General features: G+C 40.2%; 52 protein-coding genes (1 of these 52 running past the window's edge). 21 read left to right on the top strand and 31 right to left on the bottom strand.

Annotation, left to right across the window (positions count from 1 at the left end; genetic code table 11):
- Nucleotides 1–150 precede the first annotated feature (150 nt).
- Genes lgt through PTQ34_RS05335 form a run of 4 tightly spaced genes read left to right on the top strand, consistent with a single transcriptional unit; the run spans nucleotide 151 to nucleotide 4,550 of the window.
- The gene (gene lgt, locus PTQ34_RS05350) at nucleotides 151–1,023 is read left to right on the top strand and encodes a prolipoprotein diacylglyceryl transferase (RefSeq protein WP_273932491.1); all 873 of its coding nucleotides are present in this window, start codon (nucleotides 151–153) and stop codon (nucleotides 1,021–1,023) included.
- Nucleotides 1,024–1,076: 53 nt separating this feature from the next.
- Nucleotides 1,077–1,847, top strand: coding sequence for a fumarate reductase cytochrome b subunit (locus tag PTQ34_RS05345; protein WP_273930664.1), 771 nt, complete (start codon nucleotides 1,077–1,079; stop codon nucleotides 1,845–1,847).
- Nucleotides 1,847–3,835, top strand: a complete 1,989-nt coding sequence (locus tag PTQ34_RS05340; RefSeq protein WP_273932490.1) for a fumarate reductase flavoprotein subunit — start codon at nucleotides 1,847–1,849, stop codon at nucleotides 3,833–3,835. The genes PTQ34_RS05345 and PTQ34_RS05340 overlap by 1 nt, the downstream gene beginning before the upstream one ends.
- On the top strand, nucleotides 3,828–4,550 hold the full coding sequence (locus PTQ34_RS05335) for a fumarate reductase iron-sulfur subunit (RefSeq protein ID WP_273930700.1): 723 nt from the start codon (nucleotides 3,828–3,830) through the stop codon (nucleotides 4,548–4,550). Before PTQ34_RS05340 ends, PTQ34_RS05335 begins: the two co-directional genes overlap by 8 nt.
- 333 nt (nucleotides 4,551–4,883) lie before the next feature.
- On the opposite strand, the gene PTQ34_RS05330 is transcribed toward PTQ34_RS05335, so the two are convergent.
- The gene (locus tag PTQ34_RS05330) at nucleotides 4,884–5,078 is read right to left on the bottom strand and encodes a hypothetical protein (RefSeq protein ID WP_273932489.1); all 195 of its coding nucleotides are present in this window, start codon (nucleotides 5,076–5,078) and stop codon (nucleotides 4,884–4,886) included.
- Nucleotides 5,079–5,196: 118 nt separating this feature from the next.
- Here PTQ34_RS05330 and PTQ34_RS05325 point away from each other — a divergent pair, with 118 nt between their 5' ends.
- From PTQ34_RS05325 to PTQ34_RS05300, 6 genes are all read left to right on the top strand, one after another.
- On the top strand, nucleotides 5,197–5,463 hold the full coding sequence (locus PTQ34_RS05325) for a hypothetical protein (RefSeq protein WP_273932488.1): 267 nt from the start codon (nucleotides 5,197–5,199) through the stop codon (nucleotides 5,461–5,463).
- Between the two features lie 63 nt (nucleotides 5,464–5,526).
- A complete protein-coding gene (locus PTQ34_RS05320; RefSeq protein ID WP_273932487.1) occupies nucleotides 5,527–5,823 on the top strand; it encodes a hypothetical protein in 297 nt (98 codons plus the stop codon).
- Nucleotides 5,804–6,169: a hypothetical protein gene (locus tag PTQ34_RS05315; RefSeq protein WP_273932485.1), complete on the top strand. Its 366-nt coding sequence runs from the start codon at nucleotides 5,804–5,806 to the stop codon at nucleotides 6,167–6,169. The genes PTQ34_RS05320 and PTQ34_RS05315 overlap by 20 nt, the downstream gene beginning before the upstream one ends.
- Nucleotides 6,170–6,199: 30 nt before the next feature.
- Nucleotides 6,200–6,331, top strand: coding sequence for a hypothetical protein (locus PTQ34_RS05310; RefSeq protein WP_273932484.1), 132 nt, complete (start codon nucleotides 6,200–6,202; stop codon nucleotides 6,329–6,331).
- On the top strand, nucleotides 6,324–6,527 hold the full coding sequence (locus tag PTQ34_RS05305) for a hypothetical protein (RefSeq protein ID WP_273932483.1): 204 nt from the start codon (nucleotides 6,324–6,326) through the stop codon (nucleotides 6,525–6,527). Before PTQ34_RS05310 ends, PTQ34_RS05305 begins: the two co-directional genes overlap by 8 nt.
- Nucleotides 6,528–6,681: 154 nt before the next feature.
- On the top strand, nucleotides 6,682–7,419 hold the full coding sequence (locus tag PTQ34_RS05300) for an ion transporter (protein ID WP_273932482.1): 738 nt from the start codon (nucleotides 6,682–6,684) through the stop codon (nucleotides 7,417–7,419).
- Nucleotides 7,420–7,685: 266 nt separating this feature from the next.
- On the opposite strand, the gene PTQ34_RS05295 is transcribed toward PTQ34_RS05300, so the two are convergent.
- Both PTQ34_RS05295 and panB read right to left on the bottom strand, forming a co-directional pair.
- Nucleotides 7,686–8,018, bottom strand: a complete 333-nt coding sequence (locus PTQ34_RS05295) for a rhodanese-like domain-containing protein (protein ID WP_273932481.1) — start codon at nucleotides 8,016–8,018, stop codon at nucleotides 7,686–7,688.
- Nucleotides 8,008–8,793 carry a 3-methyl-2-oxobutanoate hydroxymethyltransferase gene (gene panB, locus PTQ34_RS05290; RefSeq protein WP_273932480.1) on the bottom strand — a complete coding sequence of 262 codons (786 nt, stop codon included), beginning with the start codon at nucleotides 8,791–8,793 and terminating at the stop codon, nucleotides 8,008–8,010. Before panB ends, PTQ34_RS05295 begins: the two co-directional genes overlap by 11 nt.
- Nucleotides 8,794–8,840: 47 nt before the next feature.
- Here panB and PTQ34_RS05285 point away from each other — a divergent pair, with 47 nt between their 5' ends.
- Complete coding sequence (locus tag PTQ34_RS05285; protein WP_273932479.1) at nucleotides 8,841–9,311, top strand: phosphorelay protein; 471 nt, start codon at nucleotides 8,841–8,843, stop codon at nucleotides 9,309–9,311.
- 58 nt (nucleotides 9,312–9,369) lie between these two features.
- Nucleotides 9,370–9,996: a LysE family translocator gene (locus PTQ34_RS05280; protein ID WP_273932478.1), complete on the top strand. Its 627-nt coding sequence runs from the start codon at nucleotides 9,370–9,372 to the stop codon at nucleotides 9,994–9,996.
- 220 nt (nucleotides 9,997–10,216) lie between these two features.
- Here the strand turns inward: PTQ34_RS05280 and PTQ34_RS05275 are convergent, their stop codons facing one another.
- The 9 genes from PTQ34_RS05275 to msrB form a co-directional block, all read right to left on the bottom strand.
- A complete protein-coding gene (locus PTQ34_RS05275; RefSeq protein ID WP_273932477.1) occupies nucleotides 10,217–10,762 on the bottom strand; it encodes a superoxide dismutase family protein in 546 nt (181 codons plus the stop codon).
- A 137-nt stretch (nucleotides 10,763–10,899) separates the two neighbouring features.
- Nucleotides 10,900–11,898, bottom strand: coding sequence for a Holliday junction branch migration DNA helicase RuvB (gene ruvB, locus PTQ34_RS05270; protein WP_273932476.1), 999 nt, complete (start codon nucleotides 11,896–11,898; stop codon nucleotides 10,900–10,902).
- Between the two features lie 127 nt (nucleotides 11,899–12,025).
- Complete coding sequence (locus PTQ34_RS05265; RefSeq protein WP_273930678.1) at nucleotides 12,026–12,211, bottom strand: hypothetical protein; 186 nt, start codon at nucleotides 12,209–12,211, stop codon at nucleotides 12,026–12,028.
- A gap of 36 nt (nucleotides 12,212–12,247) precedes the next feature.
- Complete coding sequence (locus tag PTQ34_RS05260) at nucleotides 12,248–12,688, bottom strand: low molecular weight protein-tyrosine-phosphatase (RefSeq protein WP_273932475.1); 441 nt, start codon at nucleotides 12,686–12,688, stop codon at nucleotides 12,248–12,250.
- Nucleotides 12,685–14,385: an ATP-binding protein gene (locus PTQ34_RS05255; RefSeq protein WP_273932537.1), complete on the bottom strand. Its 1,701-nt coding sequence runs from the start codon at nucleotides 14,383–14,385 to the stop codon at nucleotides 12,685–12,687. The genes PTQ34_RS05260 and PTQ34_RS05255 overlap by 4 nt, the downstream gene beginning before the upstream one ends.
- Nucleotides 14,386–14,494: 109 nt before the next feature.
- On the bottom strand, nucleotides 14,495–14,953 hold the full coding sequence (locus tag PTQ34_RS05250; protein WP_273932474.1) for a hypothetical protein: 459 nt from the start codon (nucleotides 14,951–14,953) through the stop codon (nucleotides 14,495–14,497).
- Between the two features lie 27 nt (nucleotides 14,954–14,980).
- On the bottom strand, nucleotides 14,981–15,616 hold the full coding sequence (locus PTQ34_RS05245) for a uroporphyrinogen-III synthase (RefSeq protein WP_273932473.1): 636 nt from the start codon (nucleotides 15,614–15,616) through the stop codon (nucleotides 14,981–14,983).
- A gap of 59 nt (nucleotides 15,617–15,675) precedes the next feature.
- Nucleotides 15,676–16,083: an acyl-CoA thioesterase gene (locus tag PTQ34_RS05240; RefSeq protein WP_273932472.1), complete on the bottom strand. Its 408-nt coding sequence runs from the start codon at nucleotides 16,081–16,083 to the stop codon at nucleotides 15,676–15,678.
- Between the two features lie 70 nt (nucleotides 16,084–16,153).
- Entirely contained in the window at nucleotides 16,154–17,158 is a 1,005-nt protein-coding gene (msrB, locus tag PTQ34_RS05235; RefSeq protein ID WP_273932471.1) for a peptide-methionine (R)-S-oxide reductase MsrB, read from the bottom strand.
- A 90-nt stretch (nucleotides 17,159–17,248) separates the two neighbouring features.
- On the opposite strand from msrB, the gene ciaB reads away from it, so the two are divergent.
- Nucleotides 17,249–19,099, top strand: a complete 1,851-nt coding sequence (gene ciaB / locus PTQ34_RS05230; protein WP_273932469.1) for an invasion protein CiaB — start codon at nucleotides 17,249–17,251, stop codon at nucleotides 19,097–19,099.
- Nucleotides 19,100–19,261: 162 nt separating this feature from the next.
- Nucleotides 19,262–19,762, top strand: coding sequence for a thiol peroxidase (tpx, locus tag PTQ34_RS05225; RefSeq protein WP_273932468.1), 501 nt, complete (start codon nucleotides 19,262–19,264; stop codon nucleotides 19,760–19,762).
- Nucleotides 19,763–20,413: 651 nt separating this feature from the next.
- Here tpx and guaA read toward each other — a convergent pair.
- Both guaA and PTQ34_RS05215 read right to left on the bottom strand, forming a co-directional pair.
- Entirely contained in the window at nucleotides 20,414–21,946 is a 1,533-nt protein-coding gene (gene guaA / locus PTQ34_RS05220; RefSeq protein ID WP_273932467.1) for a glutamine-hydrolyzing GMP synthase, read from the bottom strand.
- Nucleotides 21,943–22,074 (bottom strand): hypothetical protein, encoded by a 132-nt coding sequence (locus PTQ34_RS05215; RefSeq protein WP_273930687.1) that lies wholly within the window; start codon nucleotides 22,072–22,074, stop codon nucleotides 21,943–21,945. The genes guaA and PTQ34_RS05215 overlap by 4 nt, the downstream gene beginning before the upstream one ends.
- On the opposite strand from PTQ34_RS05215, the gene PTQ34_RS05210 reads away from it, so the two are divergent.
- Both PTQ34_RS05210 and uvrC read left to right on the top strand, forming a co-directional pair.
- A complete protein-coding gene (locus PTQ34_RS05210; protein WP_273932466.1) occupies nucleotides 22,048–22,503 on the top strand; it encodes a DciA family protein in 456 nt (151 codons plus the stop codon). The two genes, PTQ34_RS05215 and PTQ34_RS05210, sit on opposite strands and share 27 nt — an antisense overlap.
- A 641-nt stretch (nucleotides 22,504–23,144) precedes the next feature.
- Nucleotides 23,145–24,986, top strand: a complete 1,842-nt coding sequence (uvrC, locus tag PTQ34_RS05205; RefSeq protein ID WP_273932536.1) for an excinuclease ABC subunit UvrC — start codon at nucleotides 23,145–23,147, stop codon at nucleotides 24,984–24,986.
- Between the two features lie 305 nt (nucleotides 24,987–25,291).
- Here the strand turns inward: uvrC and PTQ34_RS05200 are convergent, their stop codons facing one another.
- Nucleotides 25,292–25,711: a hypothetical protein gene (locus PTQ34_RS05200; RefSeq protein ID WP_273932464.1), complete on the bottom strand. Its 420-nt coding sequence runs from the start codon at nucleotides 25,709–25,711 to the stop codon at nucleotides 25,292–25,294.
- Between the two features lie 140 nt (nucleotides 25,712–25,851).
- Between PTQ34_RS05200 and PTQ34_RS05195 the strand changes: the two genes are divergently transcribed.
- Both PTQ34_RS05195 and PTQ34_RS05190 read left to right on the top strand, forming a co-directional pair.
- Entirely contained in the window at nucleotides 25,852–27,108 is a 1,257-nt protein-coding gene (locus PTQ34_RS05195) for a major outer membrane protein (RefSeq protein ID WP_273932462.1), read from the top strand.
- Between the two features lie 223 nt (nucleotides 27,109–27,331).
- On the top strand, nucleotides 27,332–27,913 hold the full coding sequence (locus tag PTQ34_RS05190) for a c-type cytochrome (protein WP_273932461.1): 582 nt from the start codon (nucleotides 27,332–27,334) through the stop codon (nucleotides 27,911–27,913).
- Between the two features lie 916 nt (nucleotides 27,914–28,829).
- Here the strand turns inward: PTQ34_RS05190 and PTQ34_RS05185 are convergent.
- The 6 genes from PTQ34_RS05185 to PTQ34_RS05160 all read right to left on the bottom strand — a co-directional run bounded on the left by PTQ34_RS05185 (nucleotide 28,830) and on the right by PTQ34_RS05160 (nucleotide 38,463).
- The gene (locus PTQ34_RS05185) at nucleotides 28,830–29,960 is read right to left on the bottom strand and encodes a DUF3800 domain-containing protein (protein WP_273932459.1); all 1,131 of its coding nucleotides are present in this window, start codon (nucleotides 29,958–29,960) and stop codon (nucleotides 28,830–28,832) included.
- 162 nt (nucleotides 29,961–30,122) lie between these two features.
- Nucleotides 30,123–34,880, bottom strand: coding sequence for a DUF4214 domain-containing protein (locus tag PTQ34_RS05180; protein WP_273932458.1), 4,758 nt, complete (start codon nucleotides 34,878–34,880; stop codon nucleotides 30,123–30,125).
- 480 nt (nucleotides 34,881–35,360) lie between these two features.
- The gene (locus tag PTQ34_RS05175; RefSeq protein WP_273932456.1) at nucleotides 35,361–35,633 is read right to left on the bottom strand and encodes a type II toxin-antitoxin system RelE/ParE family toxin; all 273 of its coding nucleotides are present in this window, start codon (nucleotides 35,631–35,633) and stop codon (nucleotides 35,361–35,363) included.
- Nucleotides 35,623–35,829 (bottom strand): hypothetical protein, encoded by a 207-nt coding sequence (locus PTQ34_RS05170; RefSeq protein ID WP_273932455.1) that lies wholly within the window; start codon nucleotides 35,827–35,829, stop codon nucleotides 35,623–35,625. The genes PTQ34_RS05175 and PTQ34_RS05170 overlap by 11 nt, the downstream gene beginning before the upstream one ends.
- Before the next feature lie 281 nt (nucleotides 35,830–36,110).
- Nucleotides 36,111–36,347, bottom strand: a complete 237-nt coding sequence (locus PTQ34_RS05165; protein ID WP_273932454.1) for a hypothetical protein — start codon at nucleotides 36,345–36,347, stop codon at nucleotides 36,111–36,113.
- Between the two features lie 457 nt (nucleotides 36,348–36,804).
- The gene (locus tag PTQ34_RS05160) at nucleotides 36,805–38,463 is read right to left on the bottom strand and encodes a DUF4214 domain-containing protein (protein WP_273932453.1); all 1,659 of its coding nucleotides are present in this window, start codon (nucleotides 38,461–38,463) and stop codon (nucleotides 36,805–36,807) included.
- 417 nt (nucleotides 38,464–38,880) lie between these two features.
- Between PTQ34_RS05160 and PTQ34_RS05155 the strand changes: the two genes are divergently transcribed.
- The 3 genes from PTQ34_RS05155 (at nucleotide 38,881) to PTQ34_RS05145 (ending at nucleotide 47,956) form a co-directional block, all read left to right on the top strand.
- The gene (locus PTQ34_RS05155) at nucleotides 38,881–40,629 is read left to right on the top strand and encodes a DUF4214 domain-containing protein (protein ID WP_273932451.1); all 1,749 of its coding nucleotides are present in this window, start codon (nucleotides 38,881–38,883) and stop codon (nucleotides 40,627–40,629) included.
- Between the two features lie 277 nt (nucleotides 40,630–40,906).
- Nucleotides 40,907–42,265, top strand: coding sequence for a mannose-1-phosphate guanylyltransferase/mannose-6-phosphate isomerase (locus PTQ34_RS05150; protein WP_273932450.1), 1,359 nt, complete (start codon nucleotides 40,907–40,909; stop codon nucleotides 42,263–42,265).
- A gap of 942 nt (nucleotides 42,266–43,207) precedes the next feature.
- The gene (locus tag PTQ34_RS05145) at nucleotides 43,208–47,956 is read left to right on the top strand and encodes a DUF4214 domain-containing protein (RefSeq protein WP_273932447.1); all 4,749 of its coding nucleotides are present in this window, start codon (nucleotides 43,208–43,210) and stop codon (nucleotides 47,954–47,956) included.
- A 747-nt stretch (nucleotides 47,957–48,703) separates the two neighbouring features.
- On the opposite strand, the gene PTQ34_RS05140 is transcribed toward PTQ34_RS05145, so the two are convergent.
- From PTQ34_RS05140 to PTQ34_RS05095, 10 genes are all read right to left on the bottom strand, one after another.
- Nucleotides 48,704–50,008: a TolC family protein gene (locus tag PTQ34_RS05140; RefSeq protein ID WP_273932446.1), complete on the bottom strand. Its 1,305-nt coding sequence runs from the start codon at nucleotides 50,006–50,008 to the stop codon at nucleotides 48,704–48,706.
- Between the two features lie 273 nt (nucleotides 50,009–50,281).
- Nucleotides 50,282–51,562 carry an HlyD family type I secretion periplasmic adaptor subunit gene (locus PTQ34_RS05135; protein ID WP_273932444.1) on the bottom strand — a complete coding sequence of 427 codons (1,281 nt, stop codon included), beginning with the start codon at nucleotides 51,560–51,562 and terminating at the stop codon, nucleotides 50,282–50,284.
- A gap of 3 nt (nucleotides 51,563–51,565) precedes the next feature.
- A complete protein-coding gene (locus PTQ34_RS05130; RefSeq protein WP_273932443.1) occupies nucleotides 51,566–53,275 on the bottom strand; it encodes a type I secretion system permease/ATPase in 1,710 nt (569 codons plus the stop codon).
- Nucleotides 53,276–53,357: 82 nt separating this feature from the next.
- The gene (locus PTQ34_RS05125; RefSeq protein WP_273932442.1) at nucleotides 53,358–54,062 is read right to left on the bottom strand and encodes a methyltransferase domain-containing protein; all 705 of its coding nucleotides are present in this window, start codon (nucleotides 54,060–54,062) and stop codon (nucleotides 53,358–53,360) included.
- A complete protein-coding gene (locus tag PTQ34_RS05120; RefSeq protein ID WP_273932441.1) occupies nucleotides 54,059–54,934 on the bottom strand; it encodes a bifunctional riboflavin kinase/FAD synthetase in 876 nt (291 codons plus the stop codon). Before PTQ34_RS05120 ends, PTQ34_RS05125 begins: the two co-directional genes overlap by 4 nt.
- Before the next feature lie 136 nt (nucleotides 54,935–55,070).
- Nucleotides 55,071–55,463, bottom strand: coding sequence for a 30S ribosomal protein S9 (gene rpsI, locus PTQ34_RS05115; protein ID WP_273930120.1), 393 nt, complete (start codon nucleotides 55,461–55,463; stop codon nucleotides 55,071–55,073).
- A gap of 12 nt (nucleotides 55,464–55,475) precedes the next feature.
- A complete protein-coding gene (gene rplM, locus PTQ34_RS05110; protein WP_273930121.1) occupies nucleotides 55,476–55,892 on the bottom strand; it encodes a 50S ribosomal protein L13 in 417 nt (138 codons plus the stop codon).
- 128 nt (nucleotides 55,893–56,020) lie between these two features.
- Nucleotides 56,021–56,560 carry a hypothetical protein gene (locus PTQ34_RS05105; protein ID WP_273932439.1) on the bottom strand — a complete coding sequence of 180 codons (540 nt, stop codon included), beginning with the start codon at nucleotides 56,558–56,560 and terminating at the stop codon, nucleotides 56,021–56,023.
- Nucleotides 56,550–57,350: a sulfur carrier protein ThiS adenylyltransferase ThiF gene (gene thiF / locus PTQ34_RS05100; RefSeq protein ID WP_273932438.1), complete on the bottom strand. Its 801-nt coding sequence runs from the start codon at nucleotides 57,348–57,350 to the stop codon at nucleotides 56,550–56,552. The genes PTQ34_RS05105 and thiF overlap by 11 nt, the downstream gene beginning before the upstream one ends.
- Before the next feature lie 35 nt (nucleotides 57,351–57,385).
- Nucleotides 57,386–57,671: the 3' portion of an HAD family hydrolase gene (locus PTQ34_RS05095; protein ID WP_273932437.1), read on the bottom strand. The gene runs 359 nt beyond the window's last position; 286 of the gene's 645 nt are visible here — the last part of the coding sequence; the start codon falls outside the window, past its right edge; its stop codon occupies nucleotides 57,386–57,388.

Raw genomic sequence — 57,671 nt, 5'->3', positions numbered from 1 at the left:
CCTAGGGAATTCTAGAATTCCTTAATCAAATCTAGAATTCCCAAGCCTAGAATTCTTAAATAAAATCTAGAATTCCTAAGCAAAATATTTTCTAGGAATTCTAGATTTTGCTTAAAATCTGCTATAATTTTATCTTTTAAAGGATGAGTTTTGGATACTTGGAACAACATTTATAGCAGTTTTGACCCACTTGCTTTTAGTATTTTTGGCTTCAATGTTTATTGGTATAGCCTTTGCTATATCACAGCTTTGCTTTTGGCTTTAATTTTGGCAAAGTATTTTGTAAAACTATACAAAATTCCTATTGCTGAAAAAATGCTAGATAATTATTTTATCTGGGCAGAACTAGGCGTGATACTTGGTGCGCGCCTTGGCTATATCATCATTTACGATACAAACACAGTCTTTTATCTAAGCGCTCCTTGGCAGATTTTTAATCCTTACGCAAACGGCGAGTTTGTAGGCATCCGTGGCATGAGCTATCATGGTGCGGTGCTTGGCTTTATTATTGCTACCTTTCTTTTTTGTCGCAGACATAAACAGGATTTGTGGCTATATTTAGACCTTTGTGCGCTTAGCATTCCGCTTGCGTATTTTTTTGGGCGAATTGGCAATTTTTTAAACCAAGAGCTCTTTGGCAGAGAAACAGACTTGGTAAGCACGCCGTGGGCGATAATCGTGGATGGTATCCCAAGGCATCCTAGCCAGCTTTATGAGGGAGTTTTAGAGGGTTTTGGAGTGTTTTTTGCCCTGCTAATTGCCAAAAGATTTCAAAAAGCAAATGGCGAGCTAATTGCGCTATATGCTATATTCTACACACTAGCACGCTTTATTTGCGAGTTTTATAGGCAGCCTGATGCGCAGCTTGGTTTTTTGATTTTTGGACTTTCTATGGGACAGCTGCTCTCACTTCTTATGTTTGGGGCTGGAATTTTGCTTTTATTTTACTTAAAAAGCTCAAAAAATGTAAAAAAATGTAAAAATTTTGTAAATAACAACAAAAAAAGCCAAAATTTTAAGTAACTTTTAGTTAGCAAATTATACAATAACAAGACTTTAATCAGAAAGGATGCCTTATGGTAAACACTACTATCGAGGGATATCTAGGCAAAAGAGCAGATTGTAAAAAATCTCGCCTTCCTGCCAAGCTAGACCTAATCCAAAGTGGAACTGGCCTATTTCTAGGTCTTTTTATGTGGGCGCACATGCTATTTGTGGCGACTATTTTGTTAGGCAAAGATGCCTTTAACACTGTGGTTCATATCATGGAGCTACGCTTTTTAAGCTCATCTCCTTATATGACTTACGCAACTACTGTAGTAGCTTGTGGTGTGCTTATTATTTTCTTTGTGCACGCAGCTCTTGGTATGCGCAAGATGCCTATTAACTGGCGTCAGTGGAGACTATACCGCGGACATGCAACTCGCATGAATCACGGCGATACTAGTCTATGGTGGATTCAGGCATGTACTGGATTTATTATGTTCTTCTTGGGCTCAGCTCACCTTATTATTATCGCTACTAGCGATGGTCTTTCAGCTGATATGAGCTCTCAGCGTGTATTTACTCACCTTATGTGGCTATTTTATCTAGTGCTACTATTTAGCGTAGAGCTACACGGTGGTATCGGTCTATACAGACTATGTATGAAATGGGGCTGGTTCGATGGTGCAAATCCAAAAGAAACTCGTGCTAAACTTAAAAAAGCAAAATGGGTTATTAGCGTATTTTTCTTAGTTCTTGGACTTCTTAGCCTTGCAGCTTTCTTAAAAATCGGCTATTACAACTTTAACAATATAGATGGCAACTCTTGGCAAACATCAGCTTACACTATGGAGGCTAAATAATGAAAGTTCTTTATTATGATTCACTAATTATCGGTGGAGGCTTGGCTGGACTTCGTGCAGCAGTCGCTGCTAGCGACAAAGGTCTTAGCACTGTAGTTCTTAGCCTTTGTCCTGTTAAACGCTCACACTCAGCAGCCGCACAAGGCGGTATGCAAGCAAGTCTGGGCAACTCAAAAATGAGCGAGGGCGACAACGAAGATCTACACTTTGCAGATACTGTAAAAGGTAGCGACTGGGGCTGTGATCAACAAGTAGCAAGAATGTTTGTTCAAACAGCACCAAAAGCTATCCGTGAACTTGCTAGCTGGGGCGTGCCTTGGACGAGAATTACAAAAGGCGACCGCCAAGCAGTAATCAACGCAGAAAAAACAACAATCACAGAAAAAGAAGAAGTTCATGGTCTAATTCACAGCCGTGACTTTGGTGGAACAAAAAAATGGCGTACTTGCTTTACAGCTGATGCTACTGGACATACAATGCTATTTGGCGTGGCAAACGAAGCTTTAAAACGCAATGTAGAAATCCACGATAGAAAAGAAGCAATCGCTCTAATCCACGAAAATGGTCGCTGCTATGGTGCTGTGGTGCGTGATCTAATCACTGGCGAGCTAGCAGCATATGTGGCAAAAGGCACACTAATCGCAACTGGTGGTTATGGTAGAGTTTATAAACACACTACAAACGCTGTTATTTGCGAGGGTACAGGTGCTGCGATAGCACTTGAGACTGGCCTAGCTAAGCTAGGAAATATGGAAGCGGTTCAGTTTCACCCAACTCCAATCGTGCCAAGTGGTATCCTACTAACTGAGGGGTGCCGTGGTGATGGTGGTATACTTAGAGATGTAGATGGATACCGCTTTATGCCTGATTATGAGCCTGAGAAAAAAGAGCTTGCTAGCCGTGATGTTGTAAGTCGTCGTATGATGGAGCACATCCGCAAAGGCAAAGGCGTAAAAAGTGCTTATGGCGAGCATGTTTGGCTAGATATTAGCATTTTGGGTCGTGCTCATATAGAAAAAAACCTTCGTGATGTTCAAGAAATCTGTATGATATTTAATGGTATCGATCCTGCTGATGAGGGTCCAAAAGGCTGGGCGCCAGTTCTGCCAATGCAACACTACTCAATGGGTGGAATCCGCACTAAGCCAACAGGCGAGAGCCCTACTCTATCAGGTCTTTTTGCAGCTGGTGAGGCTGCGTGCTGGGATATGCACGGCTTTAACCGCCTTGGTGGAAACTCAGTAGCTGAGACTGTAGTAGCTGGTATGATTATCGGTAACTACTTTGCTGATTACTGCAAAGCAGCACAAGTTGATATCAAAACAGAAACTATAGAAAAATTCATCACAAAAGAGCAAGACTACCTGCAAAGCCTACTTGATAAAGATGGCAAATACAATGTATTTGAAATCAAAAACAAAATGAAAGAAATCATGTGGGAGCATGTAGCTATCTTTAGAACTGGTGAGGGTCTAAAAAAAGCAGTTGATGAGCTTGAAGAGTTATACAAAGAAAGCACAAATGTCAAGCTAGAAAACAAAGAGTTATATGGAAACCCTGAGCTAGAAGAGGCTTACCGTGTACCAAAAATGCTAAAACTAGCCCTTTGTATAGCATGGGGTGCGTATCTACGTACAGAAAGCCGTGGTGCTCACTACCGTGAAGACTATCCAAAACGCGATGATCTAAACTGGTGTAAACGCACACTAACTAGCTGGCAAGAGGGCGCTACTAAGCCAACAGTAGAATACGAAGAGCTAGATATAATGAAAATGGAGATGCCACCGGCATTCCGTGGATATGGCGCAAAAGGAAATATCATAGAGCATCCAAACTCTGCTATCCGCCAAGCGCAAGTTGATGAGATCCGCTCTAAAATGGAAGCTGAGGGCAAGCCACGCCACGAAATCCAAGAGGCACTAATGCACTATGATCTTCAACCAGAATACAAAGCACTAAATGAAAGAGCAGGTAAAGGCTATGAGTAGAAAAATCAAAATTCGCGCATTTAAATATAATCCGCAAAGCAAAATCAGCAAACCACATTTTGCTGAGTATGAGATAGAAGAAACTGATGGTATGACACTTTTTATCGCATTAAATGTGATAAGAGAAAAGCTTGATCCAGGTCTTAGCTTTGATTTTGTGTGTCGTGCTGGTATCTGCGGAAGCTGTGGTATGGTAGTAAATGGCAAACCTCAGCTTGCTTGCCGCACGCTTACAAAAGACTATCCAAGCGGTGTAATCGAGCTTATGCCTTTGCCAGTATTTAAGCTAATCAAAGATCTAAGCGTAAATACTGGTGAGTGGATGAACAACATGAGCAAAAGAGTTGAGAGCTGGATACACACAAGCGAGAAAACTGATATCTCTAAAATAGAGAAAAAGGTTAGCCCTGAGGCTGCGCAAGAGACCTTTGAGCTTGATCGCTGCATCGAGTGTGGTATCTGCGTAGCTAGCTGTGGTACTGCTATCATGAGACCTGATTTTGTCGGTGCTGTGGGGCTAAACCGCGTGGCACGCTTTAAGGTAGATGAGCTTGATGAGAGAAGCGATGCTGATTTCTACGAGCTTGTGGGCGATGATGATGGTGTCTTTGGCTGTATGACACTGCTAGGATGTGAGGATAACTGTCCTAAGCACCTACCACTTCAAAGCAAAATCGCTTATATGCGCCGCAAACTAGCTACTGTAAAAGACTGATTTTAGCTCTGCTTAGCAGGCTTTTAGAATTCTAGAATTTCCTGTCATCCTCGGGCTTGACCCGAGGATCTCTATATGGAATTTTAGAATTCCCTTTATCTTACATTTTATTTTTACCTTTTTATTTATAGAAATTCTAGATTTTTACTTAGCGATTACTAGCTAGGGAATTTTAGAATTCCCTGTCATCCCCCAGCCCCTTTGGGGGATCTCTATATGGAATTCTAGAATTCTTAAATGATATAAACGAAAAAAGCCCCCAGGAATTCTAGATTTATGCTAGGAATTCTAGAATTTTAGTTTAGCATTTTATAGTTAGGGAATTCTAGAATTCTAGCTTGGCGGGATGTTTTCTAGCAAAGATTCTTTTACTTCTTTTGTTACTTCAAACTCGCTGTTTGCTAGTTCTCGCAGTTTAAAGGCACTTTCTATTATAGCGTATAGCTCGGGCTTGGTTGTGCGCCACCTTTGTAATGTCCTAGTCGTTATGCGAAGTATTCTCGCTTTGTCTTGCATTGTATATTTCATAAGTTTAGCTTAACCATTTTGCATTTAAACTAAAATTTGGAAATAAAGTCGTAAATTTAGTTTAAATTTAGAAAAAATGTCGTATTATTATGCTTAACATTTTAAAAAAGGAAAAAAAATGAAAAAATTACTTTTTATTATGTTATCATGCAAAGTATTTGCAAGCTGTACTTGTGAATGTGTGGATGGTGAAGTAAGGGCTATGTGTAGCAGCTCTTTAGATACCCCACCTATTTGTCCACCTAGAATTTGTCCTTTAGATAGCCCATCTATTAAACCTATAAAAACACCAAGCTTACCACCTATTGGGACTAAACATTGCAAACAAGCTAGAGTTTATAATCAACAAAATATGGAATATGAATGGCAAGAAATTTGTGAATAACAAAATATCGAATTACAAAAATTTACAAGATAAATTTATAAATAAATATATAAAGACTCAATAATGGAAGAAAAATTAAACGATTACCAGAAAAGTGTACTCTCAAACGGTGAAACTTTAAGAGCAAAATTACTTATCTATTTACAAAAAGAAAAAGCTGTAGAGTGCTATGCTAAAACAGTTGAAAAATGCTTTTTACAAGGCAATAGAGAAAACTTTGCAAAAGCAAGTGATTGGTCTTGGTGGGGCTTTTTCTACTCTTGGATTTTTTTGTTATATAGAAAAGGCGAAGATACTGGCTCTTTGGGCTATTATTTGTATATGTCTTGGGTTATTTACAATGTTTTTAAGCCAAAATGAAAGCCCTGAAAATGCAAGCCCTGTAATAGGTATAATATTTATAATTGCTATTTGGATTAGTTGCCATTTGGGCAAATACTCTAAATTTTATATTCTTAAAACTTTTGTAAATACTTTAAAAGAAAGCAATGGAGATGATGCTTTGCTTGCTAGTAAAGGTGGTATAAATAAAATTGGACTAGTATTAGGAATACTTGCAACACCTCTTGTAATCATTCAAGCTATTTTTTTAATTTCAATTATATATACCAGGAATTATTTATGGTGTATTGGCACCAAGGATAGGATAATGTCGCACATAATTATTTGGATAATCGCTCTTATATTATTAGTGCCAACCTATTGAACTTCAATTCTGATTGCAATTGTTCTTAGCGTGGTGATAAATAAAACTTCATCATCTGGTTTTAGCGGTGGTTCTATGGAATATCAAATGAATCAAGCATATCTAGCTTTTTGTAAAGCAGAATATGGCGAGACTTTTTATTCTTGGCAATACAATGTTTAAATTAATAAAAATCATTGAATATGTACTTTTTGAAAGGTTATTAAATGGCAAGCCAAATACTATGGCGAATTTAAATGAGTACAAAAGACTAGCTCTTTTAGAAAAAGCCTTTAAAATCGTATATACTTATCACAAAGCCAAAGGCTTAGATAGTGGCGAAACTATCGATTTTTATTTTTTGGATAGTATAATTTAATAAAACAAAAAACATAAATTTCTTTTATGGAATTCTAGATTAACTCATCTAGAATTCCCTATAAAATCTATAAGGAATTCTAGAAATCCCTAAATTTTTCACAATTTTCAGCTATAATTCTGCCAAAATATCACAAAAAACAAAAAGGCACAAAATGTCATCACTCACAAACGCTCGCATAACCCTACGCTCAAAATTACAAAGTATAATCGAGACCAAGGCGTGGAATTACGCCATCATCTCAGTTATTCTTTTTAACTCCGTCTTGCTAGGACTAAACACCAGCACGGAGATAAAAGCTAGTTTTGGCGGACTTTTAAACGCTCTTGATATGCTCTGCCTTGTGATTTTTACCATAGAACTTGCCCTGCGTCTATTTTGCTACCGCCTAGCATTTTTCACAAATAGCGATAAATGGTGGAATATCTTTGATTTTTTAATAGTCGCAATTAGCTTTGTAGCTATTGAATATTCAGTCCTTCGCACACTTAGGACACTTAGGATTTTGCGCCTCATCTCATCAGTGCCAGCTATGCGCGTGGTGGTCGATGCAGTGCTAAAAACAATCCCCGCAATGCTTAGTATTTCAGCCTTGCTTAGCATTTTTTACTATGTTTATGGCGTGCTTTGTGTGGAGTTTTTTGCAGAGAAATTCCCTGAGTGGTTTGGCACACTGCCAAGGGCGTTATATACGCTATTTCAGATAATGACGCTTGAGAGCTGGAGCATGGGGATTGTGCGACCTGTGATGGAGGTCTATCCATATGCGTGGATAGTTTTTGTAAGCTATATCGTCCTTGTGGGCATGATAGCGCTAAATCTCATCGTAGGTGTCATCGTAAATAGCCTAAATGAAATTACTCAAAGCAAAAACGCAAATAATAATCTCTAGAATTCCCTAGATTTTTTAGTTTTCTTGGGGGTGCGGGGGTTTTCTTTTTTAGGGAATTCTAAAATTTTAGAATTTTAGAGAATTTTAGAATTTTAGGGAATTCTGGGAATTCTAGAATTCTAAAGCTTCGTAAATCTAGAATTCCCTAGATTTTTTAGTTTTCTTGGGGGTGTGGGGGTTTTCTTTTTAGAGAATTCTAGAATTCTAGGGAATTTAAGAATTCTAGGGAATTCTAGAATTCTAAAGCTTTGTAAATCTAGAATTCCCTAGCCTTTGTATTCTACTAGCTTAGCACCTAGGCGGCTGTAGTTATAGATGCCACCCTCAATATCGCTTACATTGCTAAATCCTGCGTTTTTTAGCACTTCCATTGCTAGCTTTGTTCGCCTGCCTGAGTGGCACATAAGTACGATTTTGTCGTCTTTGCCAAAGAGTTTTTTTACCTCATGGACGAAAAGCGGATTAACCGCACCACTTGCCATCAAAAATGTGATTAGATGACTGCCCTCTAGCACGCCAGTTTCATACCACTCGCTAGGCAAGCGGATGTCTATGACGCACTCATTTGGTATAGATTTGTTTGCTGTGTTATAGCTCATATTCGTGCTCCTTAGTTGGAAATTTACCGCTACGCACATCATCTGCGTAGTTTGCCACCGCTTGTTTTACAAGCTGGGCTCCGTCCATATATCGCCTTACAAACTTTGGCTTAAAATCAGTAAAAAAGCCTAGCATATCGCTCCATACTAACACCTGTCCGTCCGTGCTAGCACCTGCGCCGATGCTGATTACTGGGATATTTGCGCTACTAGCAATCTTAGCAGCGATATGGCTTAGCGTGCCTTCTATTAGTAGCATAGCAGCTCCTGCATCTTCGAGCACCTTTGCATCACTTAGCGCAGTGCTTTCATCACGGCACACCACAAAGCCACCTTCTCGCACGCTATGCTGCGGCTTTAGCCCTATGTGAGCGACCACTGCGATACCTGCGCTTTTTAGCAGTTTTATTGTGGGGGCAAGCTCTGCTCCACCTTCGATTTTTATGGCATCGCAGAGTGTTTGCTGACAGACTTTGGCGCAGTTTTTCACTGCTAGCTCTAGCGTAGCACAGCTAGCAAAGGGCATATCCACTACCATATAAGCGTGCTTTAAGCCCCTTTTTACCGCTTTTGCGTGGTAAATCATCTCATCAACGCTGATATCAATCGTGCTGTCTTTTCCGCCAAAGCTCATATTTAGTGAGTCGCCAACTAGCACTATATCAGCGCTCTCATCAAAAAGCCTAGCAAAAAGTGCGTCGTAGGCTGTAATCATAACGATTTTTTGCCCCTGCGCTTTCATTTTGTAAAGCTCATTTATGTTTATTTTTTTCATAAAGCATCCTTTTAAATGGCGTTAAGTATAGCATTTAATGATAAATTTTGCTTACTTTTGTTAGAATTGCGCAAAATTTTTTTGATGAGGCAGATATGGGGCTTTTAAAAGAGCTTGAGACAAAGTATGATTTTGATGTAGTTGATGATTTTATGACGCATTTTGGCGTGATGAGTATGAGTCTTGAGCCGCTTATCGTAGGGCTAAGCAAACCTGAGGCCTTTGAGAACAGCGTGGGCGAGATTTTGCGGATATTTCGCAATCTTCATAGCGCATCAAAGTTTCTAGGACTTGAGCCTGTGGCGAAGTTCATGGGGCTGTGTCTAAATCTCTGCGAGGGGCTAAACGAGGCCAAAAGCTCTGGCTGCGTAGCTAGCGATGAGCTAGTTGACTGGCTATTACTAGCAGCTGATCAAATAGAAAGCTACCGCCGAAATATCGACAATGACGAAGTTTACTTTACTATCATCAATCCAAAACTAATCAAAATGCCACTAGAGCTAATAAAACAAAACTAGGGAATTCTAGAATTCCCTAGTTTTGTAAAACTCTCAAATCATTTGTGAAAGAGCGGCTATGAACTTAGAGCTTTTGTGGATTTATATTCTTTCTGTGATAGTCTTTATCATCACGCCTGGGCCTGTTACTGCTTTGATTTTAAAAAACACCAGTAGCGGCGGCTTTAAAAAGGCCTTTTGGACCATACTTGGCACCGATTTTGGCTCGCTTATTTTAATATCCTTTGCCCTGCTTGGCATTTTAGGCATTTTTAATATTTCAAATGATTTTTTTACGATTTTTTCATTTTGTGGGGCGGTTTTTATATTTTTTCTTGGGCTTCGTGGGCTAGTGGCTGATATAGGCAAAAACAGCGCAAATATCGCACCAAAAGCCAAAGGAGCCTTTAGCGCAGGCTTTATCCTAACAGTATCAAATCCAAAAGAAATCATTTTTATAATGACTTTTTTACCTCAATTTACACAGATTTTGCCAGATTTACACGCTAGCTTGGCTTTGCTTGTAGCACTTTGGGTTGGGCTTGATATTTTCGTGCTTTGCGCATTTAGCTTCGGGGCTTCAAAGATAAAGGCTTTAGAGAACTACTCACGCTACATTAGCCTTTTAAGCGATGTTATTTTGATGTTTGTGGGTATTTTGGGAGTGGCTTTTTACTGGGGAGATTTTTGGGCTATTGTGTTTTGAGATTTTTTTTCTAGGAATTCTAGATTTTGCTAGGTTTTTGTTTTTAAAAATCTAGAATTCCTAAGGATTTTTTCTAGGAATTTTAGATTTTACTAGTACCCCTAAATGCTTTTGCAAAGCGTATAAAGAACCTTGAAACCAAAGCTCTAGAATTACTCTAAAATCTAGGGAATTCTAGAATTCCCTAGTGCCTAAAAGCGTAAAATTGCTTAATCACGCCTTATTTAATCACGCCACAAGCTGCTCTAGCACCGCCGCCGCCAAGTACTTTTGGATTGTCGCTGTGATTGTCACCACCTACATGGATCATAAGAGAGTGCTCTTTAATCTCGCTTAGTTCTTTGATTTTTGGAGCTAGAACCGGAGTTGTAGCTGTGCCATCTGGGGCTACTGCAAGAGCTGGTAGATCGCCAAAGTGACCATTGTCATCCCATGGAGCTGAGTGGCTGCCAGTATTTTTTGGGTCAAAGTGACCACCAGCTTTCATGCCAAGACCTTTATCGTTCATACCACAATCAGGATTTGCATGGATGTGAAAGCCGTGAATACCAGGCGTAAGACCTTTTAGATTTGGGTAAAATGCTACGCCATAAGCAGTTTTTACAGCTACAACCTCGCCGATTGCAGTGTTGCCTTTTTCACTTAAAAGCTCAACAGGGATGCTGATATGCTCGCCTGCTTTTGGATCGAAGATTACCTTATTTTCAGCGCTTAGACCTACTACTGCGCTAGCTGCGATAGCTGCTGTTACAAATAACTTTTTCATTTATTCCTCCTTTGAAAATATAAAGGTATTTTAATGACTATAAACTAAAAAATCAATAAATTTTGTTAAAAAAAAGTGAAAATCTAGTAGTAATTTTGGCTTATAGAATTCTAGAATTCCCTAGGGAATTCTAGAGCTTAAAATAAAGAATCTTCGCTTTTGTGTCCGCAGATTTCATAGCCTTTTATGCTTAGCACCCTGCCCTTTGCGGTGCGTGCGATATAGCCACTACTTAGCAAAAAGGGCTCAAGCACATCCTCAATCGCCCTCTCATCCTCACTAAGTGCTGCTGCGATAGTGCCAAGACCAAGTGGCTTTGAACTAGCCATGAGCAAACGCAAATAGCGCATATCCATATCATCTAAGCCCAGCTCACTAACCCCAAGTCGCTCTAGGGCGTCCTTTGCCCGCTCTAGCGTGATGATATTCTCAGCATTTACCTCAGCAAAGTCTCTAATGCGCTTTAAAAGCCTTAAAGCGATACGAGGCGTGCCACGACTACGCTTAGCAGCCTCTAGGGCTGCTGCGCTCTGGCACTCTTTGCCTAGCTTGCTAGCAGCTTGCTTGATGATAGTAGCTAGCTCATCTGGGGTGTAAAACTCCAAGCGAAAGTTTAGCCCAAATCTATCTCTAAGTGGCGCAGAGACATTGCCAGCGCGCGTGGTCGCCCCTACCAAAGTAAATGGCGCGATATCTACCTTGATAGTCTGCGCAGCAGGTCCTGAGCCTATTATGATGTCTAAACGAAAGTCCTCCATAGCTGAGTATAAAATCTCTTCAATCGCAGGACTAAGGCGGTGAATCTCGTCAATAAAAAGCACATCGCCGCTTTCTAAGTTTGTTAAAATCGCAGCCAAATCGCCACTTTTTTCTATCATCGGCGCGGCTGAGACCTTGATATTTGCGCCCATTTCTTTGGCGATTATATGCGCAAGCGTGGTTTTTCCAAGCCCTGGAGGACCATAAAAAAGCGTGTGATCAAGTGCCTCACCACGCATTTTAGCAGCTTCTATGCTAACAGCAAGGTTGCTTTTTATTTTTTCTTGCCCGATATACGAGTTAAAGTCTAGTGGGCGAAGCCCGCTTTGTTCGCTCTCATCAAGCTCTAAGCGTTCAATTTCAACGATTCTATCCATTTTTATACTTTGTGAGTTTTATAGGGTAGCGGTTTTGTTTTCTTTTTCATTTTTTCGCTTCATCACTCTTAAAATAGAGTAAAAAACAAAAGCAAGAGCCACAGGTCCTATCCAAAGCGCTAAATAACTAGTCATCACTCGCTCCATCAGCAATAAAAAATATAAACAAAGCACAAAGTAAAATTGCGCTACCTAAAACTATAAACTCGTGGAATTCTAGACTTTTATAATTTATAAAAGTATAAGAAAGTGCTCCAAACAAGCCTATAAAAGAATAATTTAAAACTATTTTATAAAGTTCACTTTTTTTCATTTTTAAATCTTTGTAAAATTATAGCACAAAAAAGTCTTATATTTGTTCTAAAAGTGCCTTGCAGGCTTTGTAAATGTCGCTAAAAGTTAGCTCAAAATCGCCCGTGTACCATGGGTCTGCTACATCAGCGCTGCTACCTACAAAACCCATCATTTTAGCTATTTTACCCTGTGGATCTCCACCAAAAATACGCTCTAAATTGCGCTTGTTTGCGCTATCCATAACCACAAAGATATCCCAGTTTTCATACTCGTTTTTAGTCACTTGCCTAGCGTGGCGTGGAAAAAACTCTATATTATGCGCTTTTAGCTCTTTTTTCGTGCCGTGGTGAGTATCGCGTCCTAGCTCTTCTGTGCTAGTGCCAGCTGAGGCGATTATAAGGTCATCTCGCCTTGCTTTTTTAGCTAGGTCTTTTAGCACAAACTCAGCCATGGGCGAGCGGCAAATGTTGCCATGACAGACAAAAAGCACTCTCATTTTAAAAGTCCTACTTTTTTATCTTCTTCAAAGCTTGATCTTTGCTCTCTTTTAATCTCATCTATAAAAGCGCTAGTGCGAAAAACACCATCATCGCTAATAGCTGTTTTTAGAGCTACATTTTTCATCACAAGCACTATGCTAGCACCGCTTAGTTCGTATTTTGCGATAGTATTTATATCAAAGTTTTCTTCAAATTCAGCATTTTTTGGCAGCACCTTTTGCCAGATTTGAATGCGTTCTTTAAGCTGTGGTTTTTTAAACTCAATCTTATACTCAAAACGCCTAGAAAACGCTTTATCAAAGCTTTGCATAAAGTTTGTAGTGGCAATTAGCACGCCTTGAAACTTCTCAATTTGCTCTAAGAAAATATTTTGCATTTGATTATGCATTTGCTCTGAGCCTGATGAGCCATTTTCTAGCCTTGAGCTTAGAAACTGATCGGCTTCGTTTAGCAGTAGCACCGGCTCGCTTTTTGTCTTAGCGCAAATCTCACGGTAGCTATCAAAGATTTTTCTTACATTTTGTTCGCTCTCGCCTACATATTTGCTTAGAATTTTAGAACAATCAAAGCTAAGAACTTGCTTTTTAAGGCTTTTTGCAAGGCAGTATGCGCTCATTGTTTTTCCAGTGCCAGGTGGGCCATAGAAAATCACTTTTGCATCGATGTTTTTGCGTGGTTTCATCCCCCAACTAGCAAGCCTTGCTTGAACATTTTTATCAAGCTGTCGCAAGATATTTTCTAGCAAAGCCCTAGTTTGTTCGTTTAACACTACATCGCTTAGGTCGCTACTAGGCGTGATTAGCTCAAAGATTTCGCTATTTTTTACTATATTTTCTAATTTTACTTTTTTGGCTGTTTTTGCGCTTTTTGGATGCATTATCTCGCCCAAGGTATCCTCAGAGATAAAAAATGTCCGTGATAATGCTCCAAAGGGCGTTAGCACCTCATCATACTCCACTACACCACTCTCAATCAGCCTTGAGCCATCTTCAAGCATAGAGCGGTTTTTCATCCGCTCCATATCATCTTTGCTAATAAGTGCTAAAAGTGCGCCTAGATCACGCAAAGACCCACTTTCGCTTTGTTCGTATTCTTCTTTTAAAAGAGCAAAAAATACAATTTGCTCTTTTGCCTCAAAAGCATTTTCTTTTAAAATTTGCTCGCAAGGCAGGGCGATTTTACTAAGCTTTAAGCGAGAAGCAATAATTTTCTCTAACGCTTTTATCTGCTCGCTAGCCTTGCTTTTGTCGCTAGTATTTGCCCTGCGAGTATAAAGCTCTACCCTTAAAAACTGATCTTTTAGATACTCTAAATGGTCATTATATGGCTCTTTTGGATTTGAAAGTGGCTGCGCACCAGCCTCTAAAATATGTAAAAACGCATCGCAAAGGCTAAGATCAGCTTGTAAAAGCCCTAGCTTGCTAAGCTTGCTATGTTCTTTAAAAAAAGCATAGCTTGCGCTTATATAGCCTAGTTCAATGAGATTTTTAACATCATTTAGCCCTTCTAAAAATGAAAGCTCTTTTGTATCATAAATCTGCGAAAGTAGCTCAAAGCACCCTACTTGCGATATCCCAGCAAGATACTTGCGTGTCAAAAGTTCTAAGATTTCAAGCTCAGCTTTTGAACAAGACAAAATGCTAAAAACTTCACTATCTTTGTTATTTTCTAAAAAATCTTTAAGGTATTTCAGAATAAATCCTTGTAAGTGTTTTTGCTTTTTAAAAGCTTTCTAAAAAATCTAGAATTCCTAGAAAAAAATCTAGAATTCCTAGAAAAAAAATCTAGAATTCTCTAGTGTTTTATAGTCTTTTTACTGCTTTGTGAAGTACTGCGCAAAGCTTGTTAGCACTATCAAGCATGGTTGAGATCAGCTCGTAGTTTGCTACTATAAAGGTAAATTTTTCTTTTTCGTCCTTGCTAAGTGCTTTATACTCATCAAGCTCGTCAAGTGCGGTGATATCAGCACCTGAGTTTTTGATTGATTCTTTCATTTCTTCGCTACTTGGAAAATCCTTGCTAAGCAAGAAGTTTTCGATATTTTTCACCATTTGATTAGCGCCTTCAAATAGCGATTTGATTTGGTGGACGCCAGCTACAACCTGCTCAAATAAATCTTTGTCATGCCCTTCAAGCTTGTCCTCATCAATGTCCTCAGCAAGCTTAGCAAGTCCGTTTAGATCGCTTGCTACATCATTGATTTGCCCGCCGATTTCTATCCTAGCAGCTGCTATAAATGCGCTGTCTTTAAAAGCTCTCATCTTTGTCCTTTAATAAAATTTCTTTAATTATAGCAGATTTTTTGCGATTTTTATGCATTCGCTTATATTTTGCTTATTTGATACTAGCGGATTTGTAAAACTTTTCAGTGCACTAGCTGTGCTTTTGCCGATAGCCACGGCTCTAAAATCATCTCTCCACGCAAAATTCTTTAAAAAGCCCTCTACATTTTTTGGACTAGCAAAAATAAAAACCGCCCCAGTCTCAAACTGCCTTTTTGGCGTAGTTACGATGCTGTTTTCATAGGCGATCTGCTCGCTTAAAAGCACACCATTTTTTTCTAGAATTCCCTTTATATCGCTAATTTGCTCTTTTGGGCGAAGTAAAAGCGTTTTTTTGCCTTTTAATTGTGGGACGATTTCAAGCGCAAACTCATCTCCATGCGAGTTTTGCGCCTCATAAACACAGCCAAAACCATATTTGCTAGCAGCATTTGCACTAGCTTTGCCGATAGCAAATACGCTTATTTTATTATTTGACGGAATTTTATTGAATTCTAACGCAGATATAGCATTTTTTGAGCTAATTACAAGCGCACTAAAAGCACTCAAATCCACGCTAAAACTAGCATATTTTATTTTACAAAGCTCAAGATGGACGATATTTTCATCATCACAGCTTGTATTTGAGCACAGATATATCACTTTTGCCTCTATTTTATAGGAATTCTAGAATTTCGTGTGAAATTTCGTGTGGAATTCCCCTAAAATCCGTGAATTTTTTTAAGCTCAGGGTCTATTGCCTTTTTGTTTCCAGCTGCGTCCATGCTGACATATGTAACCTCAGCTTCTGTCACAGGCACGCAAATAAGCCCCTTTGCGTTATGATCAAAGCGCTGAACTACTACCTTTACGATCACAGTTATAGAGGTCGTGCCCACATGAGTAATGCGTGAGTAAAAGCTCACCGCATCACCTACAAAAACTGGCTCTTTAAAAAGCACTTCTTTCATTGAAATAGTAACAGTTCGCTCAGGTGCTACCTCCCTGGCTGCTAATGCCCCAGCTAAGTCTATTTGACTAAGCAGCCAACCACCAAAGATATTTCCAGCTGGATTTGTATCTTTTGGCATTGCTATTACGCGAATTCGTGGCTCTCCCATACTTTTCATTTCTTATCCTTAAATCAATCAAAAGTTTCACAATTCTAGTTTATTTTTTTAAAGAATTCTAGAATTCCTGCTATTTTACATAGCGTTTATAATCACCATATCCTAGCTCGTCCATCTTTTCAAGCGGAATAAACTCCAAAGAAGCCCCATTTATACAATACCTTAGTCCACCTTTATCTAGTGGTCCATCGTCAAACACATGCCCTAAGTGCGACCCACCAAGTTTTGAGCTAACTTCTATTCTACTCATGCCGTGGCTAAAATCTTTTTTATACTCAATGCTATCCTTTGTAATCGGCTTTGTAAAGCTAGGCCAGCCAGAGCCACTATCAAACTTATCAGTGCTAGCAAATAGTGGTTTTTTTGTAACTGCGTCTATATAAATGCCCTTTTCATAGTTTTTATTAAGTGGGCTTGTGCCAGCTCTTTCTGTGCCTTTATTTTGCGTGATTTCATAGACTTGTGGACTTAGTTTTAGTTTTAGCTCATCACGGCTAGGCACTTTAAAGCGACTATCATCGTGAAGTGGCTCATTTGCAAGGTTTAGGTCAATATGACAGTAGCCATTTGGATTTTTCTCAAGGTATTTTTGATGATATTCCTCAGCTACTACGAAGTTTTTTAGGGGCTGAACCTCTATAGCGATTTTTTTGCTTTTATCTTGTTCTTGTTTAAGAGCCAAAAACTCCCTTATCACGCTCTCATCGTCTTTGTCAGTAAAGTAAATACCGCTTCTATACTGAACTCCTACATCATTTCCTTGGCGGTTTAGGCTATATGGGTCTATAACTCGCCAAAAATGCGCCAAAATCTCTTTTAGACTGATTTTCGTTGCATCATAGCTAAGCAGCAAGGTCTCAGCATGTCCTGTGCTTTTTATCTCATAGTAGCTAGTCTCATTGCTATTTCCATTTGCGTAGCCTACTTTGGTACTTTCTACACCTTTTATACGGCTAAAATACCCTTCCATACCCCAAAAGCAGCCACCTGCTAAATAAATCTCCTTCACCAGCTCTCCTTTTGCATAACTTAGACTAAAAATAGCCAGAAAAATTAGTAAAAATTTTTTAAGCATTTTTTTTCCTTTAAATTTTTGTGTATTTAAGCAAATAAAAGTAAATTTATTGTACCATAATCACCGAAAATCAAAAATCTAAGGACAAAAATGAATAATTTTAGCGAACTTAATCTGCTTTTAAAAAATCAAAAAGCAGAATTAAATGCACTTTATAAAAATCCGCAAACTAAGCTAATCAAAAAAGCCCTAAAAATAACTGAGCTAAAAGAAAGCCCTGAAAGCTCTCAAGCTATTTTAAAACGCATAATAGAACTAAAAGAAGATGGGCTTGTTAGCGAGCTAAAAAAAGCAGGTATTAGCGAGGCAAAGCAGCGCAAAATCAAGGCAAAAATGTATGATTTTGTAAGTAAATTCTACATAAAGCGCTTTTCTTTAATGCTTGAAAATGCTAAAAGCTTAGGAATTCTAGATTCCTTTAACACCGAACTTTTAAGCGCAGTTCATAAAGTAGGCATTGTGCTAAGCAAAATGCAAAAAAGCTGGCAAAAACGCCTAATAGATGAAAATAGCAAGTTTTTTAAAAAGAACTTTAAAAGCATTGCTAACGCAAATGAGTTTATAGATAAGCACGGACTTTATCAAACAAACAGTGATGGCAGCAAGAGCGAACGCATCTACGGCGCACCAAATATCAAAACCCTACAAATGCAAAGCTACACTAGCGCATTTGTAAAAGAAGGCAAAGAACTAGCCAAGGTTTTTGAAAATGCTATAAAAGCGCTTGAAAAAACAGCTAAAAATAAAAGCGACGAGGCTTATACAAACTACTTTAAAGCCCTAAAAAACGCCTTTTTAGAGTGTGATAATGCTAAAATCGTGCCTGCGTGGCAAGAGGCTGAGAGGGCGTGGATGCAGTGCAGGGGCGATATACAAATCGGCCATCCGCTAGAGTACTACGAGGATGCCTACACGCACGCAGTTGTCTTAGAGTGGGATATCAGGCTAAAAGACAGCTCGCAAAAGGTAGATGAAACAGCCATAAAAGAGCAGATAAAAGCTAGTTTTTTAGATATATACAAAGAAGTTTGTAGCGACAAAAATACTGATAAAAATATCCAAAAAAGTAGCGAAAAAATGTGCTCTTTGGTGCTAAATAACATTGAAAAAACGCAACTTTACATCAGCAATCCTTTTATTTATTATGGCGCTGATTTTAACGGACTTTTCTCAGCACAAGTCGTGCCAAATGATGAAATAGTAAGCAAAGAGTGCGGCAAAAAAATCTTTGCCTTTGTAGATTTTATCCATAAATCAAGCAAGGCTAGACCTTTTTCTAAGCTAAGTAGCGAGATTTTTAGCAAGGATTTTTTGGATTTTAATAGAAATATTTTATTTTGCGAGCCACAAACTTGGAAAAAAGTTTATGAAATCACGACCATTGGGCATGAGTTTGGGCATATTTTCTTTATCGGCGAAGATACTGAAAATGCGATGAGTAAAGGCGGAGAGTTTAAGTTTGTTGAAGAGTTTAAAGCCACTAGCGGTGGGTTAGTAAATTTCTTTTTGCGTGGAGAGGCGCAGTATGAAAAGGCTGTTTTTGCTAGTCATATCGCTCGCTCTGTTGGGCTTATAGGATGGCAAAGAGTGGATGAAGTTCGTGCCTACTACTGTGAGGGACTAATCCACCTTGATCTGCTTTTTTCTAGCGGGGCTTTGAGCTTTAAAGATAAAAAGCTAAACGTGGATCTTAGCGCCTATGAAAGCTACAAAAATCTAGCCTTACAAAACTACAAAAAACTAGCAAGCCACTACGCAAACAAGCTTGATTCTAGTTTGTTTTTAGCTGATTTTGCGGTGTTTGAAAATGGCATTTATCTGCCAAAAGATGCTAAGGTGCGTGAGTTTGTAGAGTACTACTACTTGCGCTACGAAGAGCTAGCAAACGCAATAGATGAAAGCCCAGAGTGGCAAAACTGGCAAGCAAAAGCCATAGAATAACAGCCAAAATCTAGAATTCCTAGAAAATCTTGCTAGGAATTTTAGAATTTAACTTTAGGAATTCTAGATTTTAGCTTAGGAATTCTAGAATTTCTAGAAAAATCTTTTATTATTTACTTTTTTTGTCTAAAATCAAAAAATATTTTAATTTAAGGAGAAAAAATGGGCATTACATTTAAAGGTAATCCAGCTAGCCTAAAAGGCACAGCATTAAAAGTAGGCGACAACGCCCCAGCAATTACGCTAGTAGGCAAAGACCTTGGCGAAGTAAAAGTAGGCGGAAATAGCGACAAAATCCAAATCCTAAGCGTATTTCCATCAATCGACACTGGCGTTTGTCAGATACAAACAAAAAAATTCATGGCTCAATACTCAGGCTGCGATAAATGTGAGCTAATCAGCGTTGCACGTGATTTACCTTTTGCTTTTGGCCGCTTTTGCGCAGCTGAGGGTATAGAGAATGCTATTACAGCTAGCGATTTTAGAGGTGGCGAGTTTGGCAAGGCTTATGGCTTAGAGCTTGATGGCTGCCCACTTGCAGGACTTCTAGCAAGAGCTGTTATTGTCATCAAAGACGGCAAAATCGCTTATCAAGAAATCGTAAGCGAAATAACAAACGAGCCAAATTATGATGCTCTAAAAGCTGCGCTTGACAATCTATAATTTTATTTTATAGTCCTAAAATTCTAGAATTCCCTAGGGAATTCTAGAATTACTTTAAAGTTTTTAATAATAAATTCCCCAAAAATCCCACAAGATAAAAAATAAAAAATTCTTTTTGCTAGCTTGTCTTTTTAGCACTCTTTGGCGCAGAAAATAACGCAACCTAGCTAAATGCCACAAATAAAATTGACTTTGGCGCGCCAGCTATTATAAAGGCGATAAATCCAGCAAATGACTCTTGCGAAGATGAGTGCCAAAGTAGCTGCAGCGACTAGTGCAGAAATGACGATAACATAGGCGCTTGCGAAGATGTCTGCGTCTTAAGGCTGCCTAAAATATCAATGTGGCAAATAAACTTTACATTTTACTTTATATAAACAAAAAGCTCGTAAAATAACACAAATTTACATAAAGGAGAGACGATGAAAAAGCTACTTATCCTAGCTAGCGTTCTTGCTGCTTTCGCACTTAGCGCAAATGCTGCTGATACAAACAGTACAGCACCATCAGCAAAATCAAGCGCAGGTTGCTAAGCCAAAAATATAAAAATTTTTAGAATTCGCTAAAAAATCTAGCGAATTCTAAAATTACATAATAAAATCTAGAATTCCTAAAATAAAAAACCCTTAGGAATTCTAGATTTACCCCACTTTACTCCCACTCTATAGTAGCAGGCGGTTTGCTTGATATATCATAAACTACTCTATTTATACCAGCGACTTCATTTATCGTGCGGCGGCTTACACGCTCAAGTAGCTCATAAGGCAAATGCGAAAATGTAGCTGTCATACCATCACTAGCATCCACCACACGCACGCACACAGCATTTTCATAGGTGCGGTTATCGCCCATTACGCCCACAGAGCGCACATTTAAGAGCACGCAAAATGCCTGCCAAGTTTTCTCATACCAGCCAGAGCTTTTTAGCTCTTCTCTTAGCACCACATCAGCCTTGCGTAGTAGCTCTAGGCTCTCTTTATTTACCTCGCCCATTATGCGTATAGCAAGCCCTGGTCCAGGGAAAGGATGGCGGTAAACAACATCACGGCTAAGCCCCAGCTCAAGCCCTAGCGCACGAACCTCATCTTTAAAAATCTCACGCAAAGGCTCAAGCAGCGTAAATTTCATATCTTTTGGCAGACCGCCTACATTGTGATGAGATTTTATCGTTTTGCTTGCGCCAACTGGACTACTTTCTATTATATCAGTATATAGCGTGCCTTGGGCTAGAAACTTCACATCGCCGTGCTTTTTAGCCTCAGCATCAAACACCTCTATAAAGGTCTCGCCGATGATTTTACGCTTTTTCTCAGGCTCGCTCACGCCTTTTAGACGCCTTAAAAACAGCTCGCTAGCATCGACTTTTATTAGCTCCACGCCAAGGCGAGTTTTAAACATCTCTTCAACCATCCTTGCCTCGTCAGTGCGAAGTAGACCATTGTCTACAAACACGGCTATTAGCTGTTTTGGCACAGCATGCGCAAGAAGTGCTGCCACCACAGAGCTATCCACACCGCCACTTACTGCGCAAAGTACCTTATCATTACCCACGGTTTCTTTTATCTTTGCGATTTGCTCTTTTGCGAAGCTTCCCATATTCCAAGTGCTTGAAAGACCGCAAATTTTACTAAAGTTTTTTAGCATTACTGCGCCTTGTTCGCTATGTGCTACTTCTGGGTGAAACTGCAGCGCATAGACCTTGCGCTCATCATCGCCAAAGGCGCAAAACTCGCTATTTTCGCTCTTTGCTAGCACTTTAAATCCTGCTGGCAAGCCCTCAACCTTATCGCTATGACTCATCCAAACCACGCAATTTTGGCTAACACCAGCAAAAATTCCGCCTTTTTCTACTATATCTAGATGAGCCTTGCCAAACTCGCTTTTGCTTGCAGGTGCTACATTTGCGCCAAAGTGCTGAGCGATTAGCTGCATTCCATAGCAAATGCCTAGCACTGGCACACCAAGCTCAAAAACGCCCATATCGCACTTATACGCATCACTTGCATACACGCTAGCAGGGCCACCACTTAGCACTATGCCCTTTGGTGCGCGAGATTTTATCTCATCAAGGCTGATATTAAAAGGCGCAAGCTCAGCATACACACCATTTTCACGCAAGCGGCGAGCTATTAGCTGCGTGTATTGCGACCCAAAGTCTAAGACCAAAATTCCGTCAGTTTTCATCTATTTACCCCCATATTTGTTTCATTTGTATAGAACGGATCAGCCTTGTATCCACAGCCGCTTATAGCGCAGATTAAGGCAAAAGTCGCTAAAATTGCGCCATGAAAGCGCAAGAAGTTATAAATCATATCTTAAATCTCCCGCAGTATCGTCGCGCCAAAGAACAAACCCTTGCTACAAAAGCGCTAAAAGAGTTTTTAGGCAAGGCAAAAGCACCTTTAGTTCGCTACGCATATCTGCGAGATAACACGCTTTTTGTATGCGTAAAAGCACCTTTTGCCGCCCAAGAACTAAAGCACGATAGTAACATAATAAGCATTAAAAACTTTTTAAATATGTATTTTGCGAGTAAAAATCTAGGCTTTTTACGCATTGAAAATGTGAAGTTTTTTGTAGCCAAAAACAAGCCGCCAAAAATCGTGGTAAGAAAATCCGTGCTAGTACTAAAAGAAAAGGCCAAAGGCAACTTTGAACTGCGCTGTAAAAACCCAAAACTAGCGCAAATTTTCTTAGATTTAAGAGAAATTCTGCGCCAAAAAGCAAAAAATCAAGCCTAGGAATTCTAGAATTTCTAAACTCGCGCTGTCCTTTGGGCTTTGCGGTAGCAGCAGTAAAAACAAGGCTCCAAGATTTTTGAGCTATTTTTTGTGCTCGCAGCGAAGCACTAGCCGTGGGGCTGTGTCCGCAGTAGCGGCTGGCAAAATTTCACGGCTGAATTTCAAGGACGAAGTCCGCAGGAAACTGCCGTGAAAATTTTGCCAGAACAAGCTGGGCTGTGCGAGCTGTGAGCGCAAAAAAGAGCAAAAAAGCTGAGCCAGCCTATTTAGAATTCCCTAGCGAATTCTAACTTGCGCTGTTGTTTAAACTTCGCGGTAGCGGCTGTTAAAATAAAAGGCTCCAAGATTGCGAGGCGATTTTTTACAATTTTGGCGCAGGACTAGCCGTGGGGCGTCGTAGCGGTAGCGTTCAAGCGAGTTTCGTGCTGATTTGCGAGCTAGCCGCTGCTGTAACAAAAAAGCACAAGCTTAGCGGCTAACGACGCAAACAGTGCGAAAGCTCGCTTGTAAGGCGCTGGGCTGTCCAAGCCAAAATTTTAAAAAAGCGTCCGCAAGCTGAGCCAGCCGAATTTAAAAACTAGTCAATAAAAAGACAAGCAAATAAAGTAAAACCAATGCAAGAAACAATAAAAAAAGAAACAATAAAAAAAGAAACACTAAAAAACGAACTAAAATCTTTACCAAACAGCCCCGGCGTCTATGAGTACTTCGACGCTGCTGGCAAACTACTCTATGTAGGCAAAGCAAAGGTACTAAAAAACCGAGTAAAAAGCTATTTTAGCTTTACGCCCACGCTAGCCCCCAGCCCTCGCCTAGCACCTCGCATCGCTAAAATGATAGCTGAGGCTGTGCATATAGAGTGGATCGAGACTAGCAGCGAGAGCGACGCACTCATACTTGAAAACTCTTTTATCAAGCAGTTGCGCCCAAAATACAATATTTTATTGCGAGATGATAAAACCTATCCTTATATATATGTAGATTTTAGCGAGCCCTACCCTCGCCCAGTTATCACTAGAAAGCTCATTAAAGGCGCAAAAATACGCTATTTTGGGCCATTTTACAAAGGTGCAAAAGATATTTTAGAAGCAATTTATGAGGAATTTGCCCTAGTCCAAAAAAAAGGCTGTCTAAAAGAGAAAAAAGCCTGTCTTTTTGCGCAAATTAACCGCTGCCTAGCGCCTTGCGTGGGTGGAGTGAGCCAAGAAGAGTACCAAGTTGTGCTGAGTGATGCCCTAAAAGCACTAAAAAACCCTACCTCGCTTATACCGCGTTTAGAGCAAAAAATGCTCTTTCACGCCACGCACGAAAACTTCGAGCAAGCAGCGCATCTAAGAGATCAGATTGAGACTATAAAAAGCATAAGCGTCAAGGTAGAAATCGACCTAGCAAAGTTTGAGGACTTTGAAATATTCTCAGTGGCTAGTGCTAACGGCTTTTTTTGCACTTTAAGGCTTAGCGTGCGAGAGGGCAAGGTAGCCTACGCCACGCACTCTATCACCCCAGCTTTAAAAATTGCCCAAAATAGCGATGAGAGCATTATTAGCGAGCTATATAAACAAAGCATTTTAGCAGCCTTTCCAAGCTCACTGCCGCTTGCGTGTAGCCAGATTTTCACTAGCGATGATTTTGAAGACAGCAGACTTTGCGAGCAGGTCTTAGAGACTCGCCACAGCCGCAAATTTAGCATAAAAACGCCAAAAATCGGCGAGAAAAAAGCCCTAGTAAATATAGCACACAAAAACGCCCTTGAACTCATCAAAAAGCACATAAACACCCACAAATACAGCCTTTTAGAAGATATACAAAACTACTTTGGCTTAAACAACCTACCGCTAAAAATCGAGTGCTTTGATAACTCAATGCTCTTTGGAGAGGCAAAAGTAGGAGCAATGATAGCTTGGCAAGCAAACAGCAGCGAAAAAAATAGCGAATTTTACAAAGATGGCTATCGTCACATGCACCTTAGCAGCAGCAATGACTACGAACAGATGAAAGAAATGCTAACAGCTCGCGCCTTGCGCTTTGAGAACGCCTCGCCGCCTGATTTGTGGCTCATTGATGGTGGCAAGGCTCTATATGACCTAGCCTGCGCCGTGGTGGCTAGCTCTGGCGCAAATGTCGATGTGCTAGCAATCGCCAAAGAAAAAATTGACGCCAAAGCCCATAGAGCAAAAGGCTCAGCCTTAGATAAAATCCACTGCGAACTTGGCGAGATGAAACTAAGCCCAAATGATGCTAAATTACAGTTTTTACAACGTTTGCGTGATGAGGCACACCGCTTTGCTATCAGCTTTCATAGAAAAACCAGAGACAAAACAAACCTTGCAAAAAGCGAGCTAGCAAAGCTAGGACTAAGCGCAGGAGCTATAAAAAAATTGCTTGATTATTATGGAAGTTTTGAGGCTATTAAGGCGGCTTCAAATGATGAAATAGCAAGAATCGCAGGCAAACAAGCCGCAAAAAAGCTAGCTGAGAGCTAAATCTAGAATTCCAACTAGGAATTCCACCGAAGAATTCCACCTAGGAATTCTAGTTTTTGTTAATTTTTACGCTAACCTAGCTAAGTGCTAAAAACTAGAATTTCAAATAGGAATTCCAACTAGAATTCCATCTAGTATTACCGAGTGTTTACCAGATTTTTTTATAATTTCACCACGCAATTAAAATTTTTCAAAAGTTTTTTTTCGGTCTCCTTCTTAAACGCAAAAAGCCCGGCTTAGCAAAATTGCTAGGCTGGGCTTTTTGCGTTATATCAGCATTTAAAAAAACCACCAAAGCACAAAGGCTAAAATCTTATTTTATTTTCTTGCGGCAGCGACGCTTTTATCTTGCTTTTATCACGCTTATTTGCTGATCTTAACACAGCGCCCTCTCTTGTAGTATAGTTTTTTATCATCACCTCACTATACATTATAACGCCATTTTTAAGCTGCATACCGAGCAAATCGCCTTCTTCGTAGCTTACCGCAGCACCATCGCTTGAGCGAGTTTGCAGGCTATTTACCATGCCTCTGGCGTTTTCATATCTATTTCCATTTTTTATTAGTGCGTGTAGGATATATCCACCTTTTACACGCTCGATTTTGTTTAGAGTGCCTTTTGTTAGCACGCCAGCAGGCTTTTGCGGCACTCGTGGTTTTGGCTCGTCCCAGAAGCACCCAGCAAAAAACAGCCCCAATATCCACAAAAAAAAGATTTTTTTCATACTTTTCTCCAAAAATTTTTCGTAATTCTAGCAGAATTTTTAGATTTTGGTAAACAATCGGCAACAAATTCGTAAAAATTCAGCAAACTCTAAGCACAAACCTTTTACAATTGCTCCCACATTTCAACAAGGAGAAAAAAATGAAACTTTTCAAACTAAGTTTAGCTGCTGTTGTAGCAGCTGGTGCGCTTTCTAGCGTTAGTGCTGCTCCACTAGAGGAAGCAATCAAAGATATCGATGTAAGCGGTTTTGGTCGCTATAGATTCCAATCAACTGATACAAAACCAGCGATTGGTAAGAAAACACACGACACTTACCACCGTTTTACACTTGATGTAAACTTCAAAGCTACTCTAGATGACAACTTCTTTGCTGTTATCGGTCTACGCTATGACAGCGCTGACATCGTAGGCAGCCACAATCGTCTAAATAGCGGTATCGCTAATACTCACGGTGGTCTATCTGGCACCAACGGTGGCTGGGGTGGCCAAGGTCGTGATAGCTTCTCAGTTCGTCAATACTATGTAGGCTTTACTGCTATTCCTTACACTACAGTTCTATTTGGTCGCCAACCAGCTGGTACGTTCTTCACTGATGATATCGTAGCAACTGGTCTAAAAGTAGCTGTTAACCCAGTAGAGGGTCTAACACTTGCTGGTCTTTACTACACTAACTTCGAGGAAGACGGCGACCTAGGTATGGTTCCTTTCAACATGAATCAGCCTAACGGTGCTTTCATTCACCAAAAAAATCTATGGGGCGTAGCAGCTATCTATCAAAACGAGTTCCTAGACCTACAAGCATGGTACGCAGGTCTAAACAAAGTAGCTAACCTATTTGCTATCAGTGCTGGCGCTAACTACGCTATCAATGATGATGTATCAGTTCGTGGTAAAGCTCAATGGGCTCACACTAACCTAACTGGCAAATTCAAAGACAACTACGGTAGAACAGCTTTGAATGATGGCTTAGTTGCTAACTCTAACTTCTTTGGCTTCGACCTAGGTGCTAGCTTCTATGGCTTCGACCTTGACGCTGGTTACCTAACTTATGGTAAAAAAGACCAAATAAGCGTTCATACCCTAGAAGACGCTGGCTCTCTAATCAAACCAGGTGAAGAGCTAATCAACTACACTTCATTTAGTGGTAAACACAAAGTATGGTTTGGAAAAGCAAAATATACTTATGATGCATACTCTATCGGTGTAGACTATGTTCATGACAAAGTAAAAAACCTTAGAGGCAACCTAAAAGCTAACGAGTGGGTTGTTCGTGCTGGTTACAAATACAATGACAAACTTAGCTTCAACGCTTGGTACTCAATGGTAACTGAGAAACAAGACGGTGTAAAAGATAAAAGCAACCGCTTCCGCTTTGACGCTCGCTACAACTTCTAATTTTAGAAAGTTTAGCTAAGCCTCATTCTCCAGCTTGACTGGGGAATCTCAAAAGGGAGCCGGGCCTTCGGGTCTGGCTTCCTTTTTTTTATTCTAGAATTCCCTGTCATCCCCCAGCTTGACTGGGGGATCTCTATATAAAATTCTAGAATTCCCTAGATTTTTATACACTCTTAAATATTTTTTTTATATAATTTCGCAACTTTTATTTTTAGGAAAATTTATGAAAAAGTCTACATTTCTAGCTGCTGCGGCTTGCGCTATCTTTTGCGCCCAGACTCTTTTTGCCGCTCAAAATGGTGAGTATTATATAGAAGCAGACGGTGAGTTTGGCAAAGAGCTTGAAGAACTAGTCGCCAAGCACTCAAAAGACGGCAATGTCACAGTGCGCGTAGTGCGTGGAGCAGAGGATACTAGCACACGCGATGGACGCAAAAAGCGCATGATAAACATCGGCGTTGACAAAGCCCAGGACTTTAACATGGCTCGTGGCGAAGAGCTCTACCTAGCTCGCTGCGCTAGCTGCCATGGCGCAAAAGGCGAGATAAAAGTCGGTGGCAAAACTCGCCGCCTAAACGAAATGACCGGCCAGCAGATCAACGACGCCATCATCGGCTACGCAAACAACCCTGACTACGGCGGCGACTCACGTTACATCATGCGCACCTACGCAGTAGCGACAAACTACCGCGACCTAGGCGACATGATAGCGTATATAAAGGGTGAGAGCGCCTTTATCTACTCAAATCAGGAAAACCGTCCTATCTCTCGCAAGCCAACTACGCAAGGCACATATATCGAGTAACCCTACTCTCTTTTGCGCCATTCTTGGGCGCACATCCTTGGCCTAACTGAGCAATCTCAACCCTGGGAATTCTAGAATTCTCTGTCATCCCCCAGCCCTTTAGGGAATCTCTAAGGGGAATTCTAGAATTCCCTGTCATCCCCTGACTTTAAGCTTTGTGTCATCCCCCTACTTGACTTTTTTGTCATCCCCCGACTTGATCGGGGGATCTCATCATAAATAAATCTAGAATTCCCTTCGTCATTGCGAGGGAGCAAAGCGACCGAAGCAATCTCATCAAATCGCCGTCATTGCAGAAATTCCGTCATTGCGAGGAGTGAGTGAAACGAACGACGAAGCAATCTCGTTCAAAATTCCGTCTAAAATTCCGTCATTACAAGCGAAGCGAAGCAATCTCTAGGAATTCTAAATTCATCCTTAGGAATTCTAAATTTATTCTTAGGAATTCTAGAATTTTGCTCGCTTTTAGGCTGGATAAAGCCTAGCTCGCAAATTTTATAAGGGCTGCGCCCTAAACCCTTAGGGGCTGCCTCCCCTAAAACCCCCACTAAAATTTAGAATTCTCTTGCTTTATCTGCATTTTTTGCTTCACATCCGCTGGTTGGGGGTTAGGGGGTATTTTTTAGGGAATTCTAGAATTCTCTACTATGTCATCCTCGGGCTTGACCCGAGGATCTCTATAGAATTCTAAATTCTTTGTGATGAGATCCCCCAGTCAAACTGGGGGATGACAAAGAAAGTCAAGTCGGAGGGATGAGATAAGTCTTAGGGAATTCTAGAATTCTCTAGAGATTGCTTCGGTTGCTTTGCTCCCTCGCAATGACGGAATTTTGGGAATTCTAGATTTTATTCACAGCTGGCGCAAGCCAAAAACACTAGCGCGAGTTTTGGAATTTTTTAATATAGTCTTATTGATTTATGACTTACTATTAAGCGACAATTCGGCTAATTTGTGGATTTTGTTTATGTCAAATATCGATGTTATATATTGAAATAATTTAGTATCAATTTCTTCTGTTTTTTGACAAAGATTAAAAAATTTTTTCAAACATATTTTTTCTTCTTTTGAAAAACTATTAAATACATCTTCTATATCTATATAATCAATTTTTAAGATATATTCAAACAAGCTTCTAAAAAACCCAACCATAATATCAGATAATTGAACCAATAAATTATCTTTTGAATCTACAAATTTATAATTATTCTTTTCTTTTAAAAAATTTGGTAGCTTTTTTTCAACTTCAAATTCATTGTCAAAAATATGATAACATTTAGGAAATAATATTATTCTATGAAAATAGAACTCAAGAAATTTATCGATTAACTTATGTTCTGGCTCATTTTCCAAAAAAACAAACATATCATTATCAAATTCTTCTATTTTACAAAGCACTTTTTCTAACAATTCTAGTATTACTGGATCAATGCCCTTTTTAACATATAATTTTTCCTCATTAAATTTTAATAAAAATTTTTTTAGAAAGATAACAAATTCTTTCTTTTTATCAATCACATCTGGATATTTAAAGTCATAAAGATTTTTGAAAAAATCTGTTTTAAATGACTTGGCGATTTCTGTTAGAGCTGATTTAACTTTATTTAAAATACAGACATCGAGAAAAAAATAAGGATTAACGATATCTATAGTTGTTTGACTTTCTATAATATCAATTAAAGACCAATGAATAACATCTAGTATTTGCATATGTAAAACAATATTATTTTCTAATAAAAAATCAAATAATATATTTAACTTTTTTGATTTTAAAATATCTTGGAAGCTGCCATGTGCTATATGTTTGAATTTTAATTCACTTTGTGTTTTTTGAAGTCCTAGTTTTTCAAACAAATCTTTTAAAGATTTATCAAAAACATTATTTTTAGACAACATTTCTGGCTTTAGCCCAACTCCGCCCAAAATAAACGCTGAAATATCGCTATTTAAATATTCTCTTTTGTTGTTTGTTAGATAAAATTTTCTGATATTGTTAGTTTCGTCATAATAAAGATTTATTTTTATATTTGAAGTTAGAAAATCAATCATAATGCTATCCACCATTTTATATTGTCTGTCTAATAAAAAACCCTTTTTGGTATTATACCAAAAAGGGCGAAAGTTGATCTAGAATTCCCTAGAAGTTAGGGAATTCTAGTGTGCTTAGGGAATTCTAGAATTCCCTAAGGGTTGGCTTAAAGCTCTAAGAGATTAAGCAAACTGTAGAACGCCATTATCTACTTTGTAAGTATCTGCTACTATATCAGCACCGTTAATAGTAGCTATTAACTGAATATCTTTTATAGTAGTAGCACTGTTATTTCCAGTTACTAGATAAACACCAGTTAGGTCTTTTTGATCACCTGAGTTGCTTACAAATACTACTGCTTGTGAGCCGGTTGCTTCACTAGCTACTTTGCCTACTTTAGCAGCGAGTTCTTCTTTTGTAAGAGCAGTTACATCTTTAGAACCTAAAGTAGCGTCACCTGATGTTTGTAGTGCGTATGCTTTTGCATTAGCAGTACCACTGCTTGCATCTGGTAGAGCCTTTAGTTTATTACTATCAGTACCAGCTAGACTAGCTACAGTAGCACTAAAGTCGATTTTGTCGTTTTGACTAGCATCACCAATGATGAATTTCTCTTTTAGATTAGCACCAGTGATGGTAACGGCATTTTCCTTAGTGTCTAGTTTAGCTAGTTTGATAGTCTCAACTAATTTGTCATCTACATTTAGAGTTACTGTAGATTTAGCTGCTACATCTTGTATAGTTACACCTGCGATAGCCTCAGCTCCAGAGCCATTTTTTAGCCCAGTTAGGTCTATAGTAGTTTCTTTATCAGTATTAATAGTAAATGAACCAGAGCCTTTGCCATTAGATACTAGAGTGATACCAGCTGCACCTTCTTTTACAGCGTCTTTGATAGCTGTGAAGTTGATTGTCGCACCACTATCAGCACTATTAACACCACCAAGGCTGATTTTTTCTATACCAGAGATTTCAGTAATCTTGCTATAGTCTTTACCAGCAGTAGCAGCATTATCTAACAATAGAGTATCATTAGTGCCTGCAGTACCTTTTACTGATGTTAGATTAGCAACACCTGTTATACTTGTAGCATCTATAGTGATAGCTGAGTTTTCAGCTACTTTTGTGATACCTGATAGGTCGATAGTTTTAGTATTGCTAGCATCAAAGCCATTAATTGTTAGAGCTTTACCTTCAAGTTGGCTGATTTTTGATGTATAAGCAATTTTGTCACTGTCAACAGTTGCTTTATCTGCTAGAAGGTCTACATTAATTTTAGTAGCAGTATCACCACTTACTTTGATGCCTTCTACACCAGTTAGAGTAAATGCACCAGACGCGTATCCAGTGCCACCACTAGCCTGTAGAACTACTATGTCAGTACCATCACCTAGGTTGATGTCTAGACCATTTTTGAATTTACTAGCTGACGCACTAGCATCAAAAGTATATGCACTTAGATCTAGAGTAGTGTTAGCAGCTCCATCAGTGATCCCTACAATAGCAGTAGCGTTTACTTTGTCTAGATTGATTGTTCTAGTGCCAGTGCCATCAAATTTTACATTTGTAAGAGCTGCAGTCTTTGCAGTCACTGTTGGATCAAATGATACTGTACCACTATCACCTGTAGCATTTATCGTAAGCATTACAGCAGAAGCTGCTTTTAGCGTAGTAATAGCATCTGTATTATCTAGGCTTAGAGTAACATTTTTGTTGTTTACATCTAGTGGAGCTTGAGATAGCACTAGTTCATAATCATTATCCCCTCCACCTACTATTTTTTGAGCTTTGATTTTAGCAGGCTCAGTAACTGGTGTTGGTGGAACTGGAGTACCACCATCGAATGCTAGAGTGCCATCTTTGATTTCGTCTTGAGCATTGATGATGTTATCTACTTTGACTACTTGAGTAGCTACACCAGCTTTTACTACGAAGATATCAGCATTGCCAGTTGCAGTTGAGCTGCTATTTACAGCGATGATAGCATCACCTTTGAAGCTAGCTGCTGCTATAGCTGCATCTACTGCTTGTTGTGCTGTTTGACCAGCAGTTACAGTTGTGAAGTATAGTTTACCAGTCTCGATAGTGCCTTTTAGCTCTGCAAATGAACCATTTAGAGTGAAGTTGTTGCTAGTTACTAAATCACCTGCTTGAACATTGTTTACAGTTACACCAGTAGCTGCGCCTAGAGTTACAGTCTCAGTTATAGCTTTAGCAGCAGTTCCACTACTTAGAGTTACAGTTTTGCCAGATTGCACGCCAGTTACTTCGATAGCAGCTGCTTTGCCTGCAACTTCAGTGTTAACTAGGCTAGATAGGTCTACATTGCCATTATTTGCTGTACCAGCTTTTACAATTAGTGGTTTGTTTACATTGCCAGATTCATTGATAAGCTCTAGAGTTTTGTTAGGCTCAGCATTTGCAAAAATAGCATCAGAGTTGATAGTAGTACCAGTGTAAGCAAGTTTCTCAACGCCTGTCATTGAGAAGCCATCTGCAGCTGCCTCACCACCGATTGTTAGAGTATCAATACCATCGCCAGCATTTACTACTGTCACAGTTCCTGCTGGTAGAGCAGAGATGTCAATTTTATTGTCAGCATTGTTTGTAACGATTGCGCTGATTTGAGCATTAGCTGCTACTGTTACATTGTATTGAGTATTATCAGTTGCTGATCCAAGAGTTAGTGTTGGGATTACTGCATCAGCTGGAACGCTTACTTCTACAGCTTGAGCAGGAGTTGTGCCTTTATTTTCTATTACAAGTGCAGCAGCTTTAACACCAGCTGGAAGTTTAACACTTGTGATGCTAGCTACATCTGGATTTGTGCCTAGCTCTACAGCATACGATTTATTTGGATCGCTCATCACTACAGTGCTAAGGTCTAGCTCGCCACTAGTAACTGGATAATCTTTAGTGTCGACTGTCTCGCTTGGAACTGGAGTGTCGCCACCTATAAAGTCAGTTGTAGCTAGAGCTTTGTCTACTGTAGCTACTAGTTTGATATTGTCTCTTGTAGCTGTAGCACCGTCTACTTTCCATACATATGAAGCTTTACCATTAGCAGTGTTGATAGCTACATAGTTTGTGCCAGCTTGAAGACCAGTAACGTTTTCTTGGATGTATTTTAGTGCTTGAGTAGCTTTGCTTGGATCTATTTTATCAGCTTTTACTAGATCTAGAGCTACTACATATGAGCCATTTGCTACTACTAGTTTATCAGCAGTGTCGCCTTTAGCAAAGTTTTTGATAGTAACGCTTACTTGCTCATTGCCTTTTACATCAGGGTTAAAGATTTCTATGCTCTCTGTGATACCTTTGTCTTTGCTAAGAGTGATAGTCTCTTTAGTAAGGCCGTTTAGAGCTACAGTAGCACTCTCATTTTTATCTACACTAAGACCGCTTAGGTTGATGCTTGTAGTAGCTTTAGCATCGCCAGACACTACTAGATTTGAGCCATTTACAAACTTAGCTTTTAGACCATTTGCTGCCTCAGCTGAGATAATAGCATTAGTAGCGTCGATAGTCTCGAAGCCTTTGATGCTTTTTACGCCAGAAAGGTCAAGTGTGCCATTAAGTGTAAGAGTGTCTTTTGAGCCTGCGCCGCCATCTAGAGTGATTTTTGCTTCATTAGCAGCAACTATGATATCGCTGTTGATCACTAGGTCGTCATTACCAGCACCTAGATCGATAGTACCCCCAGCAAGTACAGTGCCATTGATAGTTAGTTCATCATCACCTGCGCCAAGGCTAGCTTTTTTGATGCTACCAGTTGAAGCTACAGTTACGCTCTCGCCAGCATTTCCACCAGTGTAGTTGCCTAGTACACTACTTACATCGATAGCTACATCACCTTTAGTAGCGCTAGATACAGATAGGTTCTCTAGGTTGCCAGTTACTTTTAGGTTTACATCACCAGTACCAGTGATGCTAACGCTATTGCCAAAGTTAACGCCATCTAGGTCGCCTTCTACATTTGCTGAGCCGTTGTTAACGATTAGTTTTTCTATATCGCTGACTGTAGGTAGGTCGCCATTAAGATCTAGTAGCTTGTGAGTAGAATCACTAGTTACATTTACAACTAGAGTATCGTCAAAGTCAGTGTTGCCAGATACTTTGTCTGTTGTTTGGATAGTGCCTTTTTCTGCGTCGATTAGGTTTACAGTACCGCGGAATGTAGTAGCTGCAGTAGCCTCGCTAGCATCTAGATCATCGTCGTTAGCTTTTGTGAATACTTGTGAAGTTCTGTTTTGGTAGTTGCCAGCGATTAGATCGATTTCTTCTTGTACATCTTCTACTGTAGAACCAGCTACAACGCCTTCCATCATAAGTTTTAGTTGATCTAGAGCTGCTTTTTTCTCATCAGCTGTTACATTAGAGCTGAAAGCTGAGAATTTTGCGCTGAAAGCATCTGCTACTGCTAGTTTAGCAGTGATAGCCTGATAATCATCATTATCAACACCACTAGCCATAGCAGCTGCTGTAAACTGAGCTAGTAGGTCGCCTCTAGAAGTGCCTAATGTAAGAGCATTTGCCCAGAAGTCTAGACCCTCAGCGTCAGCCTCGCGGCCTAGTAGGTTTGTGTATAGAGCTTGTACGAAAGCTTTGTTTGTTGCGATTAAGCCTTGGTAGTCAGCATTTGCTGGATCTGCTTGACCAGCTGCTAGAACAGCTGCTTTGAACTGAGCTAGAACTGCTTCTTTTGAAGTAGTAGCTAGAAGTGAGTTCCAGAAAGCTTTGCCCTCAGCGTCGCTTGCGCGGCCAAGAAACTCAGTGTATAGAGACTCTACGAAGTCCTCTGTGTTCTCAGCGATAAAGATGCTGTTAAGTAGAGAATCAAGGTTAAGAGAACCTGCTCCCCAAGTAGCTGCTGAGCCCTCTGCTGGGCGACCCAAAAGACCAAGAAATGCTTGGTTTACTTGTGTTGTTGTTAGTGCCATATTGGCTCCTTCTATAGAAAAATTTGAAAAGAGCAATTTTCAATACAAAATTTTATTTTAAGAATTGCTTCTAATATCGTAGTAATAGTGCTTAGAGGTGCTTTGTTAAATTTGCTTGTGAATTTAAGTTTGAGTTAAGTATTAAGAAATCTTTAAAGATATTTTTGACAATACTAGAACAATTATCAAAATGAGTAAATTTAGTCCTTAAAATAAAGAACAAAAATGAAAAAGTTTTAAAAAAGTTACTAAAAGTGGGTGAAATGATGAAATGGTAGAGGTTTAAAGGCAGTGTTGCTTTAGCTAAGAGCTTGCTTGCAGTATTTAGTAAAAGCTAGGGAATTCTAGAATTCTTTGTGATGAGATCCGCTGAAGGGGTCGGGGGATGAGATAGTAGGGAATTTTAGATAAAATCTAGAATTCCTAGAGATTGCTTCGCTTCGCTCGCAATGACGAAGGGAATTCTAGAATTCCCTGGCTCTATATCCCTAGTTTGCTGTGGCTTCCCACATCTACTAGATAAAGCTCCAAAACATCATCAAACACTCTATATATCAGCGCCAAATCAGGCTTTACATGGCAATCTCTAAAGCCTGCGTACTCGCCCTTTAAGGCGTGGTCTTTGTAGCTTGGTGCCAGTGGCTGTGCGCTTGCTAGCAGCTGCACCACATCTAGCACCAGCTCACGCTCGCTAGCACTCAGGGCTTTCATGCTCTTTTTAAAACGCTTTGAAATGCTGATTTTATAGCGCACGCATTTCCTTAGCAAAGTCATCAAAGCTCTCAAACTTCTCTGTTTGCCCACTTTCAAACTCAGCTATAGCATCATCAAGCGCCTTTATGCACTTTTGCTCTTTTATCTCTAGCTTGGCGCCAAACTCCCTTGCTAGCGCCTTAAAGCTTCTAAGCAGGCTTTTATCATCGCTTTGTAGTGTGAGTGTGTAGGTCATCATTTGCCTTTGTATTTTTGCGGATATTATAGCAGATTTTTTATTCTTTTTTGCTTCGCATCCGCTCTTTGCTTCGCATCCGCTGGTTAGGGGTGCGGGGCGTTTTTTAGGGAATTCTAGAATTCCTATAAACGCAAAAAGTCTCTATGAATTCTAGAATTCCCCACATTAAACACAGCAAAAAATATGCAATTAAGCAGTTTTTGCCTTATCTGTGCTTATGATATAAAAAAGTACCGCACACAAGCAGGCCATCGCACAAGTTGCTATAATGATATTTATCATAACTCCCCCAGTTCATGTTGTAATTTTATGATTTTTCTGTGAAGCAAAATCACGCTAATGCCTATTAGCACTACTCCTATCATCGATACTGCCGTCAGCCACAGCGGCACACTCACCACCTCACCAGCCGCGCCAAAGGCAAACCCACAAAGCGCGATAAAGGTAGTAAGCATCTTGCCTTGATAGCTTTGCCACAGACTAAGGCTGTTTAAAACTTCTTCTTTTTTGCTCATTTTGTGCCTTTGATTTGCTGGTATTATAGCAGATTTTTAGGAATTTTTGCGATTTTAGAATTACTTAGTGATATAAAAAAGCCCCTTTGGCAGATACCAAAAAGGGCGAAAGTTAATCTAGAATTCCTAGAGATTGCTTCGGTTGCTTTGCTCCCTCGCAATGACGGAATTTTTGCAATGACGGCGATTTGATGAGATTGCTTCGGTCGCTTTGCTCCCTCGCAATGACGGAATTTTCGCAATGACGGAATTTTGAACGGAATTTTGAATGAGATTGCTTCGTCGTTCGTTTCACTCACTCCTCGCAATGACGAATGATATAAACGCAAAAGCCCCTAGAATTCTAGATTTTATCTAAAATTCTAGGGGCAAGATAATCTAGAATTCCCTATGGAATTCTAGAGTGTGCTTAGGGAATTTTAGAATTCCCTAAGGGCTTGCTTAAAGCTTAAAAGAATTAAACAATAGCAAATGTACCACTAGTTAGAGTATCAGTCTCCTTAACAGCTTGATCAAATGTAGCTAGTAGTTTTAGCTCAGTTTTGTCAATTGCTGCTGTAGTATCTTTTTGATCTACATAATAAACAGCTGATTTATCAGTACCATTAGTTACAAATATAGCAAATTTATTAGAAGCTGAAGTAGTGCCTGTTATGTTAGCAGCTGCAAGAGCTTTTGCTACTGCTTCATTACTAGTGATACTGCCAGTAGCCATTACAAATGAGTAACCTTTAGCATCTGTAAGTCCTCCACTTGCTGCAGCTTTTAGTTTATTAGTGTCATTACCTGAGATGGTGCTTAGTGCAGCAAAGGCAATAGTATCACCTTGCTCAAAATTTGTGATATCTACTTTTTTAGCATCTGCTGTTATAGCGATAGCATCAGCTGTTTTGTTGCCTAGGCTATCAGTTTTGATTAGTTTGATAGTACCACCTTTTACACCATTAAGATTAAAACTATTTGGAGTGGTAGTGCCGTCAGTAAGTTTTAGGTTAGATAGGTTAAGACCGCTTGAGCCTACTTTATCTATAGTGATAACTGCATGTTTATCAATAGCATCATCTTTATGGCCTAGAGTGTAAGTTTTACCGTTTAGTTGAGCTACGCTTAGGTTACCAGTACCAGCGATTTTCTCTATGCTAACAAGTGTAGCTTTTGCGCTGTTATCACCGATTTCTACTGTATCGATACCAGCACCACCATTTACTGTTACAGCGTTACTAGCACCAGAGATATTGATGTAGTCTGAAGCAGTGCCAGTAGTTACACTATTCATACTGCTATCTACTTCGATATTTGATTTAGCAGAACCTTTGATTGTAAGGTCTTTTGCGCCACCGATGTCAGTACTAGTAGTTAGATCAACAGTTTTTACATTTGAGCCAGTAGTGATATTTAGAGTTTTGATACCATTTACAGTGCCGATGTTATTTAGTTCAGTTTGTTCATCTTTTACACCTTTTACGCTTAGGTTTAGAGTATCAGCAAATGAGCTAGAGCCTTCGATGCTAATAGCGTCACCGCCTAGAGTAATGCTAGCGTTAAATACTGTAGCGTGCTCGTCTGAACCCTTAGTAGCTTCTTCTGCGCCTGGTTTTACAGTTACATTAGTGATATCTACATTTTGAGCTTTGAAATCAGAAATAAGAGAGTCTGCAGTCTCAGCAGTAGTGTTAGCATCTACATTTGTCATAATGTCTTTTAGGCTTTGCTCAGCAGCTGCGCCACCTTGGAAGGTATTAACTTGAGCGCTGATTTTCTCTGCAATGCTTAGTTTGTTTTGTAGAGTGTATAGATCACGTGAAGATGGCTGAACTAGGACAGCATTGACGAATTGAGCTAGAACATCACCATAGCTAGCGCCATTATTTAGAGCGTTTAGCCAGAACTCTTTGCCCTCAGCATCACTTGGGCGGCCTAGTAGTTGAGAGTAAAGATTCTCAACGAAAGCCTCTTTGCTGTTTGTGAAATCTGCACCTTTGCGGATATCTACTACTGCGTTTGCAAGAGCTGCAACACTAAGAGAGTTTGCACCCCATGTTACTGCTGAACCCTCTGCTGGGCGACCTGTGATTGCAAGAAATACTTGCTGAACTTGTTGATTTGTTAGTGCCATATTGGCTCCTTCTATAGAAAAATTTGAAAAGAGCAATTTTCAAACTTTTTTTTGGCAATTTTTCTCAATTTTTACCATTAAAATCAGCAATTTTTCACAATCAAATGAAAAAAATTTTTTCATCCGCATTTTTCTACCCTTACTACCCTTAACACCATATTTTTCGCCTTTTTCCTAATATATAATTTTCATTTTTTTACACCCTTTACAAAAAAAATTGGCTTTTTTTCGCAAATTTTGCGATTTTTTTGCTATACTTCGCCTCGGTATTTGAAAAAATACTTATCGATAAGGTGGCAATTTCACTCGCAAAGTTCGATGTACCCGCTATCTCGGCCATTTTTCTTGGCTATAGCGCTGGAGTTGAATGAGTATTGAAAATTGCTCTTTTCAAATTTTTCTATAGAAGGAGCCAATATGGCACTAACAAATCAACAAGTTCAGCAAGTATTTCTTGCAATCACAGGTCGCCCAGCAGAGGGTTCAGCAGTAACATGGGGTGCAAACTCTCTTAGTGTTGCAGCTCTTGCAAACGCAGTAGTAGATATCCGCAAAGGTGCAGATTTCACAAACAGCAAAGAGGCTTTCGTTGAGAATCTTTACTCTCAACTACTAGGTCGCGCAAGTGACGCTGAGGGCAAAGAGTTCTGGCTAAACGCTCTAAATAATGGCGCTAGCTATGGTGATATTCTATCTCAATTCATCAATGCTGTCCTAGTTCAGCCATCTTCACGTGATCTATACACTCTACAAAACAAACTCGGTATCGCAGAGCAAATCTCAGCTCAAATCAACACTTTCCAAGGTGGCGAAGCTAATCTAAAACAAATCATGGATAATGTAGATGCTAACACTACAATCGAAGATCTATCAAACGACCTAGAAGAGTTCAAAGGTCAAAATGTAAATGTAGCTACTGTAAACGTAAACACAAAAGCTGACAATGAGACTGCTACAGAGGGTAGCGAGGAGAGCGCAAGCGTATTTAATGCTACTGTAAACATCCTTGGTGGTGATATTAGCGCTGATGAGAACACTCTACTTCTAAATGGTAGCCGCAACTACAAAGACACTCTAAACCTAACTCTAAGAGCTAGCAAAGAGTCAGAAGATAAAGAAACAGTAAATATAGAAAATGTTTTAAAAGATGTTAACAATGTAGATGTTCTAAACCTAAATGTAAGAGACAACAACATCGCAGGTGTAAGCGGTGATATTAGCGTAGTTAAAAGCGCAACTTTCGCAGGTACTTCAAAAGACGAGCTATCAGTTACTAAAAACATGGATCTACTAGACACTGGTGCTGGTGATGACAAAGTGACTTTCACAGCTTCTACTAGCATCAAAGCTCTAAAACTAGGTAGCGGTGATGATGAAGTTATCCTAACAGGTGTAGCTACTGGCACAAAAACTAGCTACATCGACGGTGGTGCTGGCAACAATACTCTAACTCTAGTTAGTGGTGCTGCTACAAATGATTTCTCAAAAGTATCATTTGATAACATTGATATCATCAAAGCATCAGGTGACCTCTCAACAACAAAAGCAGCAATTCTAAACGCTGCTTCACTAGATGGTGCTAATCTATCTCTAGATTCTGCTGACACTGGTAACATACTAGGCATTCAAGTAACAGCTGCTAATGGTATCAACCTAAGCAAAATCGACTATGTAGAAGGCGGTTCTGGCGCTACTATCGCTATCAATGGTGTAAAAGGTGGCAAAGTTCAACTAAGCGACGCTACGATAACAGATAAAATAGTATTTGACAACAAAGCAAAAAGTGCAACTGTAACTGGCTTCCAAGCTGGAACTGATACTATCACAATCAACAAAACTGATGGCTCAACTGCTACTGGTCCTGCTACTGCATACACAAACAAAGGAGCTGCAACTGTATTAAAAGATAAAGTTATTCTAGATACAAATGCTCTATTGACAATCAATAGCAAAAAAGTAACTGCTGATCTAGTAAATGGCTTTAGTGACCTTTCTACTGATCTTGCAGCAGCTGGTGATATCGGCTATATCGCTCAAGTAAAAGATGGAACTACAAATCTTTACAAAATCACTAACAACGCAACAGCTGGTCTAGACACTGGTGATAAAATAGAGCTAGTAGCTACATTTGATGCAGCTCTTGTAAACGCAAGCTTCAATTCTTAATCTAAGCAAAAATATCTAATTCTAGATATAAAAAGCCCCTTGGGATTTATTCTCAAGGGGCTTTTTGCGTTTATAGGAATTCTAGAATTCCTAGCTTCGGTTGCTTTGCTCCCTCGCAATGACGCAGGGAATTCTAGAATTCCTAAGCTAAAAACACCCCCGCACCCCCAACCAGCGGATGCGAAGCGAAAAAGAGCAAAAAACAAAAATAAATTCAAATCTATTTGCCAAATCTTGCTATAATGGCGCAAAATTTCACACAAAAAGAGAAAAAAACATGACAAATATAATCCTATGCGGTGGTTCTGGCACTAGGCTTTGGCCACTATCACGCACTTTGCTGCCAAAGCAGTTTGTAAAAATGGTAAATGGACAAAGCCTCTTTAGCCTAGCACTTGGGCGCCTTGCTAAGGCTGAACCAAGCTCAAAAAACATAATAATCTGCAACGAAAACCACTACTTCCTAGCCCTAGATGAGTGCGAGGGCAAAGACGCTAGCTTTGTGCTAGAGCCTTTTGGGCGAAATACCGCTGCTGCCATAGCCTTTGGCGCGCTTAGCGTGGATAGTGACGAGATACTTTTTGTAAGCGCAAGCGACCACATAATCGCAAATGAAAGCGCCTTTAAAGCCGCAATTAATGACGCAAAAGCCCTAGCAAATGAGGGCAAGCTAGTCACCTTTGGCATCACGCCTGATGAGCCAAACACCGGCTATGGCTATATCTGCGCAGCAGAAAAAATAGAGCATGGATATAACGTCAAAAGCTTTACTGAAAAGCCAGATCTAGCCACAGCAAAGCAGATGCTAGCAAGTGGGGGATATTTTTTTAATAGCGGTATGTTTTGCTTCAAGGCTGGTGTGCTGCTAGCTGAGCTAGAAACTCACGCTCCAGAGGTGCTAGCAGCTGCTAAAAAAGCCGTAGAAAACGCCAAAAAAGACGGAGCTATCACACGCATAAGCCCAGCTGATATGGACAGCCTGCCTGACATAAGCATAGACTACGCGCTAATGCAAAAAAGCCAAAATATCGCAATGGTAGCACTGGATGCTGGCTGGAGCGATCTAGGCAGCTTCGATGAGCTCTCAAAGCGCCTGCCTAGCTCGCACTACTACAGCGCAGGCTCTGCTGGCTGCTTTGTCCACAGCCCAAGGCAAGTAAGCCTAGTAGGCTGCGAGGATCTCATCGTCATAGACACCGCAGATGCCCTAATGATCGTGCGCAAAGGCTCTAGCCAAGATGTCAAGCTAATCTACAACCAAATCAAAGCAGAGCGCCCAGAACTAGCCCAAATCCACACCAAAGCCTACCGCCCGTGGGGCAGCTACGAGGTGCTAACAGAGGGCGCAGGCTACAAGCTAAAACGCATAATAGTAAAGCCTGCTGGCCGCCTAAGCCTACAAAAGCACACATATCGCAGCGAGCACTGGATAGTAGTAAGCGGCGAGGCGATAGTCCAAAACGGCGAGCAGAGCCTCACACTCTATGCCAACCAAAGCACCTATATCCCAGCAGGCGCGGTGCATAGACTAGAAAACAGGGGCAAAAGCGACCTTGAGCTAATCGAGGTGCAAGTAGGCAGCTACTTGGGCGAGGATGATATCGTGCGCTTGCAAGACGACTATAAAAGGGAGTAGCGGAGTTCTTGCTAGTTTTGCTGGTTTTTGCTCTAGGAATTCTAGAGCTGTTTGCTACATGGAATTCTAGTTTTTTACTCTAGGAATTCTAGAATGTATCCTAGGAATTCTAAAATTCCCTACTATGTCATCCCCCAGCTTGACTTTCTTTGTCATCCTCGGGCTTGACCCGAGGATCTCATCACAAATAAATCTAAAATTCCCTGCGTCATTGCGAGGGAGCAAAACGACCGAAGCAATCTCTAGGAATTCTAGAATTCCCTAAAAAATACCCCATAACCCCAAAAAACGCAGATAAAGCAAGAGAATTCTAAATTTTAACGGGGTTTTAGGAGCGGCAGCCCCCAAGGGTTTAGGGCGTAGCCCCTATAAAATTAGCGAGCTGTGGGGCTTGCCCCACAAAAGCGAGCAAAAATCTAGAATTCCTAAGAATAAATTTAGAATTCCTAGAGATTGCTTTGCTTCGCTCGCAATGACGAGAATTCTAAAATTCCCTAAGCCTTGTGTCATCCCCTGACTTGAAGCCTGTGTCATCCCCGACCTGACTTTCTTTGTCATCCCCCGACCCATTCAGCGAATCTCATCACAAAGAATTCTAGAATTCCCTAGCTTTTACTAAATCCTGCAAGCAAGCTCTTAGCCAAAGCAACACTGCCTTTAAACCCCTACCATTTCATCATTTCAAGTAATTTAGCAACTTTTTTAAAACTTTCTCATTTTTGTTCCTTATTTTAAGGACTAAATTTACTCATTTTGATAATTGTTCTAGTATTGTCAAAAATATCTTTAAATATTTCTTAATACTTAACTCAAACTTAAATTCACAAGCAAATTTAACAAAGCACTTCTAAGCACTATTGCTACGATATTAGAAGCAATTCTTAAAATAAAATTTTGTATTGAAAATTGCTCTTTTCAAATTTTTCTATAGAAGGAGCCAATATGGCACTAACAACAACACAAGTAAACCAAGCATTTCTTGGTCTTTTGGGTCGCCCAGCTACTGGCGCAGAAGCAGCAAAATTTGCAGGTCAACTAGACGCTGCAACTCTAGCTCAAACTCTACTTACTGATGCGTCTTTTAAAAATGAGCTAAGTGTAGAAACTCTAAGCTTTAAAACTGTTGATCTTTTAAACACAGATCCAGCTGCATTTGTAGAGAGCCTTTATACTGCACTTCTAGGCCGTGCAAGTGACGCTGAGGGTAAAGCTTTCTGGCTAAGCGCAGCTGGTGCTACTCCAAATAGAGCTGATGTAGTATCTCAGTTCATCGCAGCTGTTCAAGCTCAAGAAGGCACTGCTGATGCAAACGCATTTGCTGCTATCCAAGCAGAAGACAAAGCTCTTGCTAGTGCTTGGGTTGAAAGCCTATATAACAACCTAGCAGGCCGTGCAAGCGATGCTGAAGGACTAGATTTCTGGACAAACGCTATTGTAAGCTTTACTATGACTCCAGCACAAGTAGCTGCTTCATTTGCTGCTGCTCTAGCACTTCAAGGCAACACAACAGAAGATGGTCAAAACTTCGCTGCTAAACTGGGCGTAGCTGATAACTTCACTGCTAACTTCAAAGATTTCAACAGCCTAGTTACTGCAAACGAAAAAGCAGAGCAACTTAAAAACCTAGTAACAATGATGAACGGTGTAAACAAAGATAGCCAAGTTGATCAATACACTCAAGAAATCACAAAAATCACTGACGAGTATCAAAAGATCGCTGCTATTCAGTTCACTGCAGCTGATGATGACAACCTAGGCATCGATCCAGAAACAGGCGAGAGCAACCTAAAAGGCGCTGCTAACTTCACAGGTACTTACAACCTAACTGACCCTACAAAAGGCACAATCCAATCAAGCGATAGCGCTACTGGTACAGAGGCATACCTAACAGATACTCTAACAGTAAATGTAACTGGCTATGACAAAACTAATCGCGCAGACTTTAACCTAAGCGATCTACCAAGCACTTCAAGCGTTGAAAAACTAGTTATCAACAATGGTGCTGCTAATGTAAATGGCTCAGTAGCTGGTGACTTCCAATACATAAATGTAAATGGTACTGGTAGATTTGAAATCACTGCTAATACAAATAACGCTCTAAAAGATGTCTCTCTTAACTCAGCTGCTAGCAAAGATGGTGAGATCAACACATTTACTACTGGTAATGCGCTAGACAGCATTAAAACAGGTGCTGGCGATGATGAGCTAATAATCCTTAACACTGTTTCAAAAAGCATCAATACAGGCGCAGGTAAAGATACTGTAACTGTAACAACTCTAGGCAAAAACGCTACTGCTGATCTAGGCGCTGGTGATGATACATTTAATGGTTCACTAGATGAAGGTGCTAAACTAAACGGTGGCGCTGGCGATGATACTCTAAATATAGGTAGTGTAGGGAAAAACGCTAGCATCAGTGCAGGTACTGGTGATGATACTATTAAACTACAACAAGGCATCAATCACACAGACGGCAAAGGCAATCCTATCTCTACAGTAGAAATCGATGGTGGTGTAGGTAAAGATGTAATCGACTTTACTGAGCCTTCAGTAGTGGGTGCTAGCACAGACTTCACAGGCATCAAGTCTATCAAAGGCGTTGAGACTATCAAAGTACTAGACGGTATCAAACTAAAAGCTTCAGCTATCAGCGGTCAAAAAATCGAGCTTGATAACAATGGTAATCTAATCCTAGATGCAAAAGATGCAACTAGCGTAGATCTAAGCAAACTTAGCCTAGCAGACGCTGCTAATGTAAGCCTACAAATAAATAACCTAAAATCAAACATCACTCTAAAGAAAACTGATACAAACAGCAACTCTCATATTGCTGAGACCATCACTCTAGATAAAGATGCTAAAGGTATAAAAATTAGCAACTTTGAAGTAGCAGATGATGTAATCAAAATCTCTGGTGTTGATGTATCAGCTGATAAACTAGGAAATGCTGTTACTCCAGTATCAGTAGAACGCAACAAAATATATGAGCTTACTACAACTGACAATAAACAAACTGTAACAAAAACAAATATTGAAGATGGTTTATTGGGTGTAGATCTAACTAATGTAGCTGATGGTGATGTATTCTACATCGCTAGATCACTTCAAAATGCATCAGGTAGCTCAAACAACACTGTAGTATACAAAGTATATGTTGGCAAAGCTGTAAATGGCACAAGTAAAATCGCTAAAGTTGATACTCTAACTACTATCAACACAAAAGATATAGACTTTACTAAAAACTTTGTAAAAGCTGATGACTACGCTGAAGTTATTGCGCCTGTTAATGGAGTAGTAACTATACCTAGCGAAGGTACTGACCCTATATCTATCAAAACTGATAATCTAAAAAATGATGGAACCCTAACTATCTCAGGAACTGGTGTAGAAACCAAAGAAGTTATAGTTCCTAGCGCAAAAGGTCAAAACATCAATGTTGCTGTAGAGACTAAGGTTAAATCACTTACTCTAGGTGACGCTAACGAGACTATCACATACACTGATGCAACTAAACTACCAGAAACAATCAATGCTGGCGCTGGAAATGATACTATAGATCTATCAGCTATTGCTGCTAGTGGCAATCTAACAGTTAACGGTGGCGTTGGCAGAGATACCCTTATCATCAGTGGAAATAACACTATTACTAGCTTAAAAAGTGTTGAAAGTATCAACATTTCAGGCACTAGCATCAATGCAGATGCTCTTAGCGAGAACAATGCTTCAGTAGATGTAAGAACTATAGAGCTTGTAAATGGTAAAACTGCTAAAGCAACCCTAACTGTAGATGCTTCTGGTGCTACAAGCGATATAAATCTAACTAAGTATTTCCAATCTGGTTCAGGTGACAAAGCAGTAGCTCTAGACATTACAAATGTAGCTAACAATGTTAACCTTAACAAAACTGGCAACATCGCTGAGACTATCACTCTAGTTGATACTGCTATTAATGACAAAGCTGTAAAAATCACTGGTCTAGCTACTGGTGATATTGTAAAAGGTGGTGCTCTAGCTAACACTATCAGCGGTCCATTTGTGCTTACTAGACCTAGTGGAGAGAATGCTACTACTACTCTACAAGGTAAAGCTGCTTACTACATAGATGTAAATAACACAGATGTCTCAACAGCAGCTAAAGCTCTAGCAGCTCTAGGCAAGGTTACTCTAGCTAATGGAAGCGAAGCTCTTGTAGCATTTAACACAGACAAAGGAACATACATCTACTCAGTTTCAGGTGCCGCTAGTAATCTAACAGCTACTAACTTCACTCTAGCAGCTATCGTTGATGACAAAATCAACAACCAAGATAGCATAAAAAATGGAGTGATCACATTTACAGCTAATGACACTCCAATAGCGCTAAAAGCTGTTACTAAAACATTTGCTGATCTTGGAGGTGAACCACTAGACCTTGCTGGTGATAAAGTAGACAAAGATGCAAACGCTATCATTGTAAATGGCGTATCTGGTCAACTAACTGTAAGTGGCGCAAATGCTCAAATTGAAAAAGTAGATGCATTTGTAACAGGTGCTTCTGGTAAAGTAACAAAAGGTACTGGTGCTGATAATGCTACAATCAACCTATTCCTAGGTGGTAGTGAAAATGCTAGCGGTACTATCACAGCTGGCAATGAAACTTTCACAGCTGATCTAACAAGTACTGGCGCTACTAATGTATACATCAATACAAGCAACGCAAGTGGCATTACATTTGATAATGTTAGTAATTTTGGTGGCAAAATAGTAGACCTAAAAGGTAAAGCAGCAGCTGATGTGGCAGCTACTGTAAAAATAACAACCGCTATAGAGAAAACAGGAACCGATAATAATGTAATAAAAGTATCAGACCTATTTAGTAATGTAACTAGCAATGATTCTATCACTTTCACTGCTGCAAGTACTGCTACTACAATTGAAGGTTCATCTGGCACTGATACTCTAGTAGTATCTGGTAGCTATAATGTTTTAACTGATATTAAAGACATAGATGTTCTAACACTAAGTGGTGATACTACTCTAAAAGCAGCTGCTATCACTGGTGACACATTAACTATAAATAGTGGTGGTTCTACTAAACTAAGTGTAGATGCTAGCGGTGCTGCAACTGTAGATCTTGGAAATCTACAAAAAGGCAATGCTGCTGTAACTGTTAATCTAACAAATGTGAAAGCAGCAAATGCTGATATAACTCTAAGTGCTAAAGATCAATTTGTTGAGACTGTTGAAGTATCTACAAATGACCTAAATGCAACTGAGAATATCATATTAACTAACTACCAAAGTGCAACAGATAAAATAAAAATTGCAAGTGGTGCTATTGCTGGCAGTTCTGGCACTGTAGCTGAAGTTCAACTAAAAACTGCTATAGGTAATATCTCATATGTAAAAGCTGCAAGTGGTGTTTTGGTACTAGAAAAAAGTTCTAATACTAAAGTAGATGCTGCAGATGCAACACTAGCAAATGCGCTAAACGCCCTAAACAATGGTCTAAAAAATAGCGATAGCAGTGCTATTTTCGAAGCAAACGATGTTGTTCTATTTAGAGATGAAGCTGCAAATAAATCATACCTAATCGGTATTGGTCAGCTTAGCAATACTAAGGATGACATCGTAGTAGAACTAGTAGGAGCTACTTCTCTTACTAGTCTTACTGATGATAATTCTAATGGGTTTACAGTAACTTTTGCTTAATCTCTTAGAGCTTTAAGCCAACCCCTTAGGGAATTCTAGAATTCCCTAAGCACACTAGAATTCCCTAGGGAATTCTAGATTAACCTCGCCCCTAGAATTTTAGATAGAAATCTAGAATTCCTAGGGGCTTTTTGCGTTTATATCATTTGTGTCATCCTCGGGCTGTTTTATGTCATCCTCGGGCTTGACCCGAGGATCTCTAATACTAGGAATTCTAGAATTCTCGTCATTGCGAGAGAGCAAAGCGACCGAAGCAATCTCTAGGGAATTCTAGAATTCCCTAGGACTTATCTCATCACAAATAAATTTAGAATTTCTATAGAGATCCTCGGGTCAAGCCCGAGGATGACATAGTAAGAAATTCTAGAATTCCCTAAAAAATACCCCCTAACCCCCAACCAGCGGATGTGAAGCAAAAAACGCAAATAAAGCAAGAGAATTCTAAATTTTAGTGGGGGTTTTTAGGGGCAGCAGCCCCTAAGGGTTTAGGGCGCAGCCCTTATAAAATTTGCGAACTAGGCTTATCCAGCCTAAAAGCGAGCAAAAATCTAGAATTCCTAAGGATGAATTTAGAATTCCTAAGAATAAATTTATAATTCTTAGAGATTGCTTCGGTCGCTTTGCTCTCTCGCAATGACGTAGGGAATTCTAGAATTTTCTATAGAGATCCTCGGGTCAAGCCCGAGGATGACACAAGGCAAACTGGGAAATGACAGGGAATTCTAGAATTCCCTAGCAGAAATATACTTAGTTTTTGAACATAGTATCTAGGCGGTGGATAGTCTCAGTGGTGATATCGCCTACAAGATACTCTAGCATGATGTAGCCAAGCACTAGCTGGTGGCCAGTGTTTAGCGCGTCTATGCGGGTTTTATACACACGGGCGCGGGCGTCAAACAGCTCCACAATAGAGCGAAGTCCCTCAGCATATCCACGCTCGATAGCAGTCTCGTAGAGTCTAGCAGTCTCTAGAGATGCAAACATGATTTTCATCTGCTCTAGGTAGTTTTTAAACTCGCTTATGGCTGTTTGCTGGCTGATTTCTACCTTGCGGCTGGTGTCTAGCTGCTTGCTCATAGAGCTCATTTTTAGATACTCGCCCTCTTGGACGCGTGAGACTGAGTGAAGTGAGTTAAATATCGGTAAAGTAACTCTAAACATAGTCTCCCACTTGCGCTTTTCATCACCAAAGGTAGCTTTGTCTTTGTATTTGTTGTCTGAGTAAGTTACGCTTATATCAGCATTTGGTAGGAATTCGGTGTAGCGTTTTTGCTTTTCTTTTGTGGCGATTTGGGTTACGATTTCGCTTTGTTTATACTCGAAGTTTGCTAGGACATTTTGGTATTTAGCAAGGCTAAGTCCGTCAAAAAAGTCTAGTTTGATGGTCTCTACATCGTTTTTTACAGCTACTCTCTCGCCTACTAGCTTGGTAAGTTCTAGCTTGGCAACTTCGATTTGGCGTTTGGCGATGTTTACATCAAGCTTGGCTTGGTCGTAGCGGACTTTTGCCTCTAGGGCGTCCATTTTGTTTGCTAGACCCATTTGAAGCTGCTTTTGCATTTGGTCTGATTTGGCTTTGTTGGCTTCTTCGTAGCTGCTGGCAAGCTCTAGGTTTTTGTTCGCAAAGGCTAGGTCAAAATACGCTTTTGCAACGCGGCTTGCTAGCTCTTGGCGAGTGCTTTCGTGCGTGATTTTATAGCCTTGTTCTCTTAGACCCTCTTGGCTGCGTGATATCCATAGATCAGGGCGAAATACCTGCTGACGCAAAGTGATGCCGTATCTTTGGAAGGTTTCGTCTAGTCTGTATTTTTCTTTGCCCTCGTAGGCTTTGTCGTAGCGCTCGCCGTTATAAGAATAGCTAAGCTCTAAGCTAGGCAAAAGTAGCGCAGTGGCCTGCCACACACGCTCACTAGCAGCCATGCTCTCAAAGGCAATGCTCTTTAGCTGCTCATCGTGCTGTAATGCCATCTCATAAGCCTCGCCAAGTCCTATGGCACGCTCTGCGCTAAGCAGGCTTGCGCTAAGGGCTAAAATACTAAGTGTTTTTTTCATTTTCTCATCCTTGTTGTTTGCTTTAGTGAATTCTAGAAAATTCTAAATATAAAATTAGGCTCCAAGATTGCGGAGCAATTTTTATCTAGCAGGCCGCAGCACTAGCCTTTGAGCGCCGTAGCTGAGCGTTCGCAAAAGTTCTGCGACAGCTTTTTGCTATGCACCCACTAACTCAAGCGTAGCGCAAAAAGCAAGCAGAAGCTTTTGCGCAAGGCGCTGGGCTGCGCAAGGCTTGATAGGCAAAAAGTGCCCGCAAACTGAGCCCTAAAACTTTTAATCCTCGTTAAAGGCCTTTTTAAGCATATTATCAAACGGCTTTAAGAAATAGCTTAGCAAGGTTCGGCGGCCTGTTTTTACTATAACTTCAGCTGGCATACCAGGAAGCAAGAAAAAGCCGTTTTTCTCCACTGCTTTTACGCCCTCTTCTGTAAGCTCGGCTTTGATTTGATAAAAAGGATTGCCGTGCTGGTCTGTAAGAGAGTCGGCTGATACATAGCTAACCTTGCCCTCTATGACCTCGGCGGTCTGGGTATTAAACGCGCTAAAGCGTACATCAGCAGGAAGTCCTACAAAAACCTTGTCAATATGTATGGTAGGCAGCTGTGCTTCTACGATATACTCAGCATTTGAAGGCACGATGCTCATTATAGTTTCACCAGGTTTTACAACGCCGCCTATGGTATGAGTGATAAGCTCGACTACGGTGCCATCTACTGGGGATTTGATAGCGGCGCGGTTTTGTTGGTCGTAGTAGGCTCTTAGGCGAGCGCTGGCGTCATTTAGTTTTAGCTTGGCGTCTTCGTATTGTTTTAGTACATCTTCTTTAAAAGTGCGCTCTCTTAGTAAAATCTGCTGTTTTGTCTCTGTGATTTGAACTTCTAGTCTAGCGATATCTGCGTTGCCACTAGCGATTTGCCCTGTGGCATCTACACGCTCACGCTCGATATCACGAAGGCGGATTTTGTCCGTTAGCTGCTCTTTGTAGAGGCGTTGCCACTCCCTTGTTTCTTCGTTTAGCGAACCTACTCTTTTTTGGCGAGAGCTAACTATTGCTTGTGTTCCTGTGATTTGCTTTTTTAGCTGGTCTATGCGTTGGTTTAGGATGAATATTTCATCTTTTAAAAGCTTGTTTTGCTCATCAAAGATACTTTGCTGTCCTGCGGCAGCGGCTTTGAAATCAGGCTCATTTACCACTGCTTCATCCCAGATAATCTCATTTTTATTATCTCTTTGGGCTTCTAGGCGGCTTACTAGCACGCTAGCTTGAAGGAATTCTTTTTTTAGGATATCAATAGAGCTATCTACTTGGGCGTTTTTTATCTCTACTAGCACATCGCCGGCTTTTACTTGGCTACCGTCTTTTACATAGATTTTATTTACTACGCCACCTTCTAGATGCTGGATTTGCTTTTTGTTGTTAGCAACTACTACTTGACCTGGGGCTACAGCTGCGCTATCAAGTGGTGCTAGTCCCATCCAGATGATAAAAACACCTACAAAAATACCTACTATAATAAGGCCAAATTTTACTATTTTATCTTCTTTTTCAAACATCTTTTATCCTTGCTTGGCTTGTTCTTGATTTGCGATGGCAGCTGGCTTTATCACGCCTAGTTGCTCAAGCACAGCATCTCTTGCGCCAAAATACACTAGTTTGCCAGCTTGAAGTACGGCGATTTTATCCACTGCTTGAAGCACATTTAGCTTGTGGGTGATAAGGATGATAGTAGCTTTGCCTTTTATCTCCAAAAGTGAGCTATATAGTGCTTTTTCACCCTCTTCATCCAAGCTTGCGTTTGGCTCGTCTAGCACGATGATTTTAGGATTTTTATATAGAGCTCTTGCTAAGGCTACACGCTGGCGTTGTCCGCCTGAGAGGCTCATGCCACCAGCTCCAAGCTTGGTATCATAGCCATCTGGCAATCTAAGTATCATATCGTGGACATTTGCTTTCTTAGCAGCCTCTACTATAGCCTCGCTGTCAATCTCGCCAAATCTAGCGATGTTTTCTGCTACTGTGCCCTCAAATAGCTCTACATCTTGAGGCACATAACCTACATGCTGGCCTAGAGCGTCGCTATAATACTGATTTATATCAGCACCATCTATGCGAACTACGCCGTGCGCTAGAGGCCAGATGCCTAGCACGGCGCGAGCTAGAGAGCTTTTTCCAGCTGCGCTTGGGCCTATTAGCGCACACATATCGCCAGCTTTTAGCTCAAAGCTAACGCCCATTAAACTAGGTGCTTTTGCCCCAGGTGGCACTAGAGTGACAGCCTCGCAAGCAATAGCACCTTGTGGATTTGGTAGGCTAAGTTTGTCACGCTCTACTGGGAAATCAGCTAAGAACTTATCAAGACGCTCGTAGCTTTCTCTTGTGTTTTTATACTGTTTCCAGCTAGCAATAAGCAAATCAAGTGGCGCAAGTGCTCTACCCATGATGATAGAACCTGCTATCATCATACCTGGTGTTACTTCCATCATCACCACTAGATACGCACCAAGTCCTAGCATGAGGCTCTGGCTCATCACACGCATAGTTTTTGAGATATTAGAATATAGCCCTGCTTCTGCGCTCGAGAGGGCGTGAGAGTCTAAAAATGCTTTATGGCGTTCTTTCCAGTTTTTCTTTAGAGCTTCGTTCATACCCATGGCGTTGATTACTTCGGTGTTGCGAAGGTTCATGTCTATTAGGCGCATGGCAGCGCGGTTGCTTTCATTTGATTTTTTAAGTCCGTTTTTGGTGGCGTTTTCATTTAGCAATGCAATACCAAATAGCACAATAGCAGATGCTAGCGCAAACCAACCATAAGCTGGATGAAATAAAAATAAGATCAAAATATAAATAGGCAGCCACGGAGCATCTAAAAAGGCAAAAATGCCATTTGTGCTCATGTATTGCTTGATAGCATTTAGATCGCTCATAGCCTGAGAGCTAACACGACCTGGGTGGCGAGATGAGAGCTTGAAAATCGCATCATACACACGCTCTGAGAGAGTTTTGTCAAGCTGGGTGGCAAAAACAATGAGAATTCTAGAACGCAAAACCTCAAAAATACCCATCATAACAAACAAAATCATTACTATAAGCGTAAGGAAAAACAGAGTGCTAAGGCTACGGCTAGTAACAACTCTATCGTAGAGTTGAAGCATATACATAGGTGGGGTTAGCATCAAAATATTTACAAAACAGCTAAAAAATGCCGCATACCAAATACAGCGTTTTGATTTGGTTATGGCGTCTTTGAGTTCTCCAGGTTTTAGCATTTATATCTCCTAATAATTAAGCCAAAAATAAGGCTGTGATTATATCTAAATAAGTTTAAAATTGAGTAAGATTTTTAAATTTTTATTTTTTTATAGCAACAAAAGTGGCGAAATTTCCCCAGCGGAAAATACACTCAAATGTGCTAAATCCAGCCTCAAAGCAAAGTTTTTCATTGTCTTTTGCGCTAAGTGGGATTAACACCGAGCTTAGAGCTTCTTTTTTTTTAGCAATTTCTAGCTTTGAGTAGCCTTGCGCTTCTTTATACTCTTCGTAAATCTGCGTGATAGCTGTGTTTATGGGCTTTGCGCACTCTAGCTTTTCGCTTAAAATCAGCACTGAGTTTTTGCGCAGGCTAAAAAAGATTTTTTTCAAAAAATCTGCCCTTAAATGTGGCTTTAAAAACTGCAAGGTGTAGTTTAGGATAACAGCGTCATTTTGCCCTAGTTCATTTGTGAGTATGTCGCCTATAATGAGCTTTATTTTTGCGCCGTGAGCGGCTGCTTTTTTGCTAGCTAGTTCTATCATAGCAGCACTGCTGTCAATGCCTACAAGCTCTAAATCATCCCTTTTAGCATGCAATTCTAAAAGCGTGCTAGCAAGCGAGCAGCCAAGGTCAAGCACTCTAGCGTTTTGGCGCAGGGTTTTTGCTAGTAGCAAGCAAACTAGCTCGCTGCTAACCTTATAAAAAGGAACCGAGCGAGAAATCATATCATCAAATACGCTAGCTACGCTTTCGTTAAAGCTAAACTTCTCATCGCCCCAACGCGTAAATATATCGTCTCTCACTGCTCTACCACTCTAGCGTGAGTATCATCCTCTCGCAGTGTAAGATAGCAAGCATCTCCGGCTGATTTTGCTATTGCGATGTCTTTGGCAATCTGCGCTTTTAGCTCTGTTAGTGAGCCAAACTGAGCATTATCTCTAATGCGCTCTATAAAGCAAACTCGCAGTTTTTCTGGTGCTACCTCGATCTGCTCGTCTATAACATGCGTCTCAATGCTGTATTTGCCATCTGTGCTAAGGCGGTTTCCTACGAAACTAACAGAGCAAAAGGTGTTCTCGCCTATGCGTGTGCGAGTAGCGTATACGCCCTGTGCTGGGGCTAGATAAGGCGTGATATCGAGGTTTAAAGTAGGATAAAGCTCTTTTTTGCCGATGCCCTGCCCTGCGATGACCTTGGCTTCTATGCTATACTCTCTGCCTAAAAGGCGGTTTGCCCTATATATATCGCCATCTTGTAAAAAGCGTCTAATCGCTGAGCTGTGAACACCCATGCCATCAAAGCTAAACTCAGGGATGATGATAACCTCGCCATCAAAAAGGCTTTTTAAGTCGTATTTGTCCCAGCCTCTGTCTTTGCCAAACTTAAAATCATAGCCTACTACAATGCGCTTTAAGCTTGGAAAATCACGCTTTATAAGACCGATGAAATAATCACCTCTTAGGTTTTTTACAGTATCAAGTGGGTAAAAAAAGCAAGGAATTTTAGCAAACTCTTCTCTGCGCCTAGCTGGAGTAAGATTTGCTTTTGGGCTCTCGATCACGATGAGTGCGCCATTATCGCCTAGGGCTTCTATTAGTTTGTTGTGCCCTCTGTGAAGTCCATCAAATGAGCCAATAGCCACTGCTTGGACTGATTTTTTCGCATTATCAGGCATTTTTGTTCTTTAATTATTTTTTAATCTAGAATTCCTAGAAAAATCTAGAAAATCTAGAATTCCTAGGAATTCTAGATTGAAAACAAATAGGAATTCTAGCCCTAAAGCTGCTAAAAATAGCGAGCTTAAAACACTATTAGCGTTTGCTAAATTGTGGTGAGCGGCGTGCTTTGCGGCGACCGAATTTCTTACGTTCTACAGAGCGAGAGTCGCGAGTTAGCAGACCTGCTGGTTTTAGGCTAGCACGGAATGCTCTATCAAGATTTGATAGTGCTCTTGCGATGCCGTGGCGAAGTGCTTCAGCTTGAGCTGAGTAGCCGCCACCTAGAGTTTTTGCTGTAACATCGATCAAAGTCTCTTGTTTTGTTACAAGTAGAGGTTGAACTACTTTTAGCTTGATGGCCTCGTGGCCACCTAGCCAAGTGTTTAGATCCATGCCATTTACTTCGATTTTGCCCTTGCCTGGCTTGATCCAGACCTTTGCTACTGCGCTTTTGCGCTTGCCTGTTGCATATGTAGTCTTTGCCATTTTTATCCTTTATTATTTGCCAGTTTGGGCAGTGTGCGGATGCTCGCTGCCAGCATAAACATAGAATTTTTTGATCATTTGCTTACCAAGTTTTGTTTTTGGTAGCATTCCACGCATCGCAAGCTTATAAAGCTTTTCAGGTTTGTTAGCTAGTAGTTCGCCAAATTTCTCGCTTTTTACTGAGCCAAAGTAGCCTGAGTGGCGGTGGTATAGTTTGTCCTCAGCTTTGTTATTACCAGTAAAAGTAGCTTTGCTAGCATTTACGATGATAACATTATCGCCACAATCTACATTTGGAGTGTAGCATGGTTTGTGTTTGCCACGAAGCAAAGTAGCTGCTTTAGTTAGCAAGCGTCCAAAAATCTCGCCCTCAGCATCAAGCACGATCCACTCGCGCTTTACTTCATTTGGCTTTGTGATATTTGTCATTTGAAGCCTTTCATGTTTTATTTTTTTTAAAAAGCGTAATTATATATATTTAATCTTAAAAGATACTTAAATTAAGCTATATTTTAGCTGGGAATTCTAGAATTCTCTCTAGAATTCCCTAAGCAGTTTTATCTAGCAAAAAACTCGTAGCTGTAAATGCCGATTTTTGTGCTATTTTCATCGCTTGAGTCGATTTTTATTTTTATTTGCCAGCGACCTTTTTTGCTTACTTTAAAAGGCTCGCTTATTAGCCCATTTGCCGCAAATTTTAGCGTAAAAGGTGCGTCATACTCGCTAGTATCAGGACGAGTGATAAAAGCATCTATTTTGCCAGTATTTGCCTTTGTTTTTAGCAGTAGTTCAAAGCTAGCATTGCTATCAGCTACTTTTACTACACGCTTTTTGCGAAGCTTCATCCCTTCTTTTACCTCATATCCATTAGCAAAAAGCAAAAACTCCCCCTTGCCAAATTCTGCCTCAAAAGCATCATGCGCTGCGTCTATTTCATTTATATTATCATCTACTTCTTGGTAGCTAGAAAACTTGCTATTATCTACATAAACCGGATAGTCCAAACACACATATATCGTATATCCGCAGGCAACTATACAAGCGATAATACTAAGCAAAATGCCATAAGGCCAAAAGGTTTTTTTCTCATTTTTCATTTTTTGCTCCGTTTTTTGCTATAAACTCCAAAATAAAGTTTGCTTGCATCATCGCCGCAACCCCAACTCGTGGCGCCATAAGGCCATTTCCTATGCTAGCTGCGTCTTTTAGATCGCCACAGATCCAAACATTGCTAGCAAACTGCGTGATTTTTATCTCCTCACTTCTGCCATATCCTGCTATGCCACTAGCTGCGATGAGAGGTTTTGATAAAGAGCTTATTATCATCGCTTTACTCTTTGCGTTATCAAAGCACTCAGCTACGATATCACAAGGCGCAAAAATCTCATTTACATTGCTCTCATCAAGCCAAAGATCCTTAGTCTCCACGCTTACAAAAGGATTGATTAAGGCAATATTTTCTTTTAAGGCAGCTGTTTTTTTAGCCCCCAGGTCTTTTAGAAAATACTGCTGGCGATTTAGATTGCTAGCATCAACCGTGTCAAAATCGCATAAAATCATCCGCCCTACTCCCACGCGTGCTAAGGCTATAGCCACAGACGAGCCAAGCCCACCAAGCCCAGCTATGCCCACGCAAGCATTTTTCAAAGCCTCATTTAGCTCAGGCGTGTTACGAGAATACATTATCTCACGCAAAAGCTCGCCTTTTGGAATTTGATTTTTATCCATAAAAATCACGCTGTCGTTTTCATCTAACTCGCAGTCGCTAGTAATAGCAAAACCACGGTAAAGCGTGATAGCATCATCACTCACACCAAGCTCAGCTTTTAGTGCAAAGAGGCTCTTGCTCTTACACTCACGCATTTGCGCATTTATTTTTAGACGCATTTTTATCCTTTTTGACTGATTATAGCTAGTATTTGTTAATGATTTTTTAGCGCAAACTCCACTGCTGCTAGCGTATCAGCAAAGACATAATCGCAATGCTCTTTTAAATCTTTTTCTTTACCATAGCCACAAAGCACGCCAAAAGCCATTGCGCCAGCGGCTTTTGCACTAAGGGCATCCATTATTGTATCGCCTATCATAAGAGCAGTTTTTGGCTCTTCGCCTAGCGTTAGCAAGGCTTTTTGCACCGGTTCTTTATCAGGTTTGGGGCGCTCTACATCATCCCTGCCGATTATAGTATCAAAATAATCTCCAACGCCA

This window comes from Campylobacter magnus (genome assembly GCF_028649595.1).
GTDB classification, from domain to species: Bacteria; Campylobacterota; Campylobacteria; order Campylobacterales; family Campylobacteraceae; genus Campylobacter; species Campylobacter magnus.
Note: the sequence above shows the minus strand (reverse complement) of the source record. Positions and strands in the feature narration are given on the sequence as shown.

Excerpts from the sequence above, each read along its gene's own strand:
- PTQ34_RS05320 (WP_273932487.1), top strand. The coding sequence starts at position 5,527 with ATGGAAGAAAAATTAAACGATTACCAGAAAAGTGTACTCTCAAACGGT.
- PTQ34_RS05120 (WP_273932441.1), bottom strand. The coding sequence starts at position 54,934 with ATGCCTGATAATGCGAAAAAATCAGTCCAAGCAGTGGCTATTGGCTCA.
- panB (WP_273932480.1), bottom strand. The coding sequence starts at position 8,793 with ATGAAAAAAATAAACATAAATGAGCTTTACAAAATGAAAGCGCAGGGG.
- PTQ34_RS05215 (WP_273930687.1), bottom strand. The coding sequence starts at position 22,074 with ATGATTTATAACTTCTTGCGCTTTCATGGCGCAATTTTAGCGACTTTT.
- PTQ34_RS05195 (WP_273932462.1), top strand. The coding sequence starts at position 25,852 with ATGAAACTTTTCAAACTAAGTTTAGCTGCTGTTGTAGCAGCTGGTGCG.
- PTQ34_RS05305 (WP_273932483.1), top strand. The coding sequence starts at position 6,324 with ATGTTTAAATTAATAAAAATCATTGAATATGTACTTTTTGAAAGGTTA.
- PTQ34_RS05200 (WP_273932464.1), bottom strand. The coding sequence starts at position 25,711 with ATGAAAAAAATCTTTTTTTTGTGGATATTGGGGCTGTTTTTTGCTGGG.
- guaA (WP_273932467.1), bottom strand. The coding sequence starts at position 21,946 with ATGAAAACTGACGGAATTTTGGTCTTAGACTTTGGGTCGCAATACACG.
- PTQ34_RS05160 (WP_273932453.1), bottom strand. The coding sequence starts at position 38,463 with ATGGCACTAACAAATCAACAAGTTCAGCAAGTATTTCTTGCAATCACA.
- PTQ34_RS05280 (WP_273932478.1), top strand. The coding sequence starts at position 9,370 with ATGAACTTAGAGCTTTTGTGGATTTATATTCTTTCTGTGATAGTCTTT.
- PTQ34_RS05325 (WP_273932488.1), top strand. The coding sequence starts at position 5,197 with ATGAAAAAATTACTTTTTATTATGTTATCATGCAAAGTATTTGCAAGC.
- PTQ34_RS05145 (WP_273932447.1), top strand. The coding sequence starts at position 43,208 with ATGGCACTAACAACAACACAAGTAAACCAAGCATTTCTTGGTCTTTTG.
- msrB (WP_273932471.1), bottom strand. The coding sequence starts at position 17,158 with ATGCTTAAAAAATTTTTACTAATTTTTCTGGCTATTTTTAGTCTAAGT.
- PTQ34_RS05130 (WP_273932443.1), bottom strand. The coding sequence starts at position 53,275 with ATGCTAAAACCTGGAGAACTCAAAGACGCCATAACCAAATCAAAACGC.
- tpx (WP_273932468.1), top strand. The coding sequence starts at position 19,262 with ATGGGCATTACATTTAAAGGTAATCCAGCTAGCCTAAAAGGCACAGCA.
- PTQ34_RS05185 (WP_273932459.1), bottom strand. The coding sequence starts at position 29,960 with ATGATTGATTTTCTAACTTCAAATATAAAAATAAATCTTTATTATGAC.
- PTQ34_RS05260 (WP_273932475.1), bottom strand. The coding sequence starts at position 12,688 with ATGAGAGTGCTTTTTGTCTGTCATGGCAACATTTGCCGCTCGCCCATG.
- rpsI (WP_273930120.1), bottom strand. The coding sequence starts at position 55,463 with ATGGCAAAGACTACATATGCAACAGGCAAGCGCAAAAGCGCAGTAGCA.
- PTQ34_RS05265 (WP_273930678.1), bottom strand. The coding sequence starts at position 12,211 with ATGAAAAAAAGTGAACTTTATAAAATAGTTTTAAATTATTCTTTTATA.
- PTQ34_RS05330 (WP_273932489.1), bottom strand. The coding sequence starts at position 5,078 with ATGAAATATACAATGCAAGACAAAGCGAGAATACTTCGCATAACGACT.
- PTQ34_RS05240 (WP_273932472.1), bottom strand. The coding sequence starts at position 16,083 with ATGAAAAGTATGGGAGAGCCACGAATTCGCGTAATAGCAATGCCAAAA.
- PTQ34_RS05165 (WP_273932454.1), bottom strand. The coding sequence starts at position 36,347 with ATGAGCAAAAAAGAAGAAGTTTTAAACAGCCTTAGTCTGTGGCAAAGC.
- PTQ34_RS05315 (WP_273932485.1), top strand. The coding sequence starts at position 5,804 with ATGTTTTTAAGCCAAAATGAAAGCCCTGAAAATGCAAGCCCTGTAATA.
- PTQ34_RS05180 (WP_273932458.1), bottom strand. The coding sequence starts at position 34,880 with ATGGCACTAACAACAACACAAGTAAACCAAGCATTTCTTGGTCTTTTG.
- PTQ34_RS05105 (WP_273932439.1), bottom strand. The coding sequence starts at position 56,560 with ATGAAAAATGAGAAAAAAACCTTTTGGCCTTATGGCATTTTGCTTAGT.
- PTQ34_RS05275 (WP_273932477.1), bottom strand. The coding sequence starts at position 10,762 with ATGAAAAAGTTATTTGTAACAGCAGCTATCGCAGCTAGCGCAGTAGTA.
- rplM (WP_273930121.1), bottom strand. The coding sequence starts at position 55,892 with ATGACAAATATCACAAAGCCAAATGAAGTAAAGCGCGAGTGGATCGTG.
- PTQ34_RS05210 (WP_273932466.1), top strand. The coding sequence starts at position 22,048 with ATGAAAGCGCAAGAAGTTATAAATCATATCTTAAATCTCCCGCAGTAT.
- ciaB (WP_273932469.1), top strand. The coding sequence starts at position 17,249 with ATGAATAATTTTAGCGAACTTAATCTGCTTTTAAAAAATCAAAAAGCA.
- PTQ34_RS05340 (WP_273932490.1), top strand. The coding sequence starts at position 1,847 with ATGAAAGTTCTTTATTATGATTCACTAATTATCGGTGGAGGCTTGGCT.
- thiF (WP_273932438.1), bottom strand. The coding sequence starts at position 57,350 with ATGCGTCTAAAAATAAATGCGCAAATGCGTGAGTGTAAGAGCAAGAGC.
- PTQ34_RS05335 (WP_273930700.1), top strand. The coding sequence starts at position 3,828 with ATGAGTAGAAAAATCAAAATTCGCGCATTTAAATATAATCCGCAAAGC.
- ruvB (WP_273932476.1), bottom strand. The coding sequence starts at position 11,898 with ATGGATAGAATCGTTGAAATTGAACGCTTAGAGCTTGATGAGAGCGAA.
- PTQ34_RS05295 (WP_273932481.1), bottom strand. The coding sequence starts at position 8,018 with ATGAGCTATAACACAGCAAACAAATCTATACCAAATGAGTGCGTCATA.
- PTQ34_RS05250 (WP_273932474.1), bottom strand. The coding sequence starts at position 14,953 with ATGAGAGCTTTTAAAGACAGCGCATTTATAGCAGCTGCTAGGATAGAA.
- PTQ34_RS05345 (WP_273930664.1), top strand. The coding sequence starts at position 1,077 with ATGGTAAACACTACTATCGAGGGATATCTAGGCAAAAGAGCAGATTGT.
- PTQ34_RS05150 (WP_273932450.1), top strand. The coding sequence starts at position 40,907 with ATGACAAATATAATCCTATGCGGTGGTTCTGGCACTAGGCTTTGGCCA.
- PTQ34_RS05140 (WP_273932446.1), bottom strand. The coding sequence starts at position 50,008 with ATGAAAAAAACACTTAGTATTTTAGCCCTTAGCGCAAGCCTGCTTAGC.
- PTQ34_RS05190 (WP_273932461.1), top strand. The coding sequence starts at position 27,332 with ATGAAAAAGTCTACATTTCTAGCTGCTGCGGCTTGCGCTATCTTTTGC.
- PTQ34_RS05155 (WP_273932451.1), top strand. The coding sequence starts at position 38,881 with ATGGCACTAACAAATCAACAAGTTCAGCAAGTATTTCTTGCAATCACA.
- PTQ34_RS05170 (WP_273932455.1), bottom strand. The coding sequence starts at position 35,829 with ATGACCTACACACTCACACTACAAAGCGATGATAAAAGCCTGCTTAGA.
- PTQ34_RS05135 (WP_273932444.1), bottom strand. The coding sequence starts at position 51,562 with ATGTTTGAAAAAGAAGATAAAATAGTAAAATTTGGCCTTATTATAGTA.
- PTQ34_RS05300 (WP_273932482.1), top strand. The coding sequence starts at position 6,682 with ATGTCATCACTCACAAACGCTCGCATAACCCTACGCTCAAAATTACAA.